This is a genomic window from Hominisplanchenecus sp., from assembly GCF_046967715.1.
In the GTDB taxonomy this organism is placed as follows: domain Bacteria; phylum Bacillota; class Clostridia; order Lachnospirales; family Lachnospiraceae; genus Hominisplanchenecus; species Hominisplanchenecus faecis.
The window spans coordinates 1-52808 of the sequence record NZ_JBKVNQ010000010.1; the positions used below are offsets into that span (position 1 = coordinate 1).

Here is a 52808-nt window from a genome sequence, read left to right on the forward strand (position 1 = left end):
ACTTTTTTCATCTTTTTGATTCCGTCCCCGGATCGTCTGGATGATTCCCTGACTGGCTGTATCTCGCAGGCTCCGTTGTTTCTGCGTTTCCGCCGCAACGTTTGATATCTTACCACTTCTCTTTCTTTTTGTCAACAACTTTTTTGATTTATTTTTCTCAAGTTGTTTTTCAAAGAATTAAGGGCATAAAAAAATATCTTAGAATGTTGAACGGAGAAGGAGGGATTTGAACCCTCGCACCGCGTAAACGGTCTACACCCTTAGCAGGGGCGCCTCTTCAGCCACTTGAGTACTTCTCCTGAATCAGCAATTCGTCTGATATTGTGCTCACATCTCTGTGACGCTCATTTATTATAATAAATTCATTTTGAAATGTCAACTGATTTTTTGCTTTTTCTTTATTTATTTTTTCAGGGTTCACTTGCAAAGTGAAATTTACTTTTTTCAACTCACCTATTCTTCTTCCATGCATCCAGTATGTCTGTATCCTCATTTGAACGCAGAGAAGCACCTGCCGAAGTCATCTCACATCTGACATAAAAATATGGACAATTCCTTCTTGAATATAATAAGAAATTGCCCATATCAAATATTTATTCTTCTTTATTTTTTCAGATACACATCACTGTACTGAACACCAAACTGCAGTGCCGCCTGATGGTTATTCATATAGATATCTACATGTCCATATGGCGTTCCCAGATCTTCTACTGTATAGACCTGTCCATTGATGATCAATTCGGTTCCAAATGGCAGTCCTGCCATAGCTACCGTATGATCGATCGTCGGCATTGCTCCGCTCGCCGTAGGTCCGCCTGACCAGACTCCGCAACAGATCGGACAGCTGCAATATGCTGTCAGCTTAAATTTGCCAAGGTATGAACCATATTCTGTGTTCTTCGCTATAACAGCATTATCATAGTAATCTGCTGCCATATCCTTTTTCTTCAATGCATCCAGTATGTCTGTATCCTCATTTGAAATAATACGGACTGCCCATACTGCATCGTTTTCATTTACAGTGCTTTCTATAATGCCCGTGGCACTGCTGTGTGCCTCGATCGTTCCGCCGTCACCAGTACTCATAACTACATGATAAATATAGCCATCCGATCTCTGATAAAAGATCAGATCGCCCGGCAATGCATCTTCTACCGGTATTTTGGTGGCACATTCTGCCTGGTCTTCCGCCACACGCGGAATGCTGTAACCAAATTCTGCATAAATGCTCTGTACAAAACCGGAGCAGTCTGCCCCTTTTGTCAGACTGGTACCTCCCCATACATAAGGATTACCCAGGAACTGCTTCGCATATTCTAACATAGAGGTGCGGATCAGTCCTGATACAGAAGCTTCTTTTACGGAAGTTACCGTGTAATAGCAGGCTTTGTTGTCTTCCGGTTTTACTTTTGCTTTAGCAAGGGCATAAGTATCCTCGCCTTTTTCTTCGATCTCTTTTTTCACTTTTTTCCCGGTTTCGAGCTGCTTTGTCTGTACAAATCCCCTGACATCATCTGATTCTACATAACTCCATTCCTGATCCTCATCATCCAGAATATAACACAGTCCGCCTTTTTCCAGTGTACCTACTACCTCCGGCTCCTGGTCCTTTTCTGTATCTTCACTCTTCTCCGATTTCCGATCTGTGCTTTTCTTTTTCTCGGATTCCTGTGTTTCACTTTCCCCGGAAGCACTGTCCGGCGTTTCGCTCTCTTTCGCAGAATTATCCTGCGTTTCGCCCTCTGTCACACTGCTGCTCTGTTTTTCACTTTCTGAGGCAGTACTTTCCTGCGTTTCTTTTTCTGTTTCTTCCTTTTTATTGTTCTTAGTTTCTTCCTGCGGAATAGAATCATAGATCTTGATTCTCTTTTTTGTCAGGGCGTATTTCTTTTTGGCTACTGCTTTGTATGCAGTTGTCTGTGTATGCAGAAACGCCTTATTTTCATAAGCTTCTTTGAGAACTTCGGCTGTCTCTATATTCTTTTCTTTTTTATGCTTTACATAACGTTCCGCTTTTTCGTCTGCCCATACATATTTTGCTTTTATGAAGCCTCTGGCTTTTCCGGATTCTACATAATACCATTCGCCATCGTCGTCTTCTTCCAGAATATGCAATACGCCAAGTGCATTGATCTTTCCTACTTTATCGGATTTTGTATTTTTCTTTTCATAGAGATAAACATCATCTCTTTTTGATACAGCATATTTCTTTTCTACCTGAAAGAAACGAAAAGTCTGTTCTACTTTTGGTGACTCTATTTTCTGCTCTGTTTCTGTTTCCGTTTCTGTCTCAGTCTGATCGCTGCTTTCTGTCTCAGTTTCCGTTTCGATTTCAAACGGCATCTCTTCTATGGATACAAAACCTGCTTCTCGCTCTGTCGCTGCTTCGGTTTCCTGAGTTTCTGTCTCGGTTTCGGTTTCCGTCTGTGTCTCAGTTTCCGTTTCAGTTTCTGTCTCTGCCTCTGTCGCACTGTTGTCTTTTTGTGGTGCTGCATAGGCAGAAATGCCAACGGCTGAAGAAAGAAACAGGACGGCTGCTGCCGCTGCTATGTTTCGTCTATACATTTATTGCTATACTCTCTTTCTTGCTTTGATATATACTGCTGCCGAACCTGCCATCAGAAGAACCATAGCCGGGATATTGGTTGTATCGCCTGTCTTTGGTGCGTTCTGTGTTGTCGTCGTGGAACTCGAACCTGATGTCAGTGTGGAAGGCGATGCGCTTGTTGATGCCGTTGTGGACGGTGTGGCGGTTGTAGAAGGTGTCTCCGTTTCCGTCTCTTCATCGTCATCCGGCTGTGCTACCATACTTGCTGTCTCCACTTCAGATGTCAGATTGGTCGATCCATTTCGTAATTCATCTACGGTCATGCTGATATTGAACTGCTGACCGGTTGTTGCATTGCCTGTCAGATTGAACCAGAGATCTACCAGAGTTCCTTTCAGCTTTTTCGGTGTTGTTGATGAAAATTCAATCACAATCTTACCTTCCGTTCCAGCACTGTCTGTCGGCTTGATAACTTTGATCGTCATACCTTCCAGTGCGTCGCTGTCCTCCGCATTGGAATCATCGTATTTCATCGCATTGGTATCATAGTTAATCGTTACTTTTCCATATGTAATCTCTTTTGTGCTGGATACGCTGTAAGTTGCTGAAATGCTCTCTTCTCCGCTGTATACCTCATCCGGCTCAAATTTGAATGTAACGTCCTTCTGTCCGGTTGTTGTTCCGGATGTCGAACTGCTTCCTGATGTGGAGCTGCCGGATGATCCATAAGCAGAGCTTCCTGAAGAAGAACTGCTTCCCGATGTTGAACTGCTTCCTGCCACACGGTTTGACGGTGTAGTGGAAGTCTGACTCTCTTTCTGAGTGGACGTCTGTGGCACTGCAAGGCTTTTGCCTGAACTTGATGTACTTGTCGTACGTGCCTGTCCTTTTGACGCAGATTTCTTTTCACTCTGGAGTTTAAGATAATCTGCATATTCTTTTTCCAGGTCGTATTTCTGGATTGCTTTTTTCAGTTCTTTCTCTGTGTCTGCTTTCAGAACGGTAACTGCCTTCACTTCCTTGCAGTCTGTAAACACCAGATTATTTTCCAGCTCACACTGGTTGAAGATCACAACCGTCTGTGGAACAAGCTCTGCTACCTCATAGACCATATCTTTCTGCATATCACTCAGTTCTACGGTTGGATATTTCTCGATTTCTGAATCTTTGTCTGTCTCGGATTCTGTCTCTGTTTCCGTTGCTGTTTCACTTTCAGATTCTGTCGTTTCTGACTGAGTTTCTGTTTTAAATTCAGTTGTATTCTCCGTCAGTGCCTCTGTCTCAAACTCTTCATCTGAAAATTGAAAAACAACCGCTGCCAGTTCCGGCACCTGATTTGCATCGATTTCTTCTTTTAATTCTTCGATCGTTACTTTTTTTACTTTTGCTTTTTCGGTTGTTTTATCTTCTTTTTCTCTTATATAAACAAAAGAATCTAATCCGTTTTCTTCCGGATCTTTCTCTTCTGTCTGCTCTGAAGCTGTCTCCTGTGTCTGCTCGGTATCCGCAGACTGTACAGTCCCTTCTTCTGCAGGCTGAAATCCAGCCTCTGTATTATCCCCTTCTGCTGCATATACTGTGACAGACATTGCAAGTAAAGCGGATGCTGTCAAAATGGTGCAAAGTTTATGCATTCTTTTTTTCATTTATTTCCTCCTCATGCTGCAATGCAATTTAGCACTGCGATGCTGCTCTGGTTACTTTTACCAAGCAGCACGATTTTTATTCCTAATTTATAGTATATTTATCTAAATGTAAAAGTCAATGTAAAAATCTCCTCTGTTTTGTTTGAAAAGCATGTTTTACATTTCTTTCACAAAATGACCATATTTTTGAGCTTTACGCAGTAATGTAATCAGACATAATGGAATGAGCACTCCGGCAATCACATAACTGATGTGCAGACCGTAATCTGAATGTGGAAATTTTCCAATTTTTTCAGCATCTGTAATGCCATACACTGACGAATAAACACGATCCACGATCTTAAATCCAAGAAAATGCAGTGCCATAATGTGAAAGCTTTCTTTTCCGACCAGTGAGAAAAATTTTTCTGTATATGGATTTTTGCCAAGTATTTTTGCAAGCCCAATACAGAAATAAATACCAAGCAAGGTCACCGGATAAAAAAGTACCGGATGTAAGATCTGATTGACCGAAAGTTCAATACTTCCCGGCATACGATTTAAGATTCCAAGAATCACGGCAGCACTTAAAATAGTTCCATACCAGGTAATCCCTTTGTCGAGTTTGTCCCATTTCTGTTTTGCAAAGTAACCAATGTACATAATCGGAACCGCCAGAATTGAAGTCTGTATCCAGTATTCCCAGGTCAGCTCCCGACTGTTTGCATATAATGCAACAGCAGCAAACAGAATACAGATGATCTTATGCCAATATTCCGGTTTTTTACTTTTTTCTGCTTTGCTGAATGCAATCGCAAACAATGCTGTTCCGATAAAAAACATTGGCAGGAACCAGCAGGCTCCCAGCAATTCTTCGGTGTATTTCATCAGCAGGCTCTGTACGATGCAGGATACCATTTTGCTGATGCTGTAATGTTCGGTGCTGCTGATCATTTTGACCGACACCAGTGTGTTATGTAACAGCGTAAACACGGTATTATAAAGAAACAGCATACCGCCAAGCTTCAAAAGCCGCTTGCCGATATACTGTTCCGGGTGCTCATGGTATTCTCTTTTGTAAAAAAATCCCGCCACAAAAAAGAACACCATTAAATGATAACTGTATACAAATTCTCCCACACTGACGTTCAAGGCTGGTATCATGATTGAATAGCAGCAATGTCCCATCACAATAGAAATGATACCTATCGCCTTTACAATGTCCATTGTTGAATTTCTTTTTCCCTGCATTTTTCCTCTCCCTTAGCCTCTTGCTCCTCTGACAAAACGCTCCAAAACATCTGTGATAACTGTATTCTTCATCAGAATCAAAACAACTGCATAAACCAGTCCCGATACGATCACCGATACAAGAATCAGATAAATCTGATTTTCAATAACTTTTGCAGCCAGCATACAGCAGATCACAATCCCCACACAGCCAATGATCGTTGAGATCAGATTTCTTGCTGTGCAATTGATCTTTATGATTTTTCTTGACTCGTATGCGGATATTACACATACACATACTTCTGCGATAATCGTCGTAAAAGCCGCTGCACTTTCCTGATATCTTGGAATCAGGATAAAATTCAGTACAATATTTATCACTGCACTGAGGATTGTCGCAAACATAACAATTTTTTCTTTTTTGTAAGAAATCAACACACAGTTGGAAAAAAAGTTTGCAAAGACAGCAAAGACAAGGGCAATGCTGAGCAGCTGCAGCGGGATATAGGCTTCGCTGAAAGATGCTCCGGCAAACTCTTCTACAATTGGCTTACTCAGACAAAACAGTCCCACCATCGCCGGACAGCAGATTGCTACCATATAATCGATCAGTTTTCTTCCCAGCTGTAATATCTTATCTTTTTCCTGTGTTCCAATATAAAATGCGAATCTTGGAATAACAACTGCCACGACTGCATTAAGAACCTGTTTTACAATCTTATATATTTTGGCCGCTGTTCCGTAAATTCCAACGTGGTAATCATCTGTCAGCCATCCAAGAATTGTTGTGTCTGAGCTGATATAAATGGTAGCTGCAATCGTTGTCGAAAACACGATCATAATCGGTTTTAAATGTTTCAGCGGCGGCTTTTTTACCAGATGCAGCTGCACATATTTCCTTGCGTGGAAAAACATAAATAATCCGGAACCGCTGCTTGAAATAACGGAAATAATAACATACTTGTAAAGGTCATCTGCACTGTGTACAAACAGCAGCATCAGGATGATAGATACGAACTGAAGAATAAACGTAACAAACGTAATATAACCAAAATCTTCATATATATTATAAATCCAGACAACGCTCAGCGTTGCCAGCAGAATTTCCAGGCTGAGGATCCCGATCACGATATTATAGCTCTTCAGCTTGTCTACAAACATAAGTGCCAAAAACAACAGGATATACGATACGATCGTTGCATAAAGATTGATAGAAAAAATCTCGCTTGCGAACTGATTCATTTTTTCCTGATCGCCCCGGTATTTTGTTCCTTCTCTTACTGCATAAGTGGTGATGCCAAGAGCTGCGATCAGAGAAAAGTAGCTGATAACCGATACGGAAAAATCGTATTTTCCAATCGCATTTACCTGAAGTACTCGTGTGATATACGGAAATGTGATCAGTGGAAATACCAGAGACAATACCGTTTTCATAACATTGAGCACTGCGTTTAATTTGATTGACTTTTCTTTCATGTTCCCTGCTCCTTATTTCTCTGACAGCCTTTGTTTGCCTGTTACCAGAAAGTATAACAGCCAGTAATGCTTCTTATCAAATAAGTACCAGATCAGCCAGCCTGGCTTCGACTGCTTCTTAAATGCTTTCGTTTTCTTTTTATCTGTCGGTTGCTGAAATACTGCTGCTGTGCGGAAATATTTTAAAAGCTCGATTCTTTTTCCAAACGGCATTTTTACTTTTTTCGGGCTTACATAACGCACGATCGTATAAATTCTTCTGGAAAGCTCTTCCACCCAAAATGCCGGAATCTGTGTTTCAATACCGGTCTGTGTTACCAGTCTGCTTTTATTTTCCAGACACTTCATCAGCGAAGTGATATTGTTAATGTCTGTCTTTCCGCTTGTACTGTGTGCATATCGCATGATCCACACATAGTAAGTCTTCGGATTCAGTACAACACTTGGGCTGCACAGATATATTTTCGTTATAAAATCCAGATCTTCATATCCAAACTTCATGGTTTCATCAAAATCAATCTGATTTTTCTGTAAAAAAGCTCTCCGGTAAATACCGGCCCAGATTCCTTCTCCGGCTTTGTTGATCTGATCAAAATTTGCAGCAAACTGTGAACTGCTGTATACACCTGCTTTAAAAGAAGTCTTTTCTTCTGCGATCACTTTGCCGTCTTTGACCGTGCGATAACTTCTGGAATAACGCACCACATCTGCATCATATTTTTTTGCAAGTGCATAATTATCTTCTAAAAGTCCCGGCAGATAGATGTCATCATTATCACAAAATGCAATGTATTCTCCGGCCGCTTCTTTTAATCCTGCATTTCGTGCAGAACAGATCCCGCCGTTTGTCTTATGGATAACTTTTATTCTGGTATCTTTCGCTGCAAGCTGATCGCATATTTTTCCGCTTCCATCTTTTGATCCATCATCCACAAGGATTAATTCAAAATCCGAAAAAGACTGTTTTAAAATGCTCTGTGCCGTTTCCGGCAAATATTTCTCCGAATTATATACCGGAACAATTATACTGATTTTAATATCTGGCATATTTCTGTCTCCCATAGTCTATAATCCAAAGATCTGTGAGTTTTCCTTTGCTTCCAAAATGGCACGGAAAATATAAAAATCAGATGGATTTGTAATCTTGATATTTTCGGTCGGACCTTCGAGTGTGTGAAGAGTATGGCCAAATTCTTTCATCAGACTTGCAGAATCAATCCTGTCAGTTTTATTTTCTTTTATCGCCTGACGATGCACATCAAGAATATCTTTCAGGTAAAAACTCTGCGGTGCTTTTGCTGTATAACAGCTTTTGCGGTCGATGATATTCGTAATCTCCTGTTCACCGCCAACCTGAATGATCGTCTCTGTTGCCGGTGTTACCGTGATCGCATTTCCCTTTTCTTTTACCATATTGATATTGTCATGGATTAATTTTCCGGATATCAGGGGACGTACTCCATCATGGATCAGAATGATGTCATCTTCATTCTCTGAAATCTCTTCTGCTGCACAAAGTCCATGATAGATGGATTCCTGACCGCAGGAACCGCCCGGCACAATTTTCTTTACCTTTGTGATACGATCCCGGTCCAGAAGATCTTCCAGATATTCAATATAGTCTTTCAGACATACAATCACGATTGCATCAATCGCTTTACATTTTTCAAAATGCTCGATCGTATGAATGATGATTGCTTTTCCGTTCATCTCAAGGAACTGCTTTGGCAGACCTTTTGTATTCATCCTCACTCCGGAACCTCCGGCAAAGATCAGTCCGATATTCATTATTCTTTATTCTCCTTCATATAAACATTGAAATCATGCGATATCCTCTTATTTTCCGGAGGAAGCTGCATATAATCTCCGTACAGTTGTGTCAGATAGAAATCCCAGCATTTTGGTGCCGGAAACATATGTCCTTCAAATTCTACTTCCACCGGCTCTAAAAATTCTTTCGGCATTTTCTCCTGCGGTCCATACCCCCACAGAAAACCGCCCACATACGGCGACTTGTCGATCGGATACTCTTTTGATATCGCATTTAATTTATTGCAGAGTTTTTCCGTGTTGAGATGTTTGCAGATCGGGATCAGGACTCGCTTTGCAAGTGCCGCATACCAGGTAGCTCCTTTTCCCATTTCGCTGTAAGCCGTCAGTAGTATAGTCTTATAAAATTTAATTTTCTTAAATTTCTTTGCGATAATTTTTTCGTCATCCGGCATACCATCCAGTGGAAAAATATCGATCCAGATACCCGTTGTAAATTCTTCAGAAAGATACTTTTCTTTCAGTACCGTATTCGTATTGATCAGTTTGATAAACGGATAGATAGAATTACCAGATTTCCAGGAAACAATCTTTTCCACCGCATCTTGTTTCTGCTTTTTTTCCAGTCTCAAAAGCTTCTCAAAATCTTCACGCGGCATCAGAACATCGATATCATCATCCCACGGAATGAAACCTTTATGACGGACTGCACCAAGAAGTGTTCCTCCGCACAGGTAATATCTGAGCTTGTATTTTTTACATATCTCATCCAGTTTTAATAACAGGTTCAGTTCTATTTGTTTGATTTCTTCAGAGCTTAATTTTTTATTTTTCATCTGATAATTCCTCTCATTGTTTCAGCTTTACTTTTATCAGATCCTGCTTACCAGAAAAAACAGCAGCCTGTCCAGTCCGATTTTTCTCAGTCTTAAGATCAGCCATGTTGTATATCTCTTTTTTGCCGGTTCTGATTTTAAATACTTCAATGCAATGTATTTGTTTTTGCAGATATCTCTGTCTATTTTATTGAGCAGTTTATTATACTGAATATATAATTCTTTCATTTTTTTTCCGCCGCATCCCTGACCATTATAAAGCATATTTGCCGTCAGTCCGGATACCAGGCAATAATTTAACAATGGCTGAGTCTCTCTGTCACACTTTACGGTATCAGCCAGTTTGTTCACTGTCTGAAAATATTCTTTTACGATACCGGTTCGGTCGCTCTTGCTGCTCCTGGTAATAGACTCGCTATTCATATAGTAATAGTAACCGGAATATGCCATAAGTTCAACAACCGGATGACATGCCAGACATCGATACATAAATCCTTCATCTTCGTAGCGTCTTACTCCATAAAAAGACAGATGATTATCTTCCAGAAATTTTCTCTTATATACTTTTGTGCAGGCACTGACATTCATCCATACAAATGTATCATCGTTGACATCGATCGGTGTTTCCGATAACTTTCCGTTTACATCACGGATATAACCGCCAACAATGATATCTGCATCTTTTTTCTGTGCTGCATGCATATAAGTTTCCAGAAAATTTCGTTTCAGATAATCATCACTATCAATAAAGGCAATGTATTCCCCGGATGCCGCCTTCATTCCTCGATCTCTTGCAGCACCCAGGCCCATGTTTTGTTCCCCGTATAATATTTTTATTTTCTGCGGATATTCTTTCTGCATCTGCTCTATAATAGAAATGCTCTGATCCTGACCACAGTCATCCACACATAAAATCTCAAAATCCTGCCAGCTCTGATCCAGAATACTTTTCAGGCATCGTTTTATATATTGCTCTACATTATAAACCGGAACAATCACAGATACTTTGCTCATTTTTCCTCCTTGTCCGCTTCTTTGTTCTTTTTATTTTCATCTAATGCTATTTTCTGTACCAGCTCCTGTATTTTGTACTGAAGCTGTGAAATTTCAAGTGTCAGATTAAATGTCTTAATTAAAAGGATAAAGATAACAAAGAGAAATACCATATTTGCTGGAGACTGGATGCCCAAAAGGTCTGCAAGCCAGAACATCGGATCCGGGAAGACTGCCACCAGTATCAGCAGCAGTGAAAAAATGATCCAAAAAATAGAGTTTTCTATCTGCAGTTTGAATCTTCTCACTCTCTTCATAACGTTCATCATACTGAGCATGGATATGACAACCAGAATAATTCTTAAATAGATCGACATATTGACTCCCTTCTTAGTCTGCTTTTCTGCGTTTTCTGAAATTCTGGATAAACAGAATCGAAAGCATCATTCTGAGCATATAGGCGATCGATCTTGTCAGATTCAGATAACTTTCTCCTGCAGTTCTTTCATCCATTTTCACCTGCACATCCTTAACGGAAGCTCCCTGTTTGATCATGAATGAAATGGTATCCGGCTCTGGTCCGTAGTTGATATTGGATGCAAATTCGTGAATGATCTTCTTACTGTACATACGCATTCCGGAAGTAGGATCGGTCAGTACCTTCCCGGTTGAAAATTTGATTGCTCTTTCGATCATACGATTTCCTAACATTCGCATCGAGAATGGTTTTTTCTCCGTCACAAAACGGGAACCGATCACAATATCATATCCGTTTTCAATTTCTTTTAAAAGATCTTCGATATATTCCGGTCTGTGCTGCCCGTCCGCATCAAACTGGATCGCACAGTCATAACCTTCCTGATCTGCATATTTCAGTCCTGTCTGGAAAGCTCCTGCAAGTCCAAGATTGACCGGCAGGTCTATGATATTGTAGCCTTCCTGGTGACAGATCTGCGATGTGCTGTCTGCGGAACCATCGTTTACAACTACATAGTTATACTGTGGATAATGATCGATCAAATTAGACACTACTTTTTTGATATTTAATTCTTCATTATATGCCGGAATAATCACTAATACCTTCATTTCTCTTCCCTCTGTTGTATGTTATTTGATTTCTCACTTAAACGATAAACCCTGACAAGCGGTTTTGCAACCCATGCCGGCCAGAATTTTCGAAACATTTCGTAGTCTTCTCTCCAGCGGATATCTCCATGAATGATTTCTGTCGTTGTTGATTTTTCATGAATACGATGATACATACCTATGTCTGATATATAACAGAAAGATCCCTCTTCTCTGGACTGCTTCTCCAGCATCATCCAGTCTACGTTGCTTGAGAATCTTACTTCAAACGGATCCCCCTTAAATTTTTTCCTGATGTAAGTTGTCGCCGGACAGCAGACCGGATTGCCGAACCTCAGAAAAAGGCGTTTAAAAAATCGCACATTCTGGAATCCCTGAACTCGCATCGGCAGCAGCAGAATACGTTTGATCGTGAGCAGCGTTGATTTCTGAACTTTTTCTCCATCTCTGAGTTCACCATAATCGGTAAACACAACAATCGGATCTTTACCTTTTTTCAGTTCTCCGAAAATCATTTTCAAATAATTCGGTTCATAGATATCATCCTGATGGGCGATCGTGATATAGTCTGTTTTTGCCTGTCTGTATGCAAAATTCCAGTCCTGGGCAATCCCGCCTTCACCTGTATTGATGTACAGCGGAATCTCATATTTCTCTGCCAGTCCCTGTATCCATTCATTCGGCGTTGAAGTAGCCATTATGATATTGCTTTTGACCGTCTGATTTTTTAGAGAAAGTATGCATTCCTCTAAATATGGACTTTCTTTGTATGCACAAATTGCAAACGTATGATCATTTCTTTTTGTCATTCTATTCCCCTATATTAATCTTCCCTGCAGCAATAATTCCCATACCGCTGCAATTTGCAGTATATTTGCAACAATAAATGATAGTTTTGCCAGTCCGTATTTACTGATTTCTACTTTTATCTTTGAATTTGAAAGCAATAATGCTCCAAGATAAATAAGCGGCAGATAATATCTTGCCTGCACACCGGCGATACTTGCCTCTCCTACCGGCGTAAAACTTAAATACATTGCACTCCAGATCAGCATTACCGTGATCAGAAAAATGCCCCACATCAGGATTCGTTTCCATATTTCACAATTTGCCAGTCTGCTGCTGCCCTTTTCTTTCTGAAAAACCAGCAGGGTCAGCATCGGAAGCAACAGGATACTCCATTTATCTGCAAGTGTTCCCCTTGATGCATAATTTAAAAACATCAGATTTCCGAAGAAATAATTATCGGAATCTATATTACCCAGATTTCGGAAATTGTCCAGCTGGAAAATACTTCCGAACATAAGCCGGATACTTGCCAGCGGATGTTTTACCATAGATACCAGCTGTCTTACAACGCTGGTATCTCCGCCTCGTGAATCGCCGCCATAAGCAATATTCCCTGACACTGTATTGGAAATAACCGGTAATACAAACGTTGCCATAACTACCAGGAATAATACTCCGATTCCGATCAGGAATAAGATTTTTTCTTTTTTATTCTTTTTATAAAACTGCGGCAGCAGAAGCATCAGCAATACCAGTGGAATATAAACTGCTTTTGAGAGGCATCCGACGGACATCATAAATATTGCTCCGATCACAGAAGCTGTATGATAATACTTCGTTGACTGGAAAAATGCTTCTCTTGACCACAGGACACATCCCAGTGTAATGAACGAGAACACAACGCTGTCATACGTATAAGACGATGCCAGAAACAGCGGCGTCGGAAGCATCGCTACAAACGCCAGCAGTAATTTTCTGCTCTTTGCAAGGCGAATCGCCCAAAACATCACAATCACATACATCAGAAGATTGCCGAATTTTCCAAGTGCAAACACTGCCGAAAATGGAAGTTTCAAATTCTTTCCGATAAACAGAAAAACTGCCATCGGGATATATGCAATTTTATCATAAGAAATTCCTGACGTTTCCTGTGTCTCTTTCATAACAACTTCCGTGCCATGTTCATCCATATATGCTTTCAGAAGTTTATATTCTTCCTTTGTATTACATTTTGGATTAATGCGGTTCATAATGTTAAGTCCGGCTTCTGTCCATTCTACATTATGCCCGCTGGCAATTCGATAAGAATCCCGGAAATGAATCTGCTCGTCCCAGGAATTGCAGGTTGGCTGGGCCGCTGCAATGATCAACATGCCAAAACTCAGTGCAAATACTGCGAAATACCATTCTGTCTTCTTGATAAATTCTTTTTCAAAGAAAGTACAGTAAATCATCGCTCCGATCAACAGTATAAAGAAATAACGATACAGATTAATGTCTGCTTTATTGGACAGAGATACTTTTGTCAGTTCTGCATCCTTATTCTTCTTCATGGTCATCTTCAGATAGGTGACTTTTTTGTTGATGCTGGTTGAATATTCCGGCAGAAGTTTATTTACACAGTCATGATATTTTTGCTCTGTTTCTTTGCCAAAATCATTGATTTCTTTTGTTTCTATATCATAGAACTCTTCATCTTTAAAATGCCCCTGCACATGGAGCATCTGAATATAAAGTCCTTTTGGAGCAGAAAATATAACCTGATATTCTTCCTGACCTGCACTCTCGCTGATGTACATATGATCGGTAATATCCAGATCATATGCATGTCCCCATGCAGACCGGTTTGCAAAAATCTCTACCAGCACTGCCAGCAGAATCACAACAATCGCAGCTATCAGTCTCTTATGTTTCTTAATATTATTCATGTTCTTTCTCCCTCTCATTCATACATATGATCAGGCTAAAGACAAAACTCATAGCCAGTAAAAATGCACAGGCCCATACATATGGTCGTTCTGGGTCTAAAGTTTCCACAATATAAAGAATTCCATTATAGTTCTGATAATTTGCATTGGTATAATCCAGAAAATATTCATCTGCCTTATTACCATATAAAGAAATCCTTGTCTGCGATGAAATTCCACTTCCCTTTATTTCCAGCGTATAATCGCCATTGCATACTTCACCGTTTCCAAGAATCAGTTCTTTTGGTTTAATTTCATTCTTATTGACAAGAGCAAACAGCTCCTTCACTGCAACCGTCTGTTCTGAAATAGTCTCTCCATCGTGCTTCAATGAACATACAAGCTCTCCATCGGTATTTTCTCCCGATACATAAAAAAAGAGAGCTATGCCATATAATTTTTCATCGTACAATGAAAATTGGATCTCAGCTGTTCTGCTGTTCGTGACAGCTCCAAGCTTTGGTATGGTATTTAAACTCTTGTATCGTTCTATGTCCGTATTGGTGTAGGCCGCATTCTTTCGGTCAACGGTAAAAACTACAGACCATAAAAGTGCCAGTACAAGAAATACATTTACTCCAAGCATGACAGCTTTTCGCTTTTTGCCCATAAACATCCTCTTTCTCCTTTAATCTCTGGTTATTGATTATAACAAACAATACTGTTAAAAACAAGACCCGAAAAACTACGCAGCAGTAATATGTACTCTCCCATAATTGATTTAATAATATAAATGTGAGTGAATTATGATTCCTTCAAAAACAGAAGTAATATTTGACTGATTTCCTTTTTATTAGTAAAATACTCAGAAGAGAGGAGCGATCTATAATGTTAAAAAAAGCGATTGCCTGCCTGCTGGTTTTAGCCGGTGTATGTTCGTTTCACACCAGTGCAGCAGACAGTAAAAACGAGCAGTTCGTAAATGTAAATGTTTTTAATAAAGTATATTATGGAACCGTTACGAAGAATGCTGATGCCGGAGAAGCTATTTTCACTCCTGCCGGTAAATCCGCTGATTTTCTTCAGATAGAAGGAAGATGGGATGACGATGCTTTTTCCGGTGACTGTGTCATTTCTTACAAAGATGGAGAATCAGCAGAAGTTCAGTACAAAGACGGTCTGATTTCAGGAAAAATAAAAGAAACAGACCCTGACGGCATTTTTTTGAAATATTCTTCCATTGCCGGAAAACCATACAAAAAAATTACATCCTATTCTGCCGATTCCAAAGCAGCATCTGTAGACTGGTTTTATCTTTGTACTCCAATCTCAGAATGGAAAGCAAATGCCCGGTCTATACCTTATAAAGAATTAACAGAAAATCCTTACGATCACGTTGATCATCCAATTGAGGTTGAAGGTGAAGTTCAGGAAATCTACGAAAGCACAAAATATGCCTATTTCAAGATCAAAGATGATGCCGGCAATCCTTATCTGTTTCGTGCAGTAACATTAAAAACAGATAAATTTGCTACTCCATGTATTCCAAATCTTTCCGTAGGTGACAGGATAAAAATTTACGGCGTTTATAATGGTTTGTCCGAGATTTCGGACAGCTCTACCATTTTATATCACCGCCTGCTCGGTTACAAAAAGTCATTTGATTCCTTTAAGGACTGGATTATTTCAGAAGATGCCATGAAACAATACAGCGATCTGGTATCCGTTACGGATGTCGAAGCTCTTGATTCTCTTCCGGAATTTACCACGATCTGTGGGGAGATTGAAGACGATGACACCACCGCTGATCCGATGCACCTGACGAAAGATTACAGAGAAATCTGCAAATATCCTCTTTATTATGCTGACTCAAAAGTTTCCGTAACCGGCAAAGTTGTATATGAAAATGCTGATGCTGAGTCAAACAATCTGGTTATGCTGTTATCTGAAGAGGGCACAGGACATATCTATTCATTATCCATGAAAATGAAAGACTATGTTTCCTATCTGGATAAGAAGATCACCTGCTCAGGAACCTTCAATGGAAATAACAAGATTCCTTACTGCAATCCGAACAGTCTCTCTGTCGGGTATGCACTTTTTCCAAATATTACTGTTGACAAGATTCAGGATTGATTTCTTTAAAAGGAAAAGACTTATGAAAACACGAAATTATGGTATTGATTTTCTTCGAATGATTTCTATGATTATGATCGTCATGCTCCACACTCTGGGGCATGGCGGTATTTTACGTTCTGTTTCTTTTTTATCGGTACATTATCAGATTGCGTGGCTGCTGGAAGTGATTGCCTTCGGTGCTGTAAATACTTACGCTATGATATCCGGATTTGTCAGTGTTGATTCTCATTTTAAGATTTCAAACATTCTGATTCTTTGGCTTCAGGTCTTATTTTATGGAATCCTGATCAACACCGTTTTCTTTTTTCTGCTTCCGGAAAGCAGAAATACATCCGGCTGGATACAGGCACTCTTTCCGGTCACCCGAAAAGAATACTGGTATTTTACTGCTTATGCAGGAGTGTTTTTTCTCTCCCCATTCATCAATCAGATGTTTCGGAATCTCTCCGAAAAGCAAATAAAAACTTTATTCTGTTTTACTCTTGTCGTATTTTCTGTGGTTCCGACCATTTCACAGACTTTTACACCGCAGCAGGATGTTTTTTATATGGGCGACGGATACAGTGTTTTCTGGCTCACACTGATGTACCTTCTCGGTGCGTGCATCAAAAAACTGAATCTGGTCTCTCACTCTAAAAAGAAAAAATACTTTATCTTATATTTTTTCTGCATTTTAATTACATGGAGCAGCAAAATTCTTGTTGAAAAATTTCCGATCAGCGGATTTACTCTGGATTCTTCTTTTTTGATTCACTATACATCACCTTTTATTGTACTGGCGGCCATATCATTGCTCCTCATTTTCGGCAGCATGAACTTTTCCGAGTCCGTCAAAAAAATGATCATGCTGATATCACCTCTTTCTTTCGGTGTCTATCTGTTGCATGATCATCCTCTTGTCCGCAGTTATGTTATGACAGAGCGTTTTGCTTTTATCACAAATGGTTCTGTTTCAAAAATGCTCTTATTCTTTTTCGGAATTATCCTTGCCATTTTTGTTGTTGGCTGCTGTGTAGATGCAGTTCGAAGCAAACTGTTTCAGTTGCTTCACATACGCAAATCCTTAAGTAAGCTTGACCGATATTTTGATGTCTGAACGATTACGGAAGACTGTGTAACTATTTCAGACAAATCGAATCATTTACTGCCAAATCTATAAAAATACTTTTAAACATTTCTGTTTTTCATACTCGCAATCAGTCTTCGATAGGATTCTTCCAGATCTGTTTCCGGCTGCCATCCAAGTGCCATCAATCTGGTGGCAGCCAGATGCATTTTTGTATCACTGGCATATCCAAATTTATTTTCCTTTGGAATATCAAATACAACTTCTATCGGCTTTTCTGCAATCTTCTCTGCAACAAATTTTGCCATATCCGCAATCGTAATATGCGATTTCTCATTCACCACATTATAGGCCTGCATATTTTCGCCTTTAACCAGAATGGTCAGCAATGCCCGTACTGCATCCGCCGTATAGCAATAATTTCCTTCGGATTTTCCTTCTGTATGAAGTACAATATCACTGCCCTTCATGGCACTTCTTGCAAACTGTGCAAAAACACGGTTTTCTCCCGGCAATACTCCGGCACCAAACGTCTGTGCCAGCCTTGCGATCTTCACCGGAACTTCATACTGCGTTCCATAGGCAACACACATGTTCTCACACATACGCTTGCTTTCCGGATAATTGCTGCGTAATGCCAGCGGATTTAAATAGCCCGTCATTTCCTCTGTCACCATCTGATCATTCTGTAAATTTAATGCCCCATACATCTCCATCGAAGAAACATAAACCATGCTTCTGACCTGTTTTTCCTTTGCAAGTTCCAGAAGATTCTCCGTTCCGTTAAGGGATGTTCGAATCACATCCACCGGTCTGCTGATCATAACCTTTGAAGTTGTAATACTCGCACAGTGGATGATATGATCAATCTTATCATCCACTTCAACCGGCATCGTAATATCTCCGATCACCAACTTTAAATCCTCTCTCTTTAACAGCTCACCGAAAAGTTTTTCTGCCTTCTCCTGATTACGCACAAGTGCCAGAATTTTGATGCCGGCCTCTTTTCTCCGATTACAACACTGCAATGCTTTTACCAGCAGAGAACCAATCAGCCCGGTCGCCCCTGTTACCAGAACTGTCTTGCCCTTCAGCTCTTCCAATGGAATATCACTCTCTGAAATACGATCCAGGTCTTCCTGTAAAATAGAATCGTCTGCACTTTCCTGTAAAATTTTATTATTCATTTTGCATCTCCTTGTCTGTTACTGTAGCCGCCTTACTGTTCTTTTTTAGAATTGTATATGTAAAATGTAAATAACATCCTGCATAAATAATTACTATATACTTGTCAAGTCCCCCATTTGAAAACAGATAATTTCCATAAGTAAATAAACTAAATAATATTGCCACCGAAGAATATTTTAAATAGTCTTTATTGATGCAAGTAAGTATAACCAAAAGTATTTCCAACGGATATGCATATCTTTCATGCATTGCCGGTAAAAACAATACACAAGTCCAGATAAACCAACTCGCAATACTCACAAAATTTTCAGGACGACTGCAATCTAACTTTCTTTTCATAATAATATACAATCCCATACCACATATGCCTGCCGCCATAACGATTGCTGCCGTTTTCAGCCATTCATAATCATTTCCTACAAACATCCAAAAACTCGGAAAATTCACATGCATATACTGGTATGTACCTGTCTGATTCGCATAAATCCTAAATGGATCAAGTAAACTCCGTCCCTGCACAAAAGCACCTATTCCCGATATCCAGAAAGTAAACACTGTAATAAGAAGTTCAAATATGCTAAATTGTTTTTTATAAATATAGAAACATATAATAAATGGAAAAATAAATATTGTCTGCATTTTAAAAGCAAATGCAATACCTAAAAACATAAATGCTCTATGGTATTTTTCTCTATATAAGTACAGTAATGTAAGAATGATAAACGTTGTATAAATAGAATCACATTGTCCCCAGTAAGCAGAATTAAGAATAACGGTCGGCAACATGATCACCGCAGCAAACGTAACAAAAAATACTTTATCGTTTTTTTCCTTTTTGCTCAATTCGCATGCAAATATAGCTGCTGATATTGCCATACAAAAATCAAAGAAAATCGATAATATTTTATAGTAATAAATGCTCTTGTCTCCTATATATGTAAATAACGCTACTATTGTCTGATATAATATATTATAATCTCCAACCTGATCTTTTAAACTATGGATGCCTCCGTTATCCGCTATTTTTTGAAACCATCCTAAAAGAAACCATGTCATATCACCGGAAACAAAATCTCTTCCTGCATAACGTACAACAATCGCCAAACCTGTAATTGCCAGCATAAATAATATATTAACATTTCGTTCCACAAATTCTACAATTTTTCTTTCTATTTTGAACATTTCTTTTGCTCCTCCTTTTCATCTTTTTCCCATGTGCGTTCACTGATAATATATCGAGGTCTTGCTTTTACCTCCATATAGATTTTTCCGATGTATTCTCCCAAAACACCGAGACAGATCAACTGTATTCCTCCCATAAAGCACACGATACACACCGTACTGGACCATCCGGCTACGGTTTTTCCTAAAATTGTTGCAATAACCGCCCAGATAATTCCGATAAAACTCAAGGCAGAAACTCCAAGTCCAAACCCTGTAATCAAGCGAATCGGTTTTACACTCAAACTTGTAATTCCATCAAACGCCAGTGCAAGCATTTTTGAAATCGGATAATGAGATTCTCCGGCAAGTCTTTCGTGCCTTTCATAATAAACGCTCGTACTTTTAAATCCTACCAGTGGAATCATACCCCGCAAGAATAGATTGACTTCTTTAAAATTTGCAAATTCCTTTAATACTCTGGCTGAAACCAGTCGATAATCTGCATGATTGTACACAATCTCTCCCCCAAGTTTATTTAATAGCTTATAAAAAGTCTGAGCCGTAAATCTCTTAAAAAATGTATCTGTATCACGATTGCTTCTTACACCATATACGATTTCGCAGCCCTCATGATAACGATCCACCATCGCTTCCATAGCAGCTATATCATCTTGTCCGTCACAATCAATTGAAATAGTAATGTCCGCAACATCCTTTGCTTCCATCATTCCTGCCAGAACAGCATTTTGATGTCCTCTGTTTCGGCTCTGACAAATCCCGATGAAATGTTCGTCTTTCTCTGAAAGTTCCTTAATCAAATCCCATGTTTTATCCTTACTTCCATCATTGACAAATAAAATTCTGCTGTTTTCACTTATTTTATCTTTTGCTATCAATAAATTCAGCTCTTCCAGAAACATTTCTGATGTAATAGGAAGCACTTTTTCTTCATTGTAACAAGGTATTATCATATATAATCTTGGTTTCATTTTTTCTCCTCAAATATTTTTATAATCTACTTTTCTTCTTTATCTCACTGTTTAATTTTTCCATTCCATTTGCTGCTAAAATACAAAATACCGGAGCATATGTATATAGATATCTGGCTCTCGCTTCGAAAAACACTTCAAATAAGGTCAGTCCTACAATGGAAAGCATCAGCACTATAATCTCCTGCCGATTTTCTTTCCCCAACCCCGAAACAGCAACCGCACCCATTACAAAAACCCAGATACTCTGCATTACTGTTACATAGATATCATAATATTTGTGATCTGCATAATATACATTTCTTAGAAAGACAGCTATATGATTATCAGGCTGCGGAAAAACAACCATAAAAAAGTTTCCTTCTCCGCCCCATGCATAAGTACCATCATTATAGACAGTAAGCATCTTTTTTGCTAAAAATCGAAGATAACCTGCTATTCCCATATCTTTCATTCTTTCAAAAGTTCTTTGTATATTTGCTTTTTTTCTTTCCTGTGGCGTTGCAAAGGATTTCGAATACGCCACATCATCCCCAACGTAAAGACCTCCACCTTCTTCATTATTTCCCATCATCAGAAAATGGGACATTCCCAATCTCTGATTTGAATCCAGAACAATTTGATTTTTTTCACAAATCAGGTTGATACTTGTTTTTATTGTTATTAGTGAAAGAATAAAACATCCCGCCAAAATCACAATTTGAAGAAGTTTTTTCTTGTTTTTTAAACAACTGAAAAACTGGATGATAAACAATGCTATCAGCATAATAAGGCATTGTGGTTTGATATTATATCCGATACATCCTGCAATCACTGCCATAATTTTGGAAATCCAATCCATTTTTTCTGTTTTATTTGGTTTCATAAATAAATAAAACGTCAGTATCGGAAAAACCAATCCTAACGAATCTGAATAAAAAATTACATTCCACGGAGATAAGCCAAAATTTAAAACAGCTAATATAAAGGCAGCAAATGCAATTTTTTTCTTACAAATGAGATTGGCACTTTTATATGTCAAATAGCACGCAGCGACATTTATCATTGAATTAAGAACTGCAAAAAACATTAACTGTACAACTTCATTTTCATTTGCAAACAAATTACAGAAAGAAATAACAGCTGACTCTATAAACAGCAGCAGTAAATTATTTGGATACATAGAAAATGGATATCTTATAACGATATCCGCCCGATTTCCGTTTACAAATATTTTTGCACTGTTATAAATTCCTCCTGCATCCCATCCAGGTTCAAAAACTATATTGTAAGCAATAAAAATTTGAACAACAAATAATATAATCAAAGAAATTTTTACAATTAAATCATACTTCCATATCTTCTCCGCCTTCTGCTTTCCATTTCTTTTATATCGCCAGTAATATACAAATGCCCCGGCTAAAATAATTCCCCCTAAAATTACAATATTTGGGATCAAAAATCCTTTTTTTAATTTAAAGCTGCACCATTGTCCAAATAATATCAACAAAAATATTATTCCAACTATAAGTGCATACAATCTCTGCGTTGCCTGATAAGTAAATTTTTTCACTCTTTCTCCTCCGATTTTATTATATTTCTTTTATATTATACCTTACTTTTTTTGCTTTTTAAAGCTCATATACTTTTTTTGCTTTTTAAAGCTCACAGTTTACAAATTATTTTTACTTCATTGAAAAAGGCTTTTCAGAAAAAGAGGCATGCGAAATAGCGGAATTTCCAGAAAACATAAATACATAACCTTTTTGCTCATATTAAAGAACTGCCACTCCGGTGTTTTATCACCTTTGTGGCAGCTCTTTTTAACCGCTTTTTATTTCAGAATCAATGTTCTTAACTCTGGTTTATTTTGTAATTTTTACGCTTGCTTTCTGACCTTTTTTACTCAGAAGTTTCTTGTAGCTGTTTAATTTCTTAGCTGGAACTTTAATCTTGCAGTTCTTATGGATTCCCTTGAATGCATTCTTTCCAACGCTCTTCAGAGATTTGGATTTGATTGTAATAGTCTTCAGATTTTTAGCTCCGCTGAATGCATTTGCACCGATCTTTGTTACCTGACTTCCGATGACAACTTTCTTCAGTTTTCTGTTATTCTTAAATGCATTCTTTTCAATTCCAACAACTTTGTATCTTCCGTTTGCCAGTTTTACGCTCTTTGGTACGTTAAAGCTTGTATTGTTGGTTTTACGCGGTTTTACCAGAACTACTGTCTTTTTCTTTGCGTTTGTTACGCGATAGATACCTTTTCCTACCTTCGCTTCTGTTCCAACAGTTGGATTTTTAGAATCGGTTGAAGGAGTTTCCGGCTTTTTATCCGTTGACGGTGTCTCTGGCTGTTTATCGGTTGACGGTGTTTCTGACTCAGGTGCTTTTTTCTGAAGTTTAGCTGCTGCTGCCTGCAGATTTTCAAGTACCTTCTCTAAGTCTGCTTTCGTTGCCTTTTCATCTTTTGCTGCGTTTGTAGCTGCTTCCAGAGCTTTCTTATACTCTTTCCAAGATTCTGGTGTATAATCACTTTCCTTCTTGTCTTTTAAAGCAGTAAGTTCATCATTGATTTTTGTAATCAGTTCATCAATAACCTGCTGTTCGATAAATACCGTAACCTCACAGGAAGCACTGTGCTTTCCATCTTTAGTGGTTACTGTAATCACAGCGGTTCCGTTTGCAACTGCCTTTACATTTCCTTTTTCATCTACTGTAGCTACTTTGCTATCCGAAGTCGTAAATGTTACATTCTGGTTTGCACTATCCTCCGGATTTACTTTTACGTAGATTCTTTCTGTCTGATCTTTTTTGCTCAGGCTCATTTTCTGTTTATTGATCTGAATGCCTGTTGCTTCTTTACTTTCTTTTGAGAATACGAATTTATCAATTCTTGGTCCTTCTTTTTCTGTTCCTTCAAAAACTAAAGTGCCATGACCTTTTTTTGTTACATTAATGGTAAATTCTGCAGTATGTACCTGTGTTGCACCGGCTTCTCCATATACATCCAGACTTCCACTCTCTACATTAGTACCCTTCCATGAAAATACATTTGGATTTCCGCCTGCCTCTGTACGTCCACTCTGATAAGTAGCCTTCACTTTATACTGTCCTGCTGCCGGAGCATAGAAGTTCATGGAAATAGTATCTCCATTCATAAACCAGTCGACCACTTTTCCGCCACTTGCTTCAGATCGTTCCACTACATGTACATGGTTGGTAGAATCTCCATTTAACGGCTTCAGTGTAAAGTCCTCTGCCTCTACTTCTGTTTCTTCTCCTGCTGTTGGAAGAACCATTCCTGTGCTGCCTGTTGAAACAAGTTCATTCTTAGCTTTTACAAGTGTATTCAGGGCCGTTTTCTTCTGTTCATCCGTTGCCTTTTCATCGAATAACAGATCCTTCAATGTGGAAACTGCACTCTGGAATGCATTTGCACTTGTTGCTTCATAGTCTGCAAGATTGATTTCTTCTGCTCTTTCCATTATTTTATCTACATTTGGATGATACAATGTTACATGTGTATAACTGTCTGTATCGAAAGATGCTTCTGAATTTTCTGCCTGCATCAATGTGAAATAAAAGTCTTTTCCATCAGCACTTCTGTCATTCTCCAGTCCTGTCAGAGTAATTGTCTTTGATGTTTCTCCATCTTCAAACGTTACGGTTCCTGTCAGGTTGATATAGTTTACTCCTTGTTCTGCCCCTGCTGACTGTGTTGAATATCCAACAGTAACTTTTCCATGTGAACCTGCAGTACGTGTAATTTCAACATCATATGTTCCGCCATACAGCAAATCACATTCTTTTTGTTTCATACTGAAGATACCGGAACCATCTGCATACCAGATCTTACTGATACCAAGTGCCTGTGAAGTTCCCACAAGTTTGATGGTATGCTCTCCATATGCAAGTTCTTTCGTCGTATACAGCAGGGCTCCCATTTTTCTTGAAGCCTGTTTTGTACTTACCGTATCAACTTTTGTTCCATCAATGTAAACGTCCATGTTTCCATGATTTGGATCAGCTGTTCCAATAACCCATGCTTTTGTTCCTGTAAATTTAAAGCTGGCTGTTACACCTGCATTTCCCCATGCAGAACCCTGTGCTGCACCATCTTCATCTGCTTCGAATGTCCAGTTACCTTCTCTTGTTGCCTTACTGATTCCTATCTTTTTCAGGTTAGTCGGAAGTACCGTACTTCCTGATGATTCTACTTCGAATCCTTTTGCTGCTTTGTATACGCCTACATTACAGATCTTCGGTGTTGCTTTTGCCCCTGTGATATTGATACGTACTGCGGTTCCTTCTACTGCTTCACTGCGGCACAGACGCTTTGCAGAAATCGTAGCTCCTTTTCCGAAATCATGCCATCTTCCTGTTACGTCTTTATATTCTACTGTGAAAGAAGAAATCGTCTGTCCTTTCTGGATATATTCCTCGATAGAAACAACATCGAATTTCTTAATACCATTCAGATTAATCTCCAGACTTCCTGTTGTCTTACCATCTTCCGGTGCCCAGTATGTTTCATCATATGTCTGACCTTCCGGAATCGTATCAATTACTTTACTTGCCGAAAATTCTTTGGAATTTCCCCATACAGAAGTTGCACTTGCTGTTACACCTTCTTCTTTGGTAAAGTCCTCATCAAAGGTTTCCTGAATGTTGCTTCCAAACTCTTTAAAACGGTTTAACTGTGTTTCTCCTACCTTACCCTCTTTATTTGGAGACAGATTCATAAGTAAAGTTGCACCTCGTCCCACGGTACGGAAATAAATATCTGCAAGATCTTTTTCTGATTTTGTCGTACTGTCTCCTGCTGAATCTCTCCAGAACCATCCTGCCAACATTTTCGTGTCAACTTCCGGTACAGACCACTGTACACCTTCGCTCACACCAATATAAGCTCCATCGGATTTTGGTAATTCCTCATAGTCTTCACCAATATTGATCTTTGCCCATGTTTCATTAGATGCCCAGCCTGATTCGTTTCCAATCCAGTGGATACCACCCGTTCCTGCCAGTGCTTTATCTTCAGCACCGTTCTTACCATTTACCGCTTTACCTGTTCCAAATACCTGACAGTGCGGATTATTCTCTCTGATAGCACCCAGGATTGCTTTCCAGTCGTATGTCTGTCTATTACTTGCACTTCCCTGTGCTCCATCCATCCACCATTCTACAAAACGGTCAGAACGGCGTTTTGGATTATTATTGCCATATTTATAGCTTCCATCTGCTTTTTTTGCCTGACAGATTTCATTGATCCATGCTACATACAGTTTATTGTAATCCGTGAAAGTTCCTTTCTCACTTCCTTTATTATGGTTGTTTTTCTTATTGTTGTTATCGCCGAAACATCCATATTTATCTTCATAGATATCCCATGGTGAAAGATAACAGCCCATATCCAGATTATACTTGGTACATGCATCTGAGATTTCTTCCAGAATATCTCCTTTGCCGTTTTTATAGTTTGTACTTGCTATATCATAATCCGTATACTCACTTGACCACAGACAAAATCCATCATGGTGTTTTGCTGTGAGGATCAGACGGCTGAATCCAGCTTCTTTTACCGCTTTTACAAGAGATTCTGCATCAAAATCTTTCGTCAGAGTAAAAAGATTTACCGGAGCAGTCTCTCCATACTTTTCGCCCCACTCAACGTTATTAAATGTATTCGGTCCGAAATGACAGAATGCTGCTGTCCCCTGTTTCATGTACCAAAGCTGTTCATCATTCGGTGTTGCTCCCCATGCTGCAGGCTCTGCCACCGTCGTGTCATTTAAATCTGCATCTGTTACCATCTGAGCATCTGCTGCAAATACCTGACTCATCGGTACTGCCGGTCCGGAAATAACCACTGCAGCTGCTGTCATAACAGACAAATACTGTTTCCATCTTTTCATAAAAGCCCTCCTTAATTTGCTTATACAAAAAATTAATTATGTCCAGTTCATATTAACATCTCATGTGCTTTTTTTCAATTACTATTTACTAAAAAAAGCTGATTACCGGAATATTTTTTATCTATCCTTCCAATAATCAGCTTCCTGTTTCTTTTTTCTTTTATACGATTTGCCCTGTAATTTTCTATTTTATATGATGCCAAGGGCAAATTTCCAAAATTATGGATGACACAGGAGTGGTTTTATGGTTTTATGGCTTCATGCCCCACTACGCTATGAGCAAAAAAGTGGAGCATAAGCATCTTTTGTCTATCCTGTTCCAATCCTCTATTTTACAAATCTGTTTACTATATAAGCGTTTGCTTCTTTTTCTTCCTGATCATCCAGCGGCTGAAGCTCAATGTCTTTTCCGTATTTTCGCTCCAGTGCTTTCTCTATCAACCAGTCACAGACCTGTGGATTTTTCGGCAGCAGTGGTCCGTGCAGATAGGTGCCGATCACATGCTTGTATACAATACCTTCATAGCCAGATTCACCGTCGTTTCCGGAACCATACAGGACTTTGCCAAACGGCTGGTTATCACCGATATCGGTACGTCCGCCGTGATTTTCAAATCCAACGACCGGCATATCAAAGAGATCACTTTTCAGCACGATATTGCTGATCAGTCTTCCCGGTTTCTGCTCCGTGTGGAGTTTGACCAAATGCAGTCCTTCCATACGGCCTTCGTCCGTCTGATAGTAATCTCCAAGCAGCTGATAACCACCGCAGACAGCGATCACAACACCGCCGTCTTCCACATAATCTTTAAAGTTTTTCTGGATCTGCTGCAGTCTTTTGCAGACGATCATCTGCTCACGGTCAGAACCGCCTCCGAGCAGCACAATATCCAGTTTGGAAAAATCTACTTCATCTTCCAGTTTAAATTCCAGCGTTTCTGCTTCAATGCCTCTCCACTGGCAGCGTTTCATCATGCACTGGATATTTCCCCGGTCTCCGTAGAGGTTCAACAGATCCGGATAAAGATGTCCGATTGTAATTTTCATAGCTTCTGCCGCCTCCTACGCTTTTTCCTGCTCTAATTTTTTCAGGATATTGTGAGTGTCATAAAGTGCCGTATAATTTACCAGCACGTACAGATTTCCGGTTCCGTCTGCAATGCGGCTGCGGATTGCCTTTTCTACATCCGGTTCCAGCCTGGATGGAATATCAACATATTTCAGACGCAGACGCATATCCTGGCATCGGATTCCGCTGACCGTGATCGACGCTGCATTCATATCCTGAAAACGGTCAAAATCCACATCCCAGAGCCAGGAAATATCCGTACCATCCTGATCTTTATCGTTGATCAGCACGATGATATCTTTCGGTTTGTCATCTTCCTGCACTGCGGAAATATTCTGGTTAAATCCAGCCGGATTCTTTGCAAGGTTCAGCAGAACATCGGTATTTTTGATGTGAAAATGCTCCATACGTCCGTTCTGCGGATTGTAGTCTGCCAGCACTTTGTTGTAATTCTTTAATTCCAGACCGGCTGTGCGAGCTGCTGCATAGGCTGCCAGAATATTATAAACGTTGTAGAATCCACGGTAGTTGGCTTTTATTTTTCTGTTATCCACATCGAAGGAAAGTTTTCCACCGCTTTTTACGTTTTCAGCATCAAAATCGAGCTTCGGTCTTTTAAATCCGCAGTTCGGACACTCATAATCCCCAAGCTGACTGTAATGGTAAAAATGGTAATTCAGCTTTTCTCCGCAGCATTTGCAGAACTGACCTTCCCGGATCTCTCTTGCATTTTCTTTTTCCTGCTGACACTGCTTTCCGATACCAAACGTAACATATTTGTTACCGGAATCTTTTGCAAGAAATGCCGAAAGTGCATCATCGCCATTTACGACAAGTGTCATATCAGGAGCCATATGCATGGCTTTTTTGAGCAGTTCCATCGTAATATCAATCTCCCCGTAACGGTCGAGCTGATCCCGGAAAAGATTGGTCAAAATCATATAGTCCGGTTTAAAATACGGCAGAACTCTTACTGTTGATGCCTCATCAATCTCAATACACGCATAATCCGCATCCAGTTTTCCGTTCCATTTTGCTGCCAGCACGAATGCCGATATGACACCGTTGAGCATATTGGAACCGGTGTGGTTGCAGATCACTTTCTCACCTTCTGCCTCGATTGCCGAGCAGAGCAGATTATTAGTTGTCGTCTTTCCGTTTGTTCCGCAGGTGATAAAAATCTTTTTCCTCACCTGCCCGGAAAGTTCCATCAGGATTTTCGGATCTATTTTAAGTGCAATTTTGCCGGCCAGGGTTACCCCCTGTTTGCCGGCAAGTTTACATACTACACATGTTGCTTTTGAAATCCAGATTGCAAGCATTCTTCGCAAAATCATGGTCTTCCTCCAGTTTGATTACTCCTGTGTTGTCTCTTCGTTTTTGATTTCTTCGTCGTTTTTCTCATCTTCGATCATTTCGTCTTCGATTTTTTTGATGATATCTTCGCTGTCTGCTGAAGTTTCACGGACTTTCGCAATACTTGCCACAGATACGTTCTCCGAAAGATTCATAAGTTTCACACCGGATGTCACACGTCCAAGAACGGAAATGTCGCTGCACATCATACGAATGACAATGCCTTCGGTATTGATCATCATGATCTCGTCATCCATATGGAGGTTCTTAACACCGATCACGTTTCCTGTCTTCTCCATAATCTTATAACATTTCACACCTTTACCACCGCGGTTCTGGCTCTTGAACTCATCGATCGAGGTCAGTTTTCCCATGCCGTTTGCAGATACGATCAGAAGGTGATCTCCCTGTGTATTGAGCTGCATACCAATGACTTCGTCGCCGTCATTGAGCTGCATGCCGATGACTCCCATCGCCGTACGTCCCATGCTGCGGACATCGGTCTCCGGGAAGCGGATACACTGACCGTATTTTGTTACCAGGAAAATATCTTTTTTGTTGTTGGTCAGCTTGACTTCGATCAGTTCATCATCTTCACGCAGGCTGATGGCTGCAAGTCCTGTCTTTCTTACGTTTGCATAATCCAGAAGCGGTGTCTTTTTCACAATACCCTTTCTGGTTGCCATAAACAGATATTTGCCCTGCTTGTACTCTTTGACCGGGATCATCGCCGTGATCTTTTCTTCCGGTGCGAGCTGGAGCAGATTGACGATCGCCGTTCCTCTTGCCGTACGGCTGGCTTCCGGGATTTCATATCCTTTCAGGCGGTATACTTTTCCGGTGTTGGTAAAGAACATCAGATAGTGATGTGTATTCATCATCAGCAGTTCTTCGATGTAGTCATCTTCGATGGTCTGCATACCCTTGATGCCCTTGCCACCGCGGTTCTGAGCCTTGAAATTGTCAACACTCATACGTTTAATATAACCAAGTTTTGTCATGGCGATCACAACATTTTCACGCGGGATCAGATCTTCTGTAGAAATATCATACATATCAAATCCAATGGAAGTTCTTCTCTCATCACCATACTTATCTGCGATTTCCATGATTTCTGTTTTGATCACGCCAAGCAGAAGATTTTCGTCTGCAAGAATGGCTCTCAACTCCTTGATTTTTGCCATCAGAGCTTCATACTCTGCTTCGATCTTCTCTCTTTCCAGACCGGTCAGTGCACGCAGACGCATATCTACGATCGCCTGTGCCTGTGCATCGGAAAGTTCAAAACGTGTCATCAATGCTTCTTTTGCAAGTGCTGCTGTTCTGGATGCACGGATAATGCTGATGACTTCATCAATATGATCCAGTGCGATCAGCAGACCTTTTAAGATATGTGCACGTTCTTCTGCTTTGTTGAGTTCGTACTGTGTACGTCTTGTAACAACATCTTCCTGATGTCTCAGATAATGCTGGAGCATCTCCAGAAGATTCAGAACTTTCGGCTCTTTGTTTACCAGTGCGAGCATAATCACACCAAAGGTATCCTGGAGCTGTGTATGTTTGAAAAGCTGATTCAGTACGACATTTGCGTTGACATCTCTTCGAAGCTCAATGTTGATACGCATACCTTCACGGCTTGATTCATCTGTGATCGCTGTGATTCCGTCAATCTTTTTATCACGTACCAGTTCTGCCATTTTTTCGATCAGTCTGGCCTTGTTTACCATGTACGGCAGCTCCGATACCAGAATACGGCTCTTGCCGTTTGGCATGGATTCGATTTCTGTTACGGCACGCACACGGATCTTGCCGCGTCCTGTGCGGTAAGCTTCTTGGATTCCTCTTGTTCCGAGGATCATTGCACCGGTCGGGAAATCCGGACCTTTTACGATATCCAGGATTTCTTCGATCTCCGTCTCTCTGCCTTCTTCAATGCGGTTGTCGATGATCTTCACAACGGCTTTTACAACTTCACGCAGATTATGCGGCGGAATGTTCGTTGCCATACCTACGGCGATACCGGTCGTACCATTTACCAGAAGATTCGGAAATCTTGCCGGAAGTACATCTGGCTCTTTCTCCGTTTCATCGAAGTTCGGTGAAAAATCTACCGTATTTTTATCGATATCTGCAAGCATTTTCATGGAAATTTTGCTCAGACGTGCCTCAGTATATCGCATGGCAGCAGCTCCGTCGCCATCGACAGAACCAAAGTTTCCGTGGCCGTCTACCAGCGGATATCTGGTTGACCAGTCCTGAGCCATATTTACCAGTGCTCCGTAGATGGAGCTGTCTCCATGTGGATGATATTTACCCATGGTATCACCGACAATACGTGCACATTTACGGTGCGGCTTGTCAGGTCCGTTATTCAGTTCGATCATGGAATACAAAACTCTTCGCTGCACCGGCTTCAGACCGTCTCTTACATCCGGCAATGCACGTGCTGCAATAACGCTCATTGCATAATCGATATAAGATTCTTCCATGGTCTTTTTCAAATCCACGTCATGTATCTTATCAAAAATATTGTCTTCCAACAGTTTTTCCTCCTACTTCCGAGCACTAAATATCCAGATTTTTTACAAACTGAGCATTCTCTTCAATAAATTCTCTTCTTGGTTCTACCTGATCGCCCATCAGCGTTGTAAAGGTAACATCCAGCTCTGAAGAATTTTCGTTATCCATAACAACACGGCGGAGCACTCGTTTTTCCGGGTCCATGGTAGTTTCCCAGAGCTGCTCTGCATCCATCTCTCCAAGACCTTTGTAACGCTGGATCTTGTTGTTCTGGTCTCGTCCGACTTCTCCCAGGATCGCTGCCAGCTGCTCATCGCTGTACGCATACCAGACTTTTTTATTTTTCTCCAGTTTATACAGTGGTGGCTGTGCCAGATATACATGTCCTTCTTTGATCAGATCCGGCATGAAACGGTACAGGAATGTCAAAAGCAGTGTACTGATATGTGCACCATCAACATCGGCATCGGTCATAATGATGATCTTGTCATAACGCAGTTTTGAAATATCAAAATCTTCGTGGATACCGGTTCCGAACGCAGTGATCATCGCCTTGATCTCCGCATTTGCATAAATACGATCAAGTCTTGCTTTCTCCACATTCAGGATTTTTCCGCGAAGCGGCAGGATTGCCTGGGTTGCACGGCTTCTCGCTGTCTTTGCAGAACCACCGGCAGAATCTCCCTCAACAATATAGATTTCACAGTTTTTCGGATCTTTGTCTGAACAGTCTGCCAGTTTTCCAGGAAGAGACATTCCTTCCAGTGCAGATTTTCTTCTGGTCAGATCTCTTGCTTTTCTGGCTGCCTCTCTCGCTCTCTGAGCCATGATAGATTTCTCAAGGATCATTTTTGCAACCTGCGGATGCTGTTCCAGATAGATCATCAGCTGCTCGGAAACAATATTGTCAACGGCACCTCGTGCCTCACTGTTGCCCAGTTTCTGCTTGGTCTGACCTTCGAACTGCGGATCTTCAATCTTGATGCTTACGATCACGGTAAGACCTTCACGGATATCATCACCGGAAAGTGTCTCGGTGTCCTTGATCAGTTTATTCAGTCTCGCATAAGAATTAAAAGTCTTTGTCAGTGCATTTTTAAAACCAGTCAGATGGGTTCCGCCTTCCGGAGTCGTGATGTTATTTACAAAACTGTAGGAACCTTCGGTGTATCCATCGTTGTGCTGCATGGCAACTTCCACATAAATATTATCCTTCATTCCTTCACAGTAAATAATATCCGGGTAAAGCGGTGTCTTGCCTTTATTCAGGTAAGTCACAAACTCCTTGATACCGCCCTCATAATGGAACGTCTTTTCGATTGGTTCTTCCGGACGGTCATCTCTTAAAACAATCTTGATATTTTTTGTAAGAAATGCCATCTCACGAAGTCTCTGTTTAAGCACATTAAAATCAAAAACTGTTTCTTCAAAAATTTCGCTGTCCGGCAGGAATGTAACCGTTGTACCTGTTTTCTTTGGATCACATTCTCCGATCACTTTTAATTTATATACTACTTTTCCTCTTTCATATCGCTGACGATAAATTTTACCTTCATGGTAAATCGTAACTTCAAGATGTGTAGAAAGTGCATTTACAACAGACGCACCTACACCATGCAGACCACCGGAAACTTTGTATCCGCCACCGCCGAATTTTCCGCCGGCATGCAGGATCGTAAACACGACTTCTACCGCCGGAATACCTGCTTTGTGGTTGATTCCGACCGGAATGCCTCGTCCATTGTCAATGACTGTTACGGAATTATCTTTATTTATCGTTACCTGGATGGTATCACAATACCCCGCAAGAGCTTCATCAACTGCATTATCTACAATCTCATAAACCAGATGATGAAGACCTCTGGACGATGTACTGCCGATATACATACCCGGTCTCTTTCGTACAGCCTCAAGACCTTCCAATATCTGAATCTGATCTGCACCGTATTCTGCATTGCTCTCTGTGCCCATAGTAACCTCCTGTCTTTTCTTTTCATCCTTCGCAAACAACACCGTCTGCAACATGAAAAACTTTGTTCAACTGAAACTTGTTTTCTATAAAATCATCAATCCCCGTACAGGTGATCAACGTCTGTATATCATGTATACTGTCTAATAAATACTGCTGCCTGCTGCTGTCCAGTTCGGAAAGTACATCATCCAGAAGCAGTACCGGCGTATCTTTGATCGCTCTTTTTACCAGTTCGATCTCCGCAAGTTTCAGCGAAAGTGCAGCCGTTCTCTGCTGCCCCTGCGATCCAAATCTGCGGATATCTACACCCTTTACTTCAAAAAGCAGATCGTCCCTGTGAGGACCTGTCATGCTCATTTTCACCTTCAGATCCCGTTTCCTGGAAGTCCGAAGTTTTCTTTCGAATTCGTCCGCAGAAACATTTTTCTCATAACGGACCATCAGCTCTTCTCTGCCGCCCGTCAGATTTCTATGTATCTCTGCTACGATCACGCCAAGCTCTTCGACAAACCGCTCCCTTGATTCGATCAGCTTTTTTCCATATTTTACCAGCTGCATATCCCATATATCCAGCATTTCTTCATACTGACTGTTAAAAGAACACTCTTTCAGCAGCTTATTTCTCTGTATGATCACTTTATTGTAATTGGAAAGCTCGTGTAAGTAAAGCTTATCCAGCTGACAAAGTTCCATATCAATAAAACGCCGCCGCTCCGCCGGTCCGTTTTTAATGATACCAAGATCCTCCGGTGAGAAAAAAACAAAGTTTGCGATTCCAAGCAGCTCTGCCGCCTTTCGGATCGGCACGCCGTTGACTGCAATGCCCTTCGGCCGGTTCTTTTTCAGATGCATATCGATCTCATAAGCACTCTGGCTTCTGCTGATCGCCATCCGTATATGAGCTTCTTCCTCACCAAAATGGATCATTTCCCTGTCTTTACTTCCCTTATGGGATTTCGTCGTTCCGCATAGATATACCGCTTCGAGAATATTGGTCTTCCCCTGGGCATTGTTCCCATAGAAAAGATTCGTTCCCTTATCAAAAGACAACTGCAGCGACTCATAATTGCGGAACTGATTCAGCTTCAAAGATTTTACTATCATTCCATCAATCTGTAATTTTTACAGTCTGACCATCATATTCTACCACATCGCCGGCATGCAGTTTCTTGCCCCGCTGTGTTTCTGTCTGGCCGTTTACCTTCACAAGACCATCCTGAACGGCATATTTTGCGTCCACGCCGGACTCTACAAAACCTGCTGCTTTCAATGCCTGACCAAGTTTGATAAACTCATCTCTTAATTTAATTGTTTCCATAAACTTTCACTCCTTATGCCATAAAATTAACCGGCAAGATCAAATATATATAAGATTGCTGTTCGTCTCTGATAAAGCATGGTGCTTTCGGGTTCATCAGATAAATATCAACCGTTTCATCATCAATAACACGAAGAGCATCGATCAGAAATCGCGGATTAAATCCGATCATAATGTCCTTGCCTTCTTTATTGATGTCAATTTCTTCATCCATGGAACCGATCTGAGACTGAATCTTAAGTTCAATATTATCATCTGTGATTGAAAGAATGATCGGTTTTTTATCACTTTCTTTTACCAGAAGTGTCGCACGGTCAATACAGTCCAGAAGCTCTTTTTTATTTACCTGAATCTTGGTTTCGTAGTCACTGGAAAGCATCTGATCAATGCGGAAATATTCACCCTCAATCAGACGTGACACAACAACGGTATCATCAAATTCAAAGACAATATGATTTTTTGTAAAGAAAATACTGACTTCATCTTCGGTTTCGCCTGATAAAATCTTACTGATTTCGATAAGTGTCTTTCCAGGAACGACAACTTTGATATCAGAATATTCCTCTTTTAATTCAATTTTCCGTATACTTATGCGGTGTCCATCCAGGGATACTACACGCAGCATATCGCCTTTGACTTCGAATAATTCGCCGGTCATCATCTTATTGTTTTCATTGGCTGCGATTGAGAAAATAGTCTGACGAATCACCTCTTTTAATGTAAACTGAGAGACAACAATATGATTATCTCTTTCTACATAAGGAAGATAGGAAAATTCTTCCCCGGACTGACCGCTGATGCTGAATTTTGCCTTCTCACAGGTGATGGTAGTCGTCAGATTTCCGTCTGTTTCAATCGTAACATCATTATCAGGAAGTTTACGAATGATATCAGAGAAAATTTTTGCATCAATTGCAACAATTCCTTTTTCCAGAATGGTACCGTCAACGATGGTTTCAATTCCAAGTTCCATATCATTGGCTGTAAATTTAATATTGTTTGTGGATGCATCAATTAAAATACATTCCAGGATAGGCATGGTTGTTTTTCCTGGGATTGCTTTCAGAACAATATTCACACTTTTTAAAAGATTACTTTTTGAGCATACTAATTTCATTGTGTTGATAACTCCTTTGTGGGTTAAATGAGATAAATTAAAGAGAAAATCCGTAGTAGCCGCCGTAGGGGATGTGAATATGTGAATAACTCCCAAAATCCTTGAATTTAAGGGAAAAAACAGGTTGGATAAACTGGTGAAAAGTCCACAAATTTCTGAGGAAAACTGGTGGGTTATTAACATCCTCAGAAATTGGCTAAAGTTATTCACACAGTATCCAACACATATCCACATTATTTTGTGCACAAATAAAAAGACGATGCTTTTTCGGCCGTCTAGTTTGGATTCAGTTTCTTTTTAATGATATCTATCGTGTTTTTCAGATCATCGGAAGTCTCAATTTCTTTCGAAATTTTCTCAACTCCATGAAGTACGGTCGTATGATCGCGGTTTCCCATCAGTTTTCCGATCGCTTTGAGCGGTGTGCTGGTCATTTCACGGCACAGATACATGGCAATCTGCCTTGGAATCACGATATCAGCACTTCGTTTGGAACCTTTTATATCATCTGTTTTGATATGAAAGTGTTCTGCAACGGTCAGAAGGATCAGATCCGGGGTGATTTCTCGTTTTGCGTTCGGTGAAATCATATCCTTTAAGGCTTCCTGTGCCAGTTCTACTGTAATTTCGCGGTGTTCAAGACTGCTCATTGCAGTGATCCGGTTCAGTGCACCTTCGAGTTCACGGATATTGGACTTGATATTGGTAGCAATATACTGAATGACTTCATCATCCAGATGGTAACCTTTTTCTTTGGAATCACGTTCTTCTTTTTTGCGGAGGATTGCCATCCTTGTCTCATAATCCGGGGAAGAAATATCTGCGATCAGGCCCCATTCAAAGCGGGATTTCAGCCTTCCTTCCAGCGTTGCGATCTCTTTCGGCGGTTTATCGGATGAAATGATGATCTGCTTTTTCGCACCATGCAGGTCGTTAAACGTGTGGAAAAACTCTTCCTGTGTGGACTCTTTTCCGATGATAAACTGGATATCGTCGATCAGCAGAACGTCGATATTACGGTACTTTTCACGGAATTTTGTCATAGCAGTATTATTGCCGTTTCGGATCGCTTCAATCAGTTCGTTCGTAAAGGATTCACTCGTTACATAAAGTACTCTGGTCTGTGGATTATTTTCCAGGATAAAGTGTGCGATCGAGTGCATCAGATGGGTTTTCCCCAGTCCAACACCTCCGTAGAGGAAGAGGGGATTGTAGATTTCGCCCGGGGATTCGGCAACTGCCAAAGATGCAGCGTGTGCAAATTTGTTGTTGCTTCCGACAACGAAGTTTTCAAAGGTATATTCCGGATTTAAATTTGCTTTTTCTAATATATTATTGAAAGAATTGTCAGTATTCGAAGAAGAATCCGCTTCTTTTACAACATTTTGTTCTACAGTATACACGATCTTGGTGCAGTCCAGTCCTGTAAGCTCTGCAATCGTAGAACGGAGCGGAGTTGTAAACTTCTTATTTATATAGGAATTAATGAAATCCTCGTTAATACCCATTTCATCAATCGGGACATAAATAAAAAGAGTGCCTTCGTCACTGTCATATCTTTGTACTTGAAGTGGTTTGATCCAGGTGTTGATGGAAATTGTGGAAAATCCGAATTCTGTACTGAGGGTATCCACAACACTGTCCCACTTTTCTTCTATGATATTCATGAGGATCTCCTTTTAAGGCCAGTTTTACTTATTTAATATTAAACTAAAACAGGAAAATTATCAATGCTTATTTTTGAATGTGCATAACTTTTCGACAATAATCCACACTCAAAAATGCGATAAAATGGGCGTTTGTGGGAAAAATGTAGAAAATATGCAAAAGTTACACACGAAGTTATCCCCAAGTTATCCCCAAAATGTGGATAACTTTATGTAAACCAATAAGTTTACATAAGTATGTTACAGAAGAACCAGATGAAAAAAAGGTTGAAAAATAAAGGAATTTTGGGAATCACAGACTTCGAAAAATGCAGAAAAATGTCGAAAGAAGGAAAGAGGGGGAATTGGCAGTGTGAATAACTAAAGGAACATCATCCACAGTGGGAAAAGCCTTATTTTAAGGCATTTTTTTGAAAAAGAAAAAAAGTTTTTCACATCAAATAAAAAAGTTATCCCCAAGTTATCCCCAAAATGTGGATAACTGAGTGTAAACTATGCAGATGTCCGCTTTGCATCTGTTTGTCTATGGGACTGACAGGAACGGTTCTGCCCCAAAGCTCGGTTCAATTGAAAAAATCACGGAATTACTTGACTTTATGGGGCTTTGCATATATAATTGAAACGATGTTTTCTAAACAGATAAAACAGATTTTATATTTGATAAGGAGGTGCCGTAATAATGAAAATGACATTTCAGCCAAAGAAAAGATCCAGAGCTAAAGTTCATGGATTCAGAGCAAGAATGAGCACTGCAGGCGGAAGAAAAGTACTTGCTGCCAGAAGATTAAAAGGAAGAAAAAAATTATCAGCATAGGCCGCAGATGTGTGGCCTTTTCTTCTATGTTCGTCTTTTGAAAGGATGACAGAAAAAAGGAAGCAGTATGATATTTTCAGAGTCTTTGAAAAAAAACAGAGATTTCCAGACGGTATATAAGTATGGAAAGTCGGCCGCCAACCGTTATCTCATTATGTATATCTATCCGAATCAGACAGAGAGGAACAGACTTGGGATTTCGGTCAGTAAAAAGGTGGGCAATAGTGTGGTCAGACACAGACTGGCCAGATTGATAAGAGAAAGTTATCGCCTGAGTGAAACCAGATTTCACTCAGGATATGATATTGTAGTAATTGCAAGACCTGTTGCAAAAGATAAGAATTATTTTGAAGTAGAAAGTGCATTATTACATCTTGGTAAAGTGCATAAAATAGCAGGTTGATATTCATGAAAAATATTTTAATCGCAATGATCCGGTTTTATCAGAAATTTCTGTCACCATTAAAGCATACGAGATGCCCCTATACACCGACCTGCTCGCAGTATGGCCTGGAGGCGATACAAAAATACGGGGCTGTTAAAGGAAGTCTTCTGGCATGCTGGAGGATTTTGCGATGCAATCCCTTTTCCAAGGGTGGTTATGATCCCGTTCCGTAAACGGGTAGGAAGAATTAAAAATAGAAAATTGAATATGAAGAACTGCTGTATAATGTCAGGTGAATATGCAGGAGGAAGGTTATGTTATTAACAAAAAGCAACACCATCATCATTGGACAGGTGGCAACACTGTTAGGTCTTTTGATGAATGCGATTTTTAGTTTCACTGACGGGGTGTTTGGGATTTCCAATATCGGTGTATGTATTATTTTGTTTACACTGGTTATTTATGCCCTGCTCACTCCACTCACGATCAAACAGCAGAAGTTTTCAAAGATGTCTGCGATCATGAATCCTGAGATAAAGGCAATCCAGAAAAAGTATGCCGGCAAAAACGACCAGGTAAGTATGATGAAGATGAACGAAGAAACACAGAATGTATATGCAAAATACGGTGTTTCTCCGATGGGAACATGTCTTCCGATGCTGATTCAGCTGCTGATCCTGTTTGCATTGTATCGTGTAATCTGGAATATTCCGGCTTACGTTGCAAGTGTAAAAGATGTATTTACTCCTCTTGTAAATGTTCTTTTAAAGACACAGGGTACACAGCAGTTTTTAGCTGATACAGTAGGAAACCAGGTCAATTTCCAGAGACTTGGTTATACAGCAAACAGTGCGATCGATGCACTGTACAAGTTCAAACCGGCAGACTGGACTGCAATGGCAGAGAAGTTTCCGGATCTGTCAGGTATGATCTCACAGACAACAGGCAGTCTTGATAAAATGAACTATTTCCTGGGATTGAATATTTCCAACTCACCGATGACAGCGATGGTGGAAAATTTCAAGGCACATAACTGGATTTTATTTGTATGTGCACTGGCAATCCCGGTACTGGCAGGTTTAAGCCAGTGGCTCAACACCAGACTGATGCCGCAGGCAGCAGCAAGCCCGGCAGGAGACGACAGTTCCATGGAAAGCTCCATGAAGATGATGAACAATATGATGCCTCTGGTATCTGTATTCTTCTGTCTGTCACTTCCGATCGGTCTTGGTATCTACTGGATCGCAGGTGCGGTATTCAGAGGTATCCAGCAGGTTATTGTCAACAAACATATGGAAAAGATGGATATGGACGCACTGATCCGCAAAAATGTGGAGAAAATGAATGCCAAACGTAAGAAACAGGGACTTCCGCCAAAGAAAATTTCTGAGCATGCAAAAGTAAACTTCAAAGATCTTGAGGATGCACAGAAAGTGGATGAGAAGAAACAGGCAGAACGTCAGAAAAAAATCCAGGATTCTACGGAGTACTATAAACACGCAGATGCGAAACCGGGAAGTATTGCAGCAAAAGCGAGAATGGTTCAGCAGTTTGATGAAAAGAATCCAAAAGGTAAGAAAAATAAGAATTAAAGTAATAAGGTAATAAAGAGAAGTAATATGGGGAGAAGGATGGGAGGTATTAAAATGGAAGAGTATATCGAGGTTTCTGCGAAGACAAAAGAAGAAGCGATCATGAATGCAGCAATTCAGCTTGGAACAAGCAGCGATAATATTGAATATGATGTTATTCAGGAAGCAACTTCCGGACTTTTTGGAATCGGAAGAAAACCGGCCATTATAAGGGCAAGAAAGAAAAAAGATATTTCTCTTGATTTTGAGGAAGCCGTAAGAGATCCTTTGAAGGACATTTCTGCAAAGAAAAGCTTTATGAAAAAACCGGCAAAGAAATTTACCAAAGAGCCGGTAAAAAAACAGCCTGAGAAAACGGTTGAAAAGAAGGAAGAAAAACCGGTTGAGAAGAAACCGGAAAGAAAACCGGAAAATCAGCCGCAGTCAAAAGCTGAAAAAGAAGTGGAAGTAAAGAAAGAAGAACCGCAGGCAAAACCGGCAGTTACAAGAGAAAAGCTTCCGATCAACAAAGAAGCAGCAGAGAAAGATGCAAAAGAATTTCTGGAGAAAATGTTTGCAGCAATGGATTCAGAAGTTTGCATCAAAACATCATTTGATAAAGATGACAATCTGAACATCGAGCTTTCTGGTAAAGACATGGGTGTTCTGATCGGTAAGAGAGGACAGACTCTTGATTCTATCCAGTATCTTACAAGCCTCGTTGTCAACAAAGGCAATGCGGGATATGTACGTGTGAAGGTAGATACCGAAAACTACCGTGCACGCAGAAAAGAGACGCTGGAAAATCTGGCAAAGAATATTGCGTTCAAAGTAAAGAGAACAAAGAAACCGGTATTCCTGGAGCCGATGAATCCATACGAGAGAAGAGTGATCCATTCTGCACTTCAGAATGATCCGCTGGTGTCCACACACAGCGAGGGCGAAGAGCCGTATCGTAAAGTAGTTGTTACATTAAAAAAACAGTAAAGTAAAATAGTTGTAAGTGATATGAGTCTGATTTTCAGTGCGGCAGATATGCTGCCGAAAATCAGACTTTTTGAATATCAGGAGGAATCAATGAAAGGTGAAACGATTGCAGCGATCTCCACAGCAGTCAGCAGTTCCGGAATCGGGATTGTGCGAATCAGCGGAGATCAGGCATTTGAAATAGCGGACCGTGTATACAGAAGTCCGAAAGGCAAAAAGAAATTATCAGAACAGCAATCCCATACGGTTCACTATGGTTATATCTGTGACGGAGACGAAGTGCTGGATGAGGTGCTTGTAGTTCTGATGCGTGCACCGAGAAGTTTTACAGCGGAAGATACCGTAGAAATCGACTGCCACGGCGGTGTGTATGCGATACAGCGAGTGCTGGAAGCTGTGATCAAAAATGGTGCAGCTCCGGCAGAGCCGGGAGAATTTACCAAACGTGCCTTTTTAAATGGAAGAATGGATCTGTCGCAGGCGGAGGCGGTGATGGATGTCATTGAGGCAAAAAATGAATATGCTCTGAAAAGTTCCGTCGGCCAGCTTCGCGGAAGCATCGGTCAGAAAATAAAGGATCTGAGAGCAAAGATCATTTATCATATTGCATATATTGAGTCGGCATTGGATGATCCGGAACATATCAGCCTTGACGGTTATCCGCAGGAGCTTGAAAAGGAAAATGAAGCGTGGATCGAGATGATCGAGAAGCTGATCCGCTCTGCAAACGATGGAAGGATCATGACGGAAGGCATCAAGACGGTAATCCTTGGAAAGCCAAACGCCGGAAAGTCTTCTCTGCTTAACAAGCTCTGCGGAACGGAAAAGGCGATCGTGACAGACATTGCGGGAACGACAAGAGATGTGCTGGAGCAGAGCATCAATCTTCACGGCATCACACTTAACCTGATGGATACCGCAGGCATCCGTGATACGGAAGATATCGTAGAGCAGATTGGTGTGCAGCGTGCAAAAAAATATGCAAAAGAAGCAGACCTGATTCTGTACGTGGCAGATTCATCGACCGCACTGGATGAGAATGATGAAGAGATTATCGAACTATTTGAAGGCAGAAAGGTGATCGTTCTTTTAAATAAATCGGATCTGGAGCCGGTAACGACAGAACAGATCCTGAAGGAAAAAGTGGGAGAACATCCGGTGATCTGCGTTTCTGCAAAAGATGAGACCGGATTTGAACAGCTTGAGGATACACTCAAAAATATGTTTCTCGAAGGCAGCCTTTCTTTTAACGATGAGGTATGTATCACAAATATGCGTCATAAGGCAGCACTTATGGATGCAAAAGAGAGCCTGAAGCAGGTGACGGAAAGCATCGCACAGGATATGCCGGAGGATTTCTTCTCGATCGATCTGATGAGTGCATATGAATCTCTGGGAACGATTATCGGCGAGGCCGTGGATGATGATCTGGTAAATGAAATTTTCAGTAAGTTCTGTATGGGCAAATAAGTGGAGGCAAGAAATGAATACATTAGAAGAATATACAGATGTGGTAGTCGTAGGAGCCGGACATGCCGGATGTGAGGCAGCACTTGCCTGTGCAAGACTCGGACTTTCCACAACCATTTTTACCGTGAGTGTGGACAGCATTGCACTGATGCCGTGCAACCCGAACATAGGTGGAAGCTCCAAGGGTCATCTGGTAAGAGAGATCGATGCACTTGGCGGTGAGATGGGAAAAAATATCGACAAAACGTTTATCCAGTCCAAGATGCTCAATAAATCCAAAGGACCTGCCGTACATTCTTTGCGTGCACAGGCAGACAAGGCAGAATATTCCAGATCCATGCGAAAAGTTTTGGAAAACACAGATAACCTGTCAATCGTGCAGGCAGAAGTTGCAGAAATTCTGACAGAAGACGGAAAAATCACCGGAGTCAAAACATTCTCCGGGGCAACGTATCACTGCAAAGCCTGCGTGCTTTGTACCGGAACATATCTGCGTGCAAGATGTATTTACGGTGATATCAGTAATTATACCGGACCAAACGGATTGCAGGCAGCAAATCATCTGACAGATTCCCTGAAAGCACATGGAATCGAGATGCAGCGATTTAAGACCGGTACACCGGCACGTGTAGACCGCAGATCGATTGATTTTTCAAAAATGCAGGAACAGTTTGGCGATGAGAGAGTGGTACCCTTTTCTTTTACAACCGATCCGGAGAGTGTCCAGATCGACCAGGCATCCTGCTGGCTGACTTATACAAACGAAGAAACACATGAAATTATCCGGAAAAATCTGGATCGTTCACCACTTTATTCCGGTATGATCGAAGGAACCGGACCGAGATATTGTCCGTCCATCGAGGACAAAGTGGTAAAATTTGCAGATAAAAACAGACACCAGGTATTTCTTGAGCCGGAAGGACTGCATACGAACGAAATGTATATCGGCGGTATGTCAAGCTCCCTGCCGGAAGATGTTCAGCATGAAATGTACCACACGGTAGCCGGACTTGAGCACGCAAAGATCGTCCGCAATGCCTATGCGATCGAGTATGACTGCATCAATCCGAGACAGCTGGATGCATCCCTGGAGTTTAAAAATATCAGGGGACTTTTCAGTGGCGGACAGTTTAACGGCAGCAGCGGATATGAAGAAGCAGCGGCACAGGGACTGATTGCAGGTATCAATGCAGCAATGCAGGTAAAGGGAAAAGAACCGCTGATCCTTGATCGTTCGGAAGCTTATATTGGTGTTCTGATCGATGATCTGGTAACAAAAGAAAATCGTGAGCCATATCGTATGATGACATCCAGAGCAGAATATCGTCTGCTTCTGCGTCAGGACAATGCAGATCTGCGTCTGACAGAGAAAGGTTATCAGGTGGGGCTGATCTCCGAAGAACGCTATCAGGATCTGAAAACAAAAGAACGTCAGATCGCAGAAGAAATGGAACGTGTAGATCATGAGAATATCGGCGGAACCGAAGTAGTACAGAAATTTCTGGAGGCACATGAAAGTACACTTCTGAAGTCCGGAACAACCATCGGAGAACTGGTACGCCGTCCGGAGCTGGACTATGAGATGTTAGCAGAGATTGACAAAAACAGACCGCAGTATTCTGCCGGTGTGCGTGAACAGGTCAATATCAACATCAAATATCAGGGCTACATCCGAAGACAGATGAAGCAGGTCGAGCAGTTCAAGAAAATGGAAAACAAACGGATTCCGAAAGATATTAATTACGACGAAGTCAGAAGCCTGAGAATTGAAGCGGTGCAGAAACTGAAAAAATTCCAGCCGCTTTCCATCGGACAGGCATCCCGTATTTCCGGTGTGTCACCGGCGGATATTTCCGTACTGCTCGTATATTTGGAATCCAGGGATCGAAAGTAAAACAGGAGGAAAACGTGGACAGAAGTAAATTTCATATTTTAGAAGATGGATGTCAGGCATTTGGCGTGACATTGACAGAGAAGCAGATTGAACAGTTTGAGAAATATTATGAGCTGCTGGTAGAATGGAATAAAGTGATGAACCTCACCGGGATCACTGAATTTGACGAAGTGATGCAGAAACATTTTGTGGACAGCGTGGCAGCGGCAGAATATGTGGAGATGGAAAAAATAAACAGCCTGATCGATGTCGGGACCGGAGCCGGCTTTCCGGGAATCCCGCTGAAGATTGTTTATCCACATTTGCAGGTGACACTTTTGGACTCTTTGAACAAAAGGATCAAATTTCTGGATGAAGTTGTGGATAACCTGGGGCTTATCGGAATCGAAACGGTGCATGGAAGAGCAGAAGATGCGGCGAAAAAAGCAGAATACCGCGAACAGTTTGATCTGTCTGTTTCCAGAGCAGTTGCGAACCTTGCGTCCCTTACCGAGTACTGCCTGCCGTTTGTAAAAGTCGGCGGAAAATTTGTTTCCTATAAATCTGTTTCAGTGGATGAAGAAATCGCTCAGAGTAAGAAGGCAGTTTATGTGCTTGGCGGAGAAATCGGAAAAGTGGAGAAATTCCATCTGCCGGGAAGTGACATGGAGAGGGCACTTGTGGTTGTGGAAAAGAAGAGAAGCACGCCGAAGAAATACCCGAGAAAAGCCGGGATGCCGACGAAAGAGCCTCTTGCGTGAATGTGCAAAAAGAAGATCATTAAAATAGTAAAAGATAGTTAAAAATAGGGAAAAAACAGTACGCCATAAATACACGAAAACAATCTGCTGACACGCTTCGTTTCCTGGGAAGCTGCCGTCCGTGCGATTTGTTTTCGGATATTTATGGCTGTATTATTTTACGTACTTTTTTCTACAGGTGAAACCATCGGATGTAATTGATCGAATTTACAGTTGTACTATGGAAATTTATATGCTGTCCAATCTGTACTATTCCTATGGAGCAGCGGCGATTGCACTTCCGCAGGTGCAGGCATGGATGTATATGAAATTCAAATGCAATTTGCTGATCCAGCTATGGAACATTCACCACGTGGTTGTTATTCCGGAAAATACATTGCCGGAGGATTATGATCCGCAGTTTTTTATTGATGAGATAAAACGGGCAAACAGAGAAACCATTCCGGAGGAAGAATGGCTTTCCGACCGGCTTTACTATGTGGATTACAAAAAGAAAAAAAATCATCTGAGAACTTTTGTATAGACAAGGGAAATAAAAGTAGATATTACCAGGAATTATCATATCGGCGAGAACTATAATCTGTTTGATGATTTTGGGGTAAGATAAACCCAGCAGCGAAGGTGTACACCAGATGTGAGGTGATCTCCGTCTTTGCAGGCGGTGAACAACAAGTCTGTGTCTGTGACGGGATAAAATCTACCATCTGATATAACCTTCGGCGGATTGCAGAAGTGCACAAAAGAATGTCGGAGACATTCAGAAATGTCCGGGTATAATGGTTTTGTGCCAGGTCTTACGTGTATTCAAATTAAAATTTTAAAAGAACATGTCAACATATTCCAGTACAGCCTGCGGATTTTCCATTTGCGGGTATTTTTCTGTATTTTCAATAAAATCGTATTCTACAGCGGAATTGAGGCGGACATAGCCTTCGACGGTTCGTTCACGTTCCTCTGTCTTTCTTCCTTCGAGAATAAACAGACTGTTGTTGATGCTGTTTAAGGCTCTGGAGATGTCTGCATTTAAATAAAATCCATCCAGGCTGGACAGCAGATATTTCCCGCCGCACTCATCGAGATGAGCAGCTTCATGATAAATGTCCAGCATCTTCTTTGAGACAGAGAAAGGATTATAAAAATACTTTTCGGTGAATAAATATTCAATATTTTCCCGCCGCATCTGCATGTTGTATACAGCTGTACCGACGATCGGAAGATCCATAATAAATTTGATTATCCTGGAACGTTTGGACGGTGTACATTTCAGATTGGAAATGCTTTCCGGATTGATCATCATAATTTTGTTATAGGCATCCGGATTGGTACTGCATGCCATCAACACAAAAGAAGAAGACAGACCGGTAGCGATGATGTCTGTTTTTTCGTGAATCACATGCTCGATAAAATCATTGATAAGCTGCACGTAAAAATAGTTTGTGTAGGTCAGGTTCGGTTTATCAGAACGACCGCAGCCAAGAAGATCCAGGCAATATACCGTGTGGTCTGCGGACAGATTTTTCAGCAGCAGATCCCATTCGTAGGAAGAGGCAGCCGGAGCTAGATCGTGAACAAGCAGGAGAGGAGAACCGCTTCCTGTTTTTGTATAATAGACCTGACCGAAACGCCAGTCATAAAAAGCACCTTTATGTTTATCCAGCAGATTTTTAACCGTGGCAAAAGCCTGGGCACAACGATTGACGATGTGAAGAGAGCCAACAGCCAGAGCGGTCATGAGAATGCCGGTTTTGATTTTTTGCTTCATAAAAACTCCTTTCTGAGAAACATTGTCTTATACAGATCTTTGTGATTTTTCATTGCCTTCATTATAATCCAAGATGTAAGCAGAGACAAGGCAAAAGTATATCAGATGTGCACAGAAGAATATGGCATGGGATGCATGACGTGCACATCGCAGCAAGAATGTCAGAGGTATTCTTGAAATAAGAAACAATATAGAATATATAAAAATTTCATATGTTTCACGTGAAACATTGCTTTACATAATTCTGTTTATCCAGTACAATGGGTTAGAACATACAGAAAGCGATGATAAAATGGTAAAAGAGTATTTAAGGGAAAAAGCAGACAGTCTGACAGCCGAAAAAGAACGGTTGACAGCTCAAAAGGAAAGGCTTGACGGGATACGTGAGCGCCTTCACAAAAGCATAGACGAGGTGCAAAAAAAGGAAGACGTTGATTTTGAAATTTTTTCGCCGCGGGCAGATATGCGTGTGTCTAAGGAGATGCTGAATGAGATGCATCAGCAGATGAATGATGTCAAAAGGCAGCAGGCACAGACAGCGAGGGAACTGGAAGAGGTAACGGCAAAGCTGGACAAGTTTCTGTACATGCTCGAAGAGGTGCAGAATCTGCCGGATTAATATTTCATATGTTTCACGTGAAACATTTCCAGGATTTTGGAATGCTTAAGACTGGATATCTAAAAAAAGAAGTGCTATAATTGAAAAATACTTTGTGTTCAGGGCAAATGCACGTGAAACAAAGCAGCATCTGGTATGAACTGGAAACGAAAGGGGAATATTTAATGGAAAGAACTATCGTAGTCGCCAACCAGAAGGGTGGTGTAGGCAAAACAACAACAGCGATCAATCTGGCAGCTTCTCTGGCAGAACTGGGAAAGAAGGTACTGGTAGTGGATATGGACCCACAGGGAAATACTACCAGCGGACTGGGAATTGACAAAGAGCAGGCAGAAAATACGGTGTACGAGCTGATGCTGGAAGAGTGTTCCGTAGAGGATGCGATTATGGAAAGTGAGTATGAAAATCTGAGTGTTCTTCCGTCAAATATCAATCTGGCAGCAGCAGAGATCGAGCTGGTGGGAGCAGAGGAAAAGGAATATATTTTAAAGAAAGCAATCGATAAAGTAAAGAAAAACTATGACTTTGTGCTGATCGACTGTCCACCTTCTTTAAGTATGCTGACTATCAATGCAATGTGTGCGGCAGATACGGTACTCGTGCCGATTCAGTGCGAATATTATGCACTCGAGGGACTGTCTCAGCTGATCCACACAATCAATCTTGTCCAGGATCGACTGAACCCGGATCTGGAAATCGAAGGCGTGGTATTTACCATGTACGATGCAAGAACCAATCTGTCTCTTCAGGTGGTGGAAAACGTAAAAAATAATCTTGATCAGAATATTTATAAGACAATTATCCCAAGAAATGTAAGATTAGCAGAGGCACCAAGTTATGGAATGCCGATCACCAGATATGACAAGCGTTCTACCGGAGCAGAAAGCTACCGCAGACTTGCCGAAGAGGTAATTCATAGAGGAGAGGAAGAATGGCTGTAAGAAAAGCAGGGCTTGGTAAGGGACTGGACTCCCTGATCCCGGAGCATAGCGTAAGAAGAAAAGCGGAAAAAACGGAGCAGAAACCGGAAAAAAATGAGCTTCTTCTGAAGATAACAGATATTGAACCAAACAGAGAACAGCCGCGGAAACATTTTGATGAAGATGCGTTGCTGGAATTGTCAGATTCCATCAAACAATTTGGAATTATCCAACCGCTGATTGTTCAGAAAAAAGAGGATCATTACGAGATCATAGCAGGGGAACGCAGATGGCGTGCGGCAAAGATGGCAGGGTTAAAAGAGGTTCCGGCTATTATCAAGAGTTATACAGATCGGGAAATCCTGGAGATTTCTCTGATTGAAAATATTCAGCGGGAAAATTTAAATCCGATCGACGAAGCAAGAGCTTATAAAAAGCTGCTCACCGAGTTTCATCTGAAGCAGGATGAAGTGGCGGAGCGTGTTTCCAAGAGCAGAACGGCAGTGACCAATTCCATGCGTCTTCTGAAGCTGGATGAGAGAGTACAGCAGATGGTGATCGATGAAATGCTCACGACCGGCCATGCGAGAGCGTTGATTTCTATTGAAGACCGAGATCTGCAGTTCCAGATGGCAAATCAGATCTTTGATAATAAATTAAGTGTCAGAGAGACAGAAAAACTGGTCAGAAAGCTGGGCGAAGAAAAGGAAGAAACCACAAAAACAAAAGAACCGGATGTAGAGATCATTTACCGGAATCTGGAAGAAAAGGTAAAAGAAATACTCGGTACAAAAGTACAGATCAGTCACAAAAAGAATAATAGCGGAAAAATTGAGATTGAGTATTATTCCAATGAGGAACTGGAGAGGATCATTGAACTGCTGGAAAGCGTTCAGAATCATTAAAATTAAATAAGGAATGGAGGGAAAATATGGGGATTTTTGATGCGATAGGCATTGATGCAGGTATCGTGCTGATCATTGTAATTCTGATACAGCTTGTGCTGATTTTTTTCCTGGTCAAGCAGTCCATGAAGCTGGCAAGACTTGCGAATAAGTACAAAATGTTCATGCGTGGAAAAGATGCGATATCCCTGGAAAAAGCATTTGAAAAGAAATTCGAAGAAGTAGATGCCATGACAGAAGCAGTAAAATATCAGGCGGATGAGATTTATAAATTAAAAGAAATCCAGAAAATGACACTGAACAAAACTGCAATCGTAAAATATGATGCATTCAAAGATGTCGGCGGCAAATTAAGTTTTGCACTTGCAATGCTGGATAAAGAAAACAGCGGATTTGTATTAAATGCGATCCACAGCAGAGAAGGCTGTTATACTTATGTCAAAGAAATCGTAAAAGGCGAGTCTTATATCGTGCTTGGCGAAGAAGAAAAAGAAGCACTGCGTCAGGCTGTAAATGCACACAACGATATCGGATAACGTCAGGTATTAAAACAGAAAGTGTTTGCACAGAAGGACACAAAGTCACTTTACGAGGCAGATTACATGTGTTAAAATCGGAAAAGAAGTGACCCGTGATCCAGAGGGTCTTGAGTTGAAATAAAATGAAATAAAAGAAAAGGACGATAAAAAATGTTAGACATTAAATTTGTGAGAGAAAATCCGGAAATTGTAAAACAGAATATCAGAAATAAATTCCAGGATAAAAAACTGCCGCTGGTAGATGAAGTACTGGAGCTGGACAAGAGAAACCGTGAGATCAAACAGGAAGTAGAAGCTCTGCGTGCAGAAAGAAATAAACTGTCCAAAGAGATCGGCGGCCTGATGAAACAGGGTAAAAAAGAAGAGGCAGAGGAAGTAAAACGTCAGGTAGCAGCAAGTGCTGACCGTATCAACGAACTTTCCGCAGAAGAAGCTGAAGTAGAAGAAAAACTGAAAACAAACATGATGGTTATCCCGAACATCATCGATCCGTCTGTGCCGATCGGAAAAGATGACAGCGAAAACGTAGAGATCGAACGCTTCGGTGAGCCGGTTGTTCCGGATTTTGAAATCCCGTACCATACAGAAATCATGGAATCTTTCAACGGTATCGACCTTGACAGTGCAAGAAAAGTTGCCGGAAATGGATTCTATTACCTGATGGGAGACATCGCAAGACTGCATTCCGCAGTGATCGCATACGCACGTGATTTCATGATCAACCGTGGATTTACTTACTGCGTACCGCCATTTATGATCCGCAGCAACGTAGTTACCGGCGTTATGAGTTTTGCCGAGATGGATTCCATGATGTACAAAATCGAAGGCGAAGATCTGTATCTGATCGGAACCAGCGAACATTCTATGATCGGTAAATTCATCGACACAATCATTCCGGAAGAAGAGCTGCCGAAGACGCTGACCAGCTATTCTCCATGTTTCAGAAAAGAAAAAGGTGCACACGGCATCGAAGAGCGAGGTGTATACCGTATCCACCAGTTTGAAAAACAGGAAATGATCGTTGTATGCAAACCGGAAGAAAGCAAAATGTGGTATGAAAAACTGTGGAAAAACACCGTAGATCTGTTCCGCAGCATGGATATCCCGGTTCGTACGCTGGAATGCTGTTCCGGTGACCTGGCAGACCTGAAAGTAAAATCAGTGGACGTAGAAGCATGGTCTCCGAGACAGAAAAAATATTTCGAAGTAGGAAGCTGCTCAAACTTAGGTGACGCTCAGGCACGCCGTCTGAAAATCCGCATAAATGGTGAGAATGGCAAATATTTTGCACATACATTAAACAATACCGTAGTTGCACCGCCTCGTATGTTGATTGCATTCCTGGAGAACAACCTGCAGGCTGACGGAAGCGTTAAGATTCCGGAAGTACTTCAGCCATACATGGGCGGCATGAAAGTGATTGAAAAGAAATAATAGAGGTGGCATAATTGCATAATTATCTGCGAGCAATCGGATTTAGCAATCTGCAGAATGAAAAAGATATAAAAGAAATCCTCACCGAGGTTTTCCACGATTTTGACGAAAGAGAAGTTTCAAGAGAAGGGAAAAACAAAGCTTTTGTAGAGTATACAAAAAGCTTTGGTGAAAATATGGGAATCAAGATGTGCGGCATCATGGATACGGATGGTTTCCATCAGGAGTATTATTTCCCATATTTTCAGGGAAAAGATATCAGCAGCAAAGAAGATCTGATCATTGAACGCCATGCGGCAAGAGAATCCTTTGCCGGTGTCTGCGAAGATGTAAGGATCGGTGTTTCGGTTATTTTCTATTTACAGAATGCCGCAAAATATAAAAAGGAAATGCTGCTCGGACATCTGTTGAGTGATAAGATCAGCACGAGCTTTTCCGGACTTTCCCTGAAAGGCAAAATTTTATTTCCAGTACAGAAGGCGGAGCCGCGTGTCACTGCGACAGGAAGTGATTCGGCAAATCAGAGGCACAAAATGATCGCAGCCGCAAGACAGGGTGATGCAGAGGCAATCGAAAGCCTGACATTGGAAGATATTGATACTTATGCGGCAGTCAATCAGAGGATTTTAAAAGAAGATCTTTTCAGCATTGTAGACACACTCTTTATGCCGTATGGCCTGGAATGTGATCATTATCAGGTCATGGGAAACATTAAGGATGTTGAAAAAACAGTGAATAAATATACAAAAGAAACCATTTATCAGCTCAGGCTGGAGTGCAACGATATGAACCTGGATGTCTGTATTAACAAAGAGGATCTGCTCGGTGAGCCGGAGGTCGGAAGAAGATTTAAAGGTACTATATGGCTTCAGGGACATATCAATTTCGCAAATTAAGTGTGGACGCATAAAAAAGGCTGTGCTATAATAAAAAAGCTGGCAGCTTTGGCTGCCAGGCACACTGTTTCCTTAGTTAAATGGATATAACAAGTGTCTCCTAAGAGAAAGCCGAGGCATTCCCCAAAGGGAAAAAATGAAAAACAACTT

Annotated in this window: 45 protein-coding genes and 1 tRNA gene; 17 read left to right on the forward strand and 29 right to left on the reverse strand. The window is 40.8% G+C overall.

Annotated elements, in window-relative coordinates:
- Positions 1-211: 211 nt before the first annotated feature.
- The 15 genes from ACLTL4_RS02400 to ACLTL4_RS02470 all read right to left on the reverse strand — a co-directional run bounded on the left by ACLTL4_RS02400 (position 212) and on the right by ACLTL4_RS02470 (position 14930).
- Positions 212-299 (reverse strand) — tRNA-Ser (locus ACLTL4_RS02400).
- A complete protein-coding gene (locus tag ACLTL4_RS02405) occupies positions 278-472 on the reverse strand; it encodes a hypothetical protein (RefSeq protein ID WP_412291289.1) in 195 nt (64 codons plus the stop codon). Before ACLTL4_RS02405 ends, ACLTL4_RS02400 begins: the two co-directional genes overlap by 22 nt.
- 131 nt (positions 473-603) lie before the next feature.
- Positions 604-2565, reverse strand: coding sequence for an NlpC/P60 family protein (locus ACLTL4_RS02410; protein WP_412320185.1), 1962 nt, complete (start codon positions 2563-2565; stop codon positions 604-606).
- A 6-nt stretch (positions 2566-2571) separates the two neighbouring features.
- Complete coding sequence (locus tag ACLTL4_RS02415) at positions 2572-4194, reverse strand: hypothetical protein (RefSeq protein WP_173896685.1); 1623 nt, start codon at positions 4192-4194, stop codon at positions 2572-2574.
- 156 nt (positions 4195-4350) lie between these two features.
- Complete coding sequence (locus tag ACLTL4_RS02420; RefSeq protein ID WP_173896686.1) at positions 4351-5424, reverse strand: acyltransferase family protein; 1074 nt, start codon at positions 5422-5424, stop codon at positions 4351-4353.
- Positions 5425-5436: 12 nt separating this feature from the next.
- Entirely contained in the window at positions 5437-6879 is a 1443-nt protein-coding gene (locus ACLTL4_RS02425) for a flippase (protein WP_022118204.1), read from the reverse strand.
- A 12-nt stretch (positions 6880-6891) separates the two neighbouring features.
- Positions 6892-7926 (reverse strand): glycosyltransferase family 2 protein, encoded by a 1035-nt coding sequence (locus ACLTL4_RS02430; protein WP_173896687.1) that lies wholly within the window; start codon positions 7924-7926, stop codon positions 6892-6894.
- A gap of 18 nt (positions 7927-7944) precedes the next feature.
- Positions 7945-8667, reverse strand: coding sequence for an IspD/TarI family cytidylyltransferase (locus ACLTL4_RS02435; RefSeq protein WP_022118206.1), 723 nt, complete (start codon positions 8665-8667; stop codon positions 7945-7947).
- Positions 8667-9485, reverse strand: coding sequence for a LicD family protein (locus ACLTL4_RS02440; RefSeq protein WP_022118207.1), 819 nt, complete (start codon positions 9483-9485; stop codon positions 8667-8669). Before ACLTL4_RS02440 ends, ACLTL4_RS02435 begins: the two co-directional genes overlap by 1 nt.
- 36 nt (positions 9486-9521) lie before the next feature.
- Positions 9522-10499, reverse strand: coding sequence for a glycosyltransferase family 2 protein (locus ACLTL4_RS02445; protein ID WP_215660345.1), 978 nt, complete (start codon positions 10497-10499; stop codon positions 9522-9524).
- Positions 10496-10855, reverse strand: a complete 360-nt coding sequence (locus tag ACLTL4_RS02450) for a DUF2304 domain-containing protein (protein ID WP_022118209.1) — start codon at positions 10853-10855, stop codon at positions 10496-10498. The genes ACLTL4_RS02445 and ACLTL4_RS02450 overlap by 4 nt, the downstream gene beginning before the upstream one ends.
- Before the next feature lie 13 nt (positions 10856-10868).
- Entirely contained in the window at positions 10869-11564 is a 696-nt protein-coding gene (locus ACLTL4_RS02455; protein ID WP_022118210.1) for a glycosyltransferase family 2 protein, read from the reverse strand.
- Positions 11561-12373 (reverse strand): glycosyltransferase family A protein, encoded by an 813-nt coding sequence (locus ACLTL4_RS02460; RefSeq protein ID WP_022118211.1) that lies wholly within the window; start codon positions 12371-12373, stop codon positions 11561-11563. The genes ACLTL4_RS02455 and ACLTL4_RS02460 overlap by 4 nt, the downstream gene beginning before the upstream one ends.
- A 9-nt stretch (positions 12374-12382) precedes the next feature.
- Entirely contained in the window at positions 12383-14281 is a 1899-nt protein-coding gene (locus tag ACLTL4_RS02465) for a DUF2142 domain-containing protein (RefSeq protein ID WP_173896690.1), read from the reverse strand.
- The gene (locus tag ACLTL4_RS02470; RefSeq protein WP_173896691.1) at positions 14274-14930 is read right to left on the reverse strand and encodes a hypothetical protein; all 657 of its coding nucleotides are present in this window, start codon (positions 14928-14930) and stop codon (positions 14274-14276) included. The genes ACLTL4_RS02465 and ACLTL4_RS02470 overlap by 8 nt, the downstream gene beginning before the upstream one ends.
- A 218-nt stretch (positions 14931-15148) precedes the next feature.
- On the opposite strand from ACLTL4_RS02470, the gene ACLTL4_RS02475 reads away from it, so the two are divergent.
- Positions 15149-16396, forward strand: a complete 1248-nt coding sequence (locus ACLTL4_RS02475) for a hypothetical protein (RefSeq protein ID WP_173896692.1) — start codon at positions 15149-15151, stop codon at positions 16394-16396.
- Between the two features lie 22 nt (positions 16397-16418).
- Positions 16419-17495, forward strand: coding sequence for an acyltransferase (locus tag ACLTL4_RS02480; protein ID WP_173896693.1), 1077 nt, complete (start codon positions 16419-16421; stop codon positions 17493-17495).
- 71 nt (positions 17496-17566) lie between these two features.
- On the opposite strand, the gene ACLTL4_RS02485 is transcribed toward ACLTL4_RS02480, so the two are convergent.
- From ACLTL4_RS02485 to dnaA, 13 genes are all read right to left on the reverse strand, one after another.
- Positions 17567-18652, reverse strand: a complete 1086-nt coding sequence (locus ACLTL4_RS02485) for an NAD-dependent epimerase/dehydratase family protein (RefSeq protein ID WP_173898435.1) — start codon at positions 18650-18652, stop codon at positions 17567-17569.
- Positions 18645-19835 (reverse strand): hypothetical protein, encoded by a 1191-nt coding sequence (locus tag ACLTL4_RS02490; RefSeq protein ID WP_412320186.1) that lies wholly within the window; start codon positions 19833-19835, stop codon positions 18645-18647. Before ACLTL4_RS02490 ends, ACLTL4_RS02485 begins: the two co-directional genes overlap by 8 nt.
- Positions 19823-20806, reverse strand: coding sequence for a glycosyltransferase family 2 protein (locus tag ACLTL4_RS02495; RefSeq protein WP_412320187.1), 984 nt, complete (start codon positions 20804-20806; stop codon positions 19823-19825). Before ACLTL4_RS02495 ends, ACLTL4_RS02490 begins: the two co-directional genes overlap by 13 nt.
- Before the next feature lie 19 nt (positions 20807-20825).
- On the reverse strand, positions 20826-22358 hold the full coding sequence (locus tag ACLTL4_RS02500) for a glycosyltransferase family 39 protein (protein WP_412320188.1): 1533 nt from the start codon (positions 22356-22358) through the stop codon (positions 20826-20828).
- Positions 22359-22650: 292 nt separating this feature from the next.
- Positions 22651-26703 carry an alpha-L-fucosidase gene (locus tag ACLTL4_RS02505; protein ID WP_412320189.1) on the reverse strand — a complete coding sequence of 1351 codons (4053 nt, stop codon included), beginning with the start codon at positions 26701-26703 and terminating at the stop codon, positions 22651-22653.
- 327 nt (positions 26704-27030) lie between these two features.
- A complete protein-coding gene (locus tag ACLTL4_RS02510) occupies positions 27031-27750 on the reverse strand; it encodes a type 1 glutamine amidotransferase (protein ID WP_248834935.1) in 720 nt (239 codons plus the stop codon).
- 15 nt (positions 27751-27765) lie between these two features.
- Positions 27766-29109 carry a MurT ligase domain-containing protein gene (locus tag ACLTL4_RS02515; RefSeq protein ID WP_412320190.1) on the reverse strand — a complete coding sequence of 448 codons (1344 nt, stop codon included), beginning with the start codon at positions 29107-29109 and terminating at the stop codon, positions 27766-27768.
- An 18-nt stretch (positions 29110-29127) separates the two neighbouring features.
- Positions 29128-31668, reverse strand: coding sequence for a DNA gyrase subunit A (gene gyrA / locus ACLTL4_RS02520; protein ID WP_173866477.1), 2541 nt, complete (start codon positions 31666-31668; stop codon positions 29128-29130).
- A 25-nt stretch (positions 31669-31693) separates the two neighbouring features.
- Positions 31694-33619, reverse strand: a complete 1926-nt coding sequence (gene gyrB, locus ACLTL4_RS02525) for a DNA topoisomerase (ATP-hydrolyzing) subunit B (RefSeq protein WP_173866476.1) — start codon at positions 33617-33619, stop codon at positions 31694-31696.
- Between the two features lie 22 nt (positions 33620-33641).
- Positions 33642-34724 (reverse strand): DNA replication/repair protein RecF, encoded by a 1083-nt coding sequence (gene recF, locus ACLTL4_RS02530; RefSeq protein ID WP_412320191.1) that lies wholly within the window; start codon positions 34722-34724, stop codon positions 33642-33644.
- A gap of 4 nt (positions 34725-34728) precedes the next feature.
- Positions 34729-34938: an RNA-binding S4 domain-containing protein gene (locus ACLTL4_RS02535; protein ID WP_022118260.1), complete on the reverse strand. Its 210-nt coding sequence runs from the start codon at positions 34936-34938 to the stop codon at positions 34729-34731.
- Positions 34939-34951: 13 nt separating this feature from the next.
- Positions 34952-36055 carry a DNA polymerase III subunit beta gene (gene dnaN, locus ACLTL4_RS02540; RefSeq protein ID WP_022118259.1) on the reverse strand — a complete coding sequence of 368 codons (1104 nt, stop codon included), beginning with the start codon at positions 36053-36055 and terminating at the stop codon, positions 34952-34954.
- A 275-nt stretch (positions 36056-36330) separates the two neighbouring features.
- Positions 36331-37722, reverse strand: a complete 1392-nt coding sequence (dnaA, locus tag ACLTL4_RS02545; protein ID WP_412320192.1) for a chromosomal replication initiator protein DnaA — start codon at positions 37720-37722, stop codon at positions 36331-36333.
- A gap of 679 nt (positions 37723-38401) precedes the next feature.
- Here dnaA and rpmH point away from each other — a divergent pair.
- The 9 genes from rpmH to ACLTL4_RS02590 all read left to right on the forward strand — a co-directional run bounded on the left by rpmH (position 38402) and on the right by ACLTL4_RS02590 (position 46106).
- On the forward strand, positions 38402-38536 hold the full coding sequence (gene rpmH, locus ACLTL4_RS02550) for a 50S ribosomal protein L34 (RefSeq protein ID WP_022119702.1): 135 nt from the start codon (positions 38402-38404) through the stop codon (positions 38534-38536).
- A 67-nt stretch (positions 38537-38603) separates the two neighbouring features.
- Positions 38604-38939 carry a ribonuclease P protein component gene (gene rnpA, locus ACLTL4_RS02555; protein WP_022119703.1) on the forward strand — a complete coding sequence of 112 codons (336 nt, stop codon included), beginning with the start codon at positions 38604-38606 and terminating at the stop codon, positions 38937-38939.
- A gap of 5 nt (positions 38940-38944) precedes the next feature.
- Positions 38945-39154, forward strand: coding sequence for a membrane protein insertion efficiency factor YidD (yidD, locus tag ACLTL4_RS02560; protein WP_147632221.1), 210 nt, complete (start codon positions 38945-38947; stop codon positions 39152-39154).
- A gap of 81 nt (positions 39155-39235) precedes the next feature.
- Positions 39236-40513, forward strand: coding sequence for a YidC/Oxa1 family membrane protein insertase (locus tag ACLTL4_RS02565; protein WP_412291277.1), 1278 nt, complete (start codon positions 39236-39238; stop codon positions 40511-40513).
- 54 nt (positions 40514-40567) lie between these two features.
- Positions 40568-41479 (forward strand): RNA-binding cell elongation regulator Jag/EloR, encoded by a 912-nt coding sequence (gene jag / locus ACLTL4_RS02570; RefSeq protein ID WP_173898018.1) that lies wholly within the window; start codon positions 40568-40570, stop codon positions 41477-41479.
- Positions 41480-41569: 90 nt separating this feature from the next.
- The gene (gene mnmE, locus ACLTL4_RS02575; RefSeq protein WP_147632251.1) at positions 41570-42949 is read left to right on the forward strand and encodes a tRNA uridine-5-carboxymethylaminomethyl(34) synthesis GTPase MnmE; all 1380 of its coding nucleotides are present in this window, start codon (positions 41570-41572) and stop codon (positions 42947-42949) included.
- Between the two features lie 13 nt (positions 42950-42962).
- Positions 42963-44843 (forward strand): tRNA uridine-5-carboxymethylaminomethyl(34) synthesis enzyme MnmG, encoded by a 1881-nt coding sequence (gene mnmG, locus ACLTL4_RS02580; RefSeq protein ID WP_412320193.1) that lies wholly within the window; start codon positions 42963-42965, stop codon positions 44841-44843.
- A 14-nt stretch (positions 44844-44857) separates the two neighbouring features.
- Positions 44858-45583, forward strand: coding sequence for a 16S rRNA (guanine(527)-N(7))-methyltransferase RsmG (gene rsmG, locus ACLTL4_RS02585; protein WP_022119709.1), 726 nt, complete (start codon positions 44858-44860; stop codon positions 45581-45583).
- Between the two features lie 220 nt (positions 45584-45803).
- Positions 45804-46106, forward strand: a complete 303-nt coding sequence (locus ACLTL4_RS02590) for a DUF5688 family protein (RefSeq protein WP_215660380.1) — start codon at positions 45804-45806, stop codon at positions 46104-46106.
- 294 nt (positions 46107-46400) lie between these two features.
- On the opposite strand, the gene ACLTL4_RS02595 is transcribed toward ACLTL4_RS02590, so the two are convergent.
- Positions 46401-47345 carry an alpha/beta fold hydrolase gene (locus tag ACLTL4_RS02595; protein WP_412320194.1) on the reverse strand — a complete coding sequence of 315 codons (945 nt, stop codon included), beginning with the start codon at positions 47343-47345 and terminating at the stop codon, positions 46401-46403.
- A gap of 469 nt (positions 47346-47814) precedes the next feature.
- Here ACLTL4_RS02595 and ACLTL4_RS02600 point away from each other — a divergent pair, with 469 nt between their 5' ends.
- The 6 genes from ACLTL4_RS02600 to ACLTL4_RS02625 all read left to right on the forward strand — a co-directional run bounded on the left by ACLTL4_RS02600 (position 47815) and on the right by ACLTL4_RS02625 (position 52658).
- Positions 47815-47964, forward strand: a complete 150-nt coding sequence (locus tag ACLTL4_RS02600; RefSeq protein WP_412320195.1) for a hypothetical protein — start codon at positions 47815-47817, stop codon at positions 47962-47964.
- A gap of 164 nt (positions 47965-48128) precedes the next feature.
- Positions 48129-48905 carry a ParA family protein gene (locus tag ACLTL4_RS02605; RefSeq protein ID WP_147632212.1) on the forward strand — a complete coding sequence of 259 codons (777 nt, stop codon included), beginning with the start codon at positions 48129-48131 and terminating at the stop codon, positions 48903-48905.
- Entirely contained in the window at positions 48896-49789 is an 894-nt protein-coding gene (locus ACLTL4_RS02610; RefSeq protein WP_173866470.1) for a ParB/RepB/Spo0J family partition protein, read from the forward strand. Before ACLTL4_RS02605 ends, ACLTL4_RS02610 begins: the two co-directional genes overlap by 10 nt.
- 26 nt (positions 49790-49815) lie before the next feature.
- Entirely contained in the window at positions 49816-50325 is a 510-nt protein-coding gene (locus ACLTL4_RS02615) for a DUF4446 family protein (protein WP_173866469.1), read from the forward strand.
- A 153-nt stretch (positions 50326-50478) separates the two neighbouring features.
- Positions 50479-51762 carry a serine--tRNA ligase gene (gene serS / locus ACLTL4_RS02620; protein ID WP_147632210.1) on the forward strand — a complete coding sequence of 428 codons (1284 nt, stop codon included), beginning with the start codon at positions 50479-50481 and terminating at the stop codon, positions 51760-51762.
- 14 nt (positions 51763-51776) lie between these two features.
- Positions 51777-52658 carry a DUF3881 family protein gene (locus ACLTL4_RS02625; protein WP_022118024.1) on the forward strand — a complete coding sequence of 294 codons (882 nt, stop codon included), beginning with the start codon at positions 51777-51779 and terminating at the stop codon, positions 52656-52658.
- Positions 52659-52808: the final 150 nt, after the last annotated feature.

What these genes read in the sequence shown, in the direction of transcription:
- ACLTL4_RS02490 (WP_412320186.1), bottom strand. Translation starts at nt 19,835, where the DNA reads ATGTTCAAAATAGAAAGAAAAATTGTAGAATTTGTGGAACGAAATGTT.
- ACLTL4_RS02565 (WP_412291277.1), top strand. Translation starts at nt 39,236, where the DNA reads ATGTTATTAACAAAAAGCAACACCATCATCATTGGACAGGTGGCAACA.
- ACLTL4_RS02605 (WP_147632212.1), top strand. Translation starts at nt 48,129, where the DNA reads ATGGAAAGAACTATCGTAGTCGCCAACCAGAAGGGTGGTGTAGGCAAA.
- ACLTL4_RS02475 (WP_173896692.1), top strand. Translation starts at nt 15,149, where the DNA reads ATGTTAAAAAAAGCGATTGCCTGCCTGCTGGTTTTAGCCGGTGTATGT.
- yidD (WP_147632221.1), top strand. Translation starts at nt 38,945, where the DNA reads ATGAAAAATATTTTAATCGCAATGATCCGGTTTTATCAGAAATTTCTG.
- jag (WP_173898018.1), top strand. Translation starts at nt 40,568, where the DNA reads ATGGAAGAGTATATCGAGGTTTCTGCGAAGACAAAAGAAGAAGCGATC.
- mnmE (WP_147632251.1), top strand. Translation starts at nt 41,570, where the DNA reads ATGAAAGGTGAAACGATTGCAGCGATCTCCACAGCAGTCAGCAGTTCC.
- ACLTL4_RS02510 (WP_248834935.1), bottom strand. Translation starts at nt 27,750, where the DNA reads ATGAAAATTACAATCGGACATCTTTATCCGGATCTGTTGAACCTCTAC.
- ACLTL4_RS02495 (WP_412320187.1), bottom strand. Translation starts at nt 20,806, where the DNA reads ATGAAACCAAGATTATATATGATAATACCTTGTTACAATGAAGAAAAA.
- ACLTL4_RS02610 (WP_173866470.1), top strand. Translation starts at nt 48,896, where the DNA reads ATGGCTGTAAGAAAAGCAGGGCTTGGTAAGGGACTGGACTCCCTGATC.
- ACLTL4_RS02615 (WP_173866469.1), top strand. Translation starts at nt 49,816, where the DNA reads ATGGGGATTTTTGATGCGATAGGCATTGATGCAGGTATCGTGCTGATC.
- ACLTL4_RS02450 (WP_022118209.1), bottom strand. Translation starts at nt 10,855, where the DNA reads ATGTCGATCTATTTAAGAATTATTCTGGTTGTCATATCCATGCTCAGT.
- ACLTL4_RS02480 (WP_173896693.1), top strand. Translation starts at nt 16,419, where the DNA reads ATGAAAACACGAAATTATGGTATTGATTTTCTTCGAATGATTTCTATG.
- ACLTL4_RS02445 (WP_215660345.1), bottom strand. Translation starts at nt 10,499, where the DNA reads ATGAGCAAAGTATCTGTGATTGTTCCGGTTTATAATGTAGAGCAATAT.
- ACLTL4_RS02405 (WP_412291289.1), bottom strand. Translation starts at nt 472, where the DNA reads ATGCATGGAAGAAGAATAGGTGAGTTGAAAAAAGTAAATTTCACTTTG.
- ACLTL4_RS02535 (WP_022118260.1), bottom strand. Translation starts at nt 34,938, where the DNA reads ATGGAAACAATTAAATTAAGAGATGAGTTTATCAAACTTGGTCAGGCA.
- rnpA (WP_022119703.1), top strand. Translation starts at nt 38,604, where the DNA reads ATGATATTTTCAGAGTCTTTGAAAAAAAACAGAGATTTCCAGACGGTA.
- ACLTL4_RS02440 (WP_022118207.1), bottom strand. Translation starts at nt 9,485, where the DNA reads ATGAAAAATAAAAAATTAAGCTCTGAAGAAATCAAACAAATAGAACTG.
- ACLTL4_RS02460 (WP_022118211.1), bottom strand. Translation starts at nt 12,373, where the DNA reads ATGACAAAAAGAAATGATCATACGTTTGCAATTTGTGCATACAAAGAA.
- ACLTL4_RS02425 (WP_022118204.1), bottom strand. Translation starts at nt 6,879, where the DNA reads ATGAAAGAAAAGTCAATCAAATTAAACGCAGTGCTCAATGTTATGAAA.
- ACLTL4_RS02455 (WP_022118210.1), bottom strand. Translation starts at nt 11,564, where the DNA reads ATGAAGGTATTAGTGATTATTCCGGCATATAATGAAGAATTAAATATC.
- ACLTL4_RS02515 (WP_412320190.1), bottom strand. Translation starts at nt 29,109, where the DNA reads ATGATTTTGCGAAGAATGCTTGCAATCTGGATTTCAAAAGCAACATGT.
- dnaN (WP_022118259.1), bottom strand. Translation starts at nt 36,055, where the DNA reads ATGAAATTAGTATGCTCAAAAAGTAATCTTTTAAAAAGTGTGAATATT.
- ACLTL4_RS02420 (WP_173896686.1), bottom strand. Translation starts at nt 5,424, where the DNA reads ATGCAGGGAAAAAGAAATTCAACAATGGACATTGTAAAGGCGATAGGT.
- rpmH (WP_022119702.1), top strand. Translation starts at nt 38,402, where the DNA reads ATGAAAATGACATTTCAGCCAAAGAAAAGATCCAGAGCTAAAGTTCAT.
- ACLTL4_RS02410 (WP_412320185.1), bottom strand. Translation starts at nt 2,565, where the DNA reads ATGTATAGACGAAACATAGCAGCGGCAGCAGCCGTCCTGTTTCTTTCT.
- mnmG (WP_412320193.1), top strand. Translation starts at nt 42,963, where the DNA reads ATGAATACATTAGAAGAATATACAGATGTGGTAGTCGTAGGAGCCGGA.
- ACLTL4_RS02590 (WP_215660380.1), top strand. Translation starts at nt 45,804, where the DNA reads ATGGAAATTTATATGCTGTCCAATCTGTACTATTCCTATGGAGCAGCG.
- serS (WP_147632210.1), top strand. Translation starts at nt 50,479, where the DNA reads ATGTTAGACATTAAATTTGTGAGAGAAAATCCGGAAATTGTAAAACAG.
- ACLTL4_RS02435 (WP_022118206.1), bottom strand. Translation starts at nt 8,667, where the DNA reads ATGAATATCGGACTGATCTTTGCCGGAGGTTCCGGAGTGAGGATGAAT.
- ACLTL4_RS02595 (WP_412320194.1), bottom strand. Translation starts at nt 47,345, where the DNA reads ATGAAGCAAAAAATCAAAACCGGCATTCTCATGACCGCTCTGGCTGTT.
- ACLTL4_RS02415 (WP_173896685.1), bottom strand. Translation starts at nt 4,194, where the DNA reads ATGAAAAAAAGAATGCATAAACTTTGCACCATTTTGACAGCATCCGCT.
- ACLTL4_RS02465 (WP_173896690.1), bottom strand. Translation starts at nt 14,281, where the DNA reads ATGAATAATATTAAGAAACATAAGAGACTGATAGCTGCGATTGTTGTG.
- ACLTL4_RS02505 (WP_412320189.1), bottom strand. Translation starts at nt 26,703, where the DNA reads ATGAAAAGATGGAAACAGTATTTGTCTGTTATGACAGCAGCTGCAGTG.
- ACLTL4_RS02470 (WP_173896691.1), bottom strand. Translation starts at nt 14,930, where the DNA reads ATGGGCAAAAAGCGAAAAGCTGTCATGCTTGGAGTAAATGTATTTCTT.
- ACLTL4_RS02430 (WP_173896687.1), bottom strand. Translation starts at nt 7,926, where the DNA reads ATGCCAGATATTAAAATCAGTATAATTGTTCCGGTATATAATTCGGAG.
- recF (WP_412320191.1), bottom strand. Translation starts at nt 34,724, where the DNA reads ATGATAGTAAAATCTTTGAAGCTGAATCAGTTCCGCAATTATGAGTCG.
- dnaA (WP_412320192.1), bottom strand. Translation starts at nt 37,722, where the DNA reads ATGAATATCATAGAAGAAAAGTGGGACAGTGTTGTGGATACCCTCAGT.
- ACLTL4_RS02485 (WP_173898435.1), bottom strand. Translation starts at nt 18,652, where the DNA reads ATGAATAATAAAATTTTACAGGAAAGTGCAGACGATTCTATTTTACAG.
- gyrB (WP_173866476.1), bottom strand. Translation starts at nt 33,619, where the DNA reads ATGGGCACAGAGAGCAATGCAGAATACGGTGCAGATCAGATTCAGATA.